This window comes from Mycoplasmopsis sturni DSM 22021 (genome assembly GCF_000701485.1).
Taxonomy (GTDB): Bacteria; Bacillota_I; Bacilli_A; order Mycoplasmatales; family Metamycoplasmataceae; genus Mycoplasmopsis; species Mycoplasmopsis sturni.
Map to the genome: position 1 here is coordinate 357642 of NZ_KL370785.1, position 57671 is coordinate 415312.

Genomic DNA, 57671 nt, shown 5'->3' on the forward strand with positions numbered 1-57671 from the left:
TTTTGTTGGTTTAATATCGGTTCCACGACCTGCCATGTTAGTTGCAATTGTAACTGATTTAACTTCACCAGCATGAGAAATAATCTCAGCTTCTGAAGCATTTTGTTTGGCATTTAAAACTGTATGAGGAATTCCTGCTTTTAAAAGATGCTTGTGTAACGCTTCAGAGTCTTCAATTTGAGCGGTACCAACTAAAACTGGCTGACCTTTTGTATAAAGTTCTTTAATCTTTTCAGTTACAGCATTTCATTTATCTTCCGTGCAGGCAAAAATTTCATCTTCTTCATCAACACGAGCAATTGGTTTGTTAGTTGGCACAACATTAACACGCATATTATAAATATCGATAAATTCTTGTTCTTCAGTTTTTCCTGTTCCTGTCATTCCACAAAGTTTATTAAACATTCTGAAAAAGTTTTGGTAAGTAATTGTAGCAAGTGTTTGTGTTTCAGGCTCTACTTCAACAACTTCCTTAGCTTGGATAGCTTGCTGAAGACCCTCTGAATAACTTCTACCTTCCATAATCCGACCAGTAAAACCATCAACCAATTCGATTTTTCCATTTCGAACAATATATTCAACATCGTGCTTCATGATTTTATGAGCACGAAGTGCGTTTTGCACAAGGTGTACTGTTTCTGAATTTTCAATGTGATAAATATTATCTACCTTGAAAAAACGGTTAGCTTTTTCAATTCCTGAGTGAGTTAAGGTAATTGCTTTTGATTCTTCATCAATAACATAATCTTCCAAACCTAATGTGCGCACAAACTGATCCGCTCCATAATAAGCGCTTGAATCTTTTTGCTCACCCCCTGAAATAATAAGAGGAGTTTTGGCTTCATCAATTAAAATTGAATCTACCTCATCAATTAAACAAAACTGTAGCCCTCTTTGAACTTTCTTACTAAGATCTTTGACCATATTATCTCTAAGATAATCAAAACCTAATTCTGAGTGCACAGAATAAGTAATATCGGCTGCATATGCTTGTCTTTTATCAAACTCATTCATTTGAGCTTTATTAATACCAACTGATAATCCTAAAAAATTAAACACTTGACCCATTTCATGAGCATCACGCTCTGAAAGATATTCATTAACAGTTGAAACAATTGCTCCCTTACCAAGAAGCGCATTTAAATATACCGGAGCAATTGAGGTAATTGTTTTACCTTCTCCAGTTTTCATCTCAGCAACAGAACCAAGATCAAGTAAGATTCCCCCGATCATTTGAACATCATAAGGGCGTTTTCCTAAAACTCTTTTAGTTGCCTCTCTTGCAACCGCAAAAACATCATTACGGATATCATCTAATGTATATCCCTGAGCTAAAAGATCTTTAAAAACTTTTGTTTGTTCTTGAAGCTCTTTGTCAGTTAATTTAGAAACTATCGGTTCAAGTTTATTGATTTCTTTTAGCGAACGCTCCGCAATTCTCATTTCTGTTGTTTTAAAATCTAGTCATTGTGTTCAATTCTTCATAAGTTTTTATATTATACCAATTTCGTTAGATTTCTTCTTACACATTAAAAAGAGGGTTTAAGAACTATAAAAAAATATTTTTAACCAAGTATTCTGAAATCTAAATATTTTTTTAAAAAATAAAATATTTATTGTATATTTTAAATTTTGAGGTAAATTTATAATTTTTTCACAAAATTTCCATATATTAAACAACTTTTTCAAAATTTCAAAAAACTTATGCGGAAACATTTTCTTAATTATTTAGTTACTTATTTTATCTATGTTAAGATTTAATAGGATGTAGAACTAAAAAATTCTATTTATCGCTTAAAAAGTATATAAAAATAATGTTTTTTAAACTTATTAAGACTTTAAAAAACATTAAAAATACATTTAATTTGAAAAAAATAAATTAAATAAATAAAAAATCATGTATTACCCTTTGCTTAAAAAATATTGAAATTAGAACAGAAATAAAAGCTTTTGAAAATATACTTTTAAGTCAAAATTATCAAAAAATAGTCCGTAACTTTTTAAATTAAAAGGTTGTCATGGAATGTATAAAAAGTCTTTTTTGGTTTACAACCAAATGAATTTAAGGAGTCCGTTAATGATTAGAAAATTCTTTTTATCTCACGAAGAGATTAAAGCTGATCTCAAACTTGCTAAAAAACTCAAAGAAGAAGGTAAATTAAACGATGAAGTAATTCCTGAATATTGATGCAAAGGAACCTCTCCGCACAAAAAGAATATTGTGATACTTTTATCTATCTTTTTAGGCTTTTTAGGTATAGACCGTTTTTATTTAGGAAAATGATTGTCAGGATCTATTAAATTTTTAATTACAGCGGTAGTTACATGTGTATTTATTTATGGCCTAGTAGCCGGTTGGCATCTTATTAAAAATCCCAATGGGAATACCTCGCTTAATTGGGAAATATTAAGTTACACAATTTTATGATTTGTTGGTGCTATTTCATTTTATCTTACCGATATTGTTTTAGCATTTAAAAGAACTAGAGATAGCAAATATCGTTGTGTAATTAAATAGGAGAAACATATATGACATATAAAGAAAAACTAAAAGAACTAGGTTGAAAAAAAATTATCGCTCTAACTGTCCTGGCTGCTATTGATATGTTTATCATTGCTATGCCTTATTACATCAAATCAGCTATCCCTAATTTCTACTTAAGAATGCACGTTGATGAATCGGTACTATTACAAGCAGGAGCCATTATTGGGTGAGTAACTCTTATTAGTCAAATTCCAGGCGGTTGATTAGCCGATCGCTTTTCAAATAAAATCCTACTCTTAATTGGTATTGCATCCACATTTGCTGGTGGTGTGTGATTCTCGATGTTAATTATGTTTGGAGAAGGGATGGCTTACCTTGATGTTCAATACTATATAATTTTCACCCTTTGGGGAATTAGTACTACTCCATTTTTCTGGGCCCCACTTTGAAAATTAGTATCTCAACAAACTACCAAAGAAAATCAAGGTTTAGCTTACTCAATACAAGGTGCCTTTAATGGTCTTGTCGGATTTGTTATAACAGGTCTTATTGGATTTTTTATCATTACATATAGTGATATGTACATAAGAGAAAACCACCCTGAATACTCTAATTATTTAGTTGGTGGATATATGTTACTATTTTGTTTTATGATGTTAATCTTATTTATTGCACTAATTGTCTTTGTTCAAGAAAAAAGAACCAAAGAAACCAACGCAACCTCTTTTAAAACTCTTATTAGAGTTATGAGTGATTGAAGAGTTTGAGCATTATCGATTTTATTACTTGGAATGTACATGTTTCAATCGACATTCACTTATTATTTAAATCAGTTGATCGCCAATACAGTGCTTACCAAAATTGGTTTATCTACCTCGATTCTAACAATTTTATTTGCCTTTAGAATTTATGGTTTAAGAATTCTAGTCGGTGGTGTCTTATCTAAATTTTCAGATAGAATGAGATCGTTTGTACTTGCTTTACTAATTACTACTGGTATTGGTCTTATTCTTGGAATGATAATGTTATTTATCCCAGGATTTATGGATAATGCATGAATGGGATACTCAAAAACAGGTGCTATTATTGCATTTGTCATAATGAACGTAATTTTCTTTATGCTTCAAATTTGTTCATGAACAATGGTAACACTTAGATACGCCCAACAAGGAGAAATTTGAGCTCCTAAAAACTCATACGGAACCGTAACTGCTGTATTTTCATTCATCGGTTTTAGTTCTGATGCATGATTTAGCCAAATCGGAAGTATTGTGGTTAAACAATATGAGGAAGTTGGTGTAGACGGAATCAAAACGACCAATCCAGTGGCTTACCAAGTTATGGCTATTATTGGTGCTGTTGTGTGTGTAATTGGTATTCTTTGTGGTTTAGCCGTTTATATTTCTAATCAAAGATTTAACAAAAAACATGGTCTTACTTTCCACCGTTGAAGAGAGGTTCAAAATGTCTAAGCAATTTTTACTAGCTCACCGTGGTTATTCTTCAATAGCTCCAGAAAATACAAAATTAGCTTTTGATTTGGCATATTTTTATGGTTTTGATGGCGTTGAACTTGATGTTCATCTTACAAAAGACAATCAACTTGTAATTATTCATGACGAAACTACCGGTAGAACTGCTCAAGAAAACTTAAAAATTTCCCAAGCAACACTTAAACAATTAAAGAAATTAGATTATGCAAAAACTTTTAAGGTGCCCGTGCCTCGACAAGAAATTTTAACACTTGAAGAATTTCTTGATTTATTTATTGATAAATTCACCACAATTAACATTGAAATTAAAACAGACCTAATTCAATATCCAGATATTGAAAAGCATATACATGAATTAATACAAAGAAAATATAAGGACAAATTACACAAACTCATTTTTTCATCATTTAATTTCAAATCGCTTGAAATTATGTCTCAATTAAGCAAAGAATATCTTTTAGGGTTCTTATATTGAAGACAAAAAGATTTTAAGAAAATTTCAAAAGAAAAAATTCAATCAATTTGCAAATATTTACACCCTTGAAATAAGCTATATAAAAAATACGCAAAAGAATATCAGCAATACAACATGCCTTTTTTGTTGTGAACACTTAAATCTAAAAAAGAATTCAAAAATTTCCAAAAGGACTCAAAAGTTCTAGCACAAATTAGTAATTACAAATACTAAAACAAAAGAAAAACTTAGAGATAAATCTCTAAGTTTTTTGGTGCATTAAAGCAAATGGCGGAACAGAGAGGATTTGAACCTCCGCGGGAGTTGCCTCCCCTACAGTCTTAGCAGGACCGCCTCTTCAGCCTCTTGAGTACTGTTCCAATTGCTATTAAATTATAGCAAAAAAGTTAAAAAACAAAAATAAAAGCAACTTTTAGAGTTGCCTTTATTACATGGGGCAAATGACGAGATTCGAACTCGCGCATGACGGGACCACAACCCGCTGTGTTAACCGCTTCACCACATTTGCCATTAGGTAAAAAAATTATAACAAAAAAACAAATTTCTTAATAAAAATTTTTTACCTAATTAAAAAGAATATTTACTTACTTAATTGCAGCTTTAATTGCCTTAGCTATTTTTTGGCCTACAATTTTTGCTAATTGTTCTTCAGAAGCATTATAAATTGAACTATAATCCTTAAAATGATTTAAAAGTTTAAGCTCACTTTTTTCTCCTACGCCTTTAATTTGCGTTAATTGCGATTGCATCGATGATTTACGAAATTTATAATCATGATATTGCTTAGCATACTTGTCAACTTCTGTTTGCATATATGATAAAAAATGATAAAGTTTATCATTTATAATCTCTATTTCAGTTCCATTTCGGAGAACAATATTTCTTGTTTCGTGTTTTTCATTTTTAACTAATCCAATAACTTTAACTAAATCAAAATTAAAATTAGGATGCTTTTTAAGTGCTTTTAAAAATGAATTAATCTGAATAATTGACCCATCAACAATAAATAAATCATTATAGTTAGGTGGGGTAAAAAATTCAGAATTAGCTTTTAGATATTCATTAACATTAATTTGCATATATTCAGAATCACTAAATTTAGAGCTATCATCTAAATGTTTTTGAATATCAAATTTCCGGTTAAGGTTTTTATAATTTTGGCCATCTTTAAAACACATTCCTACACCAACTACATGAGTGTTATTTAAATTAGAATTATCAAAAATATAAATATTATTAATTTGTGAAATTCCTGTTAATAAACCAAGTTCTTGTAAAGCTAAATCAATATTATTTTGTCGAATTTGCATAGTTTGAAATTTAGTTTCAATTGCATTTTGATTATTTAAATTTGCTTGCTTAATAAGTTCGGCTTTAACACCAAGCTTAGGAAATTCAATCTTATGTTTAAATTCGAATTCTAAATGAGCATCTGCATACTTTTTATCAATTAAAATAGCATTAGGAAGCTCATTTTGACGATAATAAAAAGATAAAATTTCATCGATATTCAAACCAACATCGCCTAAATTATGTACATAAAAATAATTATGCGAAACAAGCACACCAAAACGATATAAAGTTAAATAAACATGCACAAAGTCATCTTTAACAATAATTGAAAAAACATCAATATTTTTTAAGTCCGAAATCTCTACAATTTGTTTTTCCTTCATTTCTTGCAACAATTTAACCGAATCTCTATATTCTAAAGCCGCTTCAAAGTCCATAATTGAAGCAGCTTGATTCATTTTTTCAGTTAGGGTTTGGATAATATCAGGATCTTTAAGTTTTAAAAAATCAATTGCTTTATGATAAAGTTTTTCTCACTGATAAAAAGGTAAATCCGTAATTGGTAACCCTTGTTTATAAAGAAAAAAACGTTGTAAAACTTTAACAAGTTTTTTACGATCACCACCAGAAACAATAGGACCATAAAAAAAACTAGTTTTGGAATTTTTACGAATCCGAAAAGCTGGTTTAATATCTAAACGAGATTGTAAGCTAATTTCTATGTATCCATAATTTTTGTCATCTAAAAGCAAAATATTATATTTAGGTGTGTGCTTTTCTATGTATGTTTTTTCTAATAAATATGCTTCTTTATCGCTTCTTGTGATAAAAATGTCAAAATCTTCTATTTCAGATACCATTTTGTATGTTTTATAAGAATTAACACTTCCTTTAAAGTATTGGTGCATCCGATTATATAAATTTTTAGCCTTACCGACATAAATAATTCTGCCGTTTTTATCTTTTCATAAATAAATTCCCGGTTTTTTCGGCACTTCTTTGAGTCTTTGGAGAATATTTTTTGCTTGGTTCATGTAAAAAATTATAAAAAAATATTTGCTAAATCTAGCAAATATTTATATTTAGAAGAAGATTATTTTAATCTTGCAAAGTATAATGAAGTTCTAACAAGTTGTGAAACGTATGACATTTCGTTGTCGTATCATGCTGAAATGTGGTAAAGATTTTTTCCGTCTTTGTCTTTAACAATTTTTGTTAATCCAGCATCGTAAATTGATCCATAGTTTGAACCAATAATATCTGATGAAACGATTGGGTCAGTTTCGTATTTAAGAGACTCATTTGCACCTTTTTCAAATGCAGCGTTAACTTCTTCTACTGATGGTTGTTCTTTAAGTTCAACTACAAGTTCAACGATTGATCCTGTAATGGTTGGAACACGGATAGCTGATCCATCTAAAATTCCAGAAACTTCAGGAATAACAAGTCCAAGAGCTTTAGCGGCACCAGTTGAAGTAGGAATCATATTTGAAGCAGCAGCTCTAGCACGACGTAAGTCACTGTGTGGAGCATCTTGAAGTCTTTGGTCAGCTGTATAAGCGTGAATTGTTGTCATTCATCCTTTTTCAACACCGAATTGTTTAAGAACATTAATTACAGGTGCTAAACAGTTTGTTGTACATGAAGCAGCTGAAATAACTGTATCTTCTGAACTTAAAATTTCGTGGTTTACGTTGTAAACAACTGTTTTAAGGTCGTTTCCAGCAGGAGCTGAAATAACAACTGATTTTGCACCAGCTTCGATGTGAGCTGAAGCAAGTTCTTTTTTAGTAAATCTTCCTGTTGATTCAATAACAACATCAATTCCTAATTTACCTCATGGTAAGTTTTTAGGATCTCTTTCAGCAAAAACTTCGATTCTTTTTCCGTTTAAGATAATTGCGTTTTCTTCTGCTGAAACTTCAGCATCTAATTGTCCATAAGCTGTATCGTATTTAAGTAAGTGTACTAATGTTTTAACTTCTGTTAAGTCATTAACTGCAACAACTTCAACATCGCTTGCTTTTGTTTCAAGTAATCTTCTAAGGAAAGATCTTCCGATTCTTCCGAATCCGTTAATAGCAATTTTTTTCATAGTTATATACCTTTCTATTGAATGAATTATATTAATAAAATTATAGTCTTTTTAAAAAACTTGTAATTTAAAAAATTTTTTTCATTTTTTTATTATGGTATTTTTTTCATTTTGAAAATAGTTGTGATTTTTTAAATTAAAAAGACTATTTTTACTATTTTTACAAAGATGCAATTTTTTGTAAAATATAATAACTATGTCAAATAATACACAAAAAAACATTCTTAAATTCGATGCCGTTGTTATAGGTGGCGGTCACGCTGGTGTCGAAGCTACATTCGCAATTGCTAATAAAGGGCATAAGGTAGCCCTTGTTTTACTTCACAAAGATAAAGTTGCTATGATGCCTTGTAATCCATCAATTGGAGGGCCAGCTAAAGGAATTATTACTCGTGAAATTGACGCACTAGGTGGAGTTCAAGGATACTACTCTGATCTTGCAATGATTCAAGTTAAAATGCTTAACGAATCAAAAGGACCTGCCGTGAGAGCTTTACGCGCTCAAATTGACAAAGATAAATATTCAGCGATTATTTTAGAAGACTTATTAAAACACCCAAATGTTACTTTAATTGAAGATATAGCAACCAAAGTTTTGACTAAAGAAAATCAGTTTATTGGGTTTGCTTTAGAATCAGGAACAATTTTAGAAGCTAAAAAAGGAATCATTACCACTGGTACTTATATGAATTCAAGGATTTTACGTGGTGATGAAGTAACTATTTCAGGACCTGATAATTTAAAAACAACTCCTAAATTAAGTGAATCGCTTAAAGAACTAGGTTTTGATTTGCAAAGACTTAAAACAGGGACTCCTTGTCGTGTCTATGCTGACTCAATTGACTTTTCACAAGTTGAAAAAGAAAAGTTGGAAGATTCTGAATTACATTTTTCTAATCGTTCAAATGTTAAACTAGACAAACAGGTATCTTGTTATTTAACATACACTACCGAAGAAACTCATCAAATTATTCGTGATAATATCGAAAAATCAGCTATGTATTCAGGGTTAATTGAAGGAGTGGGTCCAAGATATTGCCCAAGTGTTGAAGACAAAATTATGCGCTTTCCAGATAAAGAAAGACATCAAATTTTCTTTGAGCCAGAAACAGCAGATGGAAGCATTATTTACGTTAATGGATTAAGTACATCTTTTCCAATAGATGTACAAGATAAAATGATCCGTTCAGTTCCTGGTTTGAAAAATTGTAAAATCCAAAAATACGGATACGCGATTGAATATGATGCTATAAATCCACTTCAAATTTCTCCTTCTTTAGAATCAAAAGTTATTAAAGGGCTTTACACTGGTGGTCAAATTAATGGAACAAGCGGTTATGAAGAAGCTGCTTGTCAAGGCCTTATTGCCGGAATTAATGCTGCTTTGGCAATTGAAAATAAAGAACCATTAATTCTTGGGCGCTCAGATGCGTACATTGGAGTTTTAATTGATGATTTAGTAACTCAAGGTACCAAAGAACCTTACCGTATGTTAACTTCTAGAGCCGAATATCGCTTATTACTTAGAAACGATAATCCAGATTTTAGGTTAGCTAAATACGGTTATCAAGTAGGACTTCTAAGTGATGAAGAATACCAAAAAGTAGTAAACAAATATAATTTAATAGACCAAAAAATAGCAGAATTAGATACTCAATTTATCTCCTCAAAAGATCCAGTAGCTATTAAATACGGAATTTTAAATGGGGTTTCTCTAACTAAAGTTATTGCGCGTCCTGATGTTGATCCTTCAGAAATTCTAGGTGATTTCCCTTATATTCACGAATTAACAACTAAAGTTCGTTTAGAAGGTTATATTAAAAAGCAACAAAGTCAAGCACAAAAAATCACTAAACTTGAAAACTTTAAAATCCCTGCAAACATTAACTATGATGAAGTTCAAAATCTGGCAACCGAAGCAAGACAAAAACTTCAACTTATTAAACCTTTAACAATTGGTCAAGCTTCTCGTATTAGTGGAGTTAATCCCGCTGATATTCAAATGCTCATGTTCCATATTCAAAAAAGTCACAAATAATGAAAATCACCATTATAGCAGTGGGTTCATTAAGTCAGGAATATCAAGTTTTATACAACGAATATACTAAACGAATTAGTCGATTTGCAAAAGTAGAATTAATTGAAATTAAAGAACAAAAAATTGAAAATATAGAATTAAAAATCCAAAAAGAAACTCAATTAATTATTGAAAAAATCCCAAAAAATTCTAATGTTATTTACTTATCATTAAGAGGAAAACAGGTTTCATCAGAACAATTTGGGAATTATTTTTTAGACCTTGATAATACTACTTTTATTATTGGTGGTTCCAACGGGGTTGATGAAAGCAAGTTTAACAAACAAATAAATTTTTCAAAAATGACTTTTCCTCACCAATTATTTCGAGTTATGTTAGTAGAGCAAATTTATCGTGCTTTTACAATTAAACATAACATTAAGTATCACAAATAAAAAATAAAAAGCAACTAGAGTAAATAGTTGCTTTTTCATTCTTATTTTACTGTGTTTAAAAATTCTAATAATTGATCAAAATCTACTTGCGAATGAACATCATCATTAATTTGCTTATAAACTACCTGATTTTGAGGATTTAGCACTAACATTGAACGAGCAAAAAGATTATAATCTTCTATAAGCAATCCTAAATTCAAGGCCATTTGATGATTTTTATAGTCACTAAAAAGTTGTGTGTTTTTAACTTCGTGTTCTTGCGCATAAGTTGCTAAAGCACTAGGTAAATCTTGAGAGAGTCCAACAAATTTAAACTCAGGATATTGTTGTGTTAAACTCTCTAAACGCGCTACTTGCATATCACATACACGAGTATCAATTGACGGATAAGTGGCAATAATTGTATATTTTCCCTCGTTATCAAATTTTTGATCTTCAAAAGTTCCTGCTGGCGAACCAAAAACTTCTACATGATCTTGAATTTGTAATTCTTTCCCTAATAAATTAACTTTTTTGTTTAAAAATTGCGTCTGTTGCATATATACTCCTTTGCAATAAGTCATATTAATTATACCTTTTATCTAACCAAAAAATAAGATAGATAAATAAAAAACCACCACTTAAATGGTGATTTTATTTTTATTTGATCACTTCTAATTGTTCTTTGTCAAAATTACTAGGTTCGTTACTTGATTCATTTAATTGTTCAATTTCTTTAAGGAGTTTTTTGTTTGATTTAATTATCATAACTAAAGCAATAATTAATAAAATTCCAAAAAGTCAGAATCAATAATAAACAAAAATATTTTTTGTTGTTAATGAAGTTTTAATTTTACCTGGTTGTTTTGAATTAATTGCGTATAAAGAAGCTTCGATCTCTGAACCTTCTTTATAAATAAGAAATGATAAAACAATAACAGCAATACTTATAATGGATAATAACACAGAGATTGTTATAATTCATGTACCAAAAAAGTAAGTAGAGATCAATGAACGTAATAATTCTTTTCAAATATTTAAAATTGATCCATAGGCTACATTACTTAATGATTGAAAAAAAACAATAGCAAATAAGATAAAAACGGCAAAACCTAAAAGAATATAAATTGAAATTAAAACTAAATTAGCAATTGATAAATTGTAATATCTTTTTATTTTTGGTAAAAGATAACTTGGTTGTTTTGCTTTATTATTTTCATCAAAGAATAGCGCATTTATTTTGTTAATTTTATTAATTCCAAAAAATGATGTTAAAAGAGCAGCAACTGAAATAAAAATACCAAGAATACTGAAAGCAAATAAAGTGTTAAATTCGTATTCTAAGCTAGTGGTGTTTTCTATCGGAAAATTCTTAATTTCTTTTCTAACTTCATTAAGTTTTGTCGATAAAACAATTGAAATAACAAATAAAACAATTGCCAATGCAAAAAATAATCAACTTACTAGAAAATGAAAAAAAGAAAATATTCCTAATGATATTCCGATAATTGACAATAACGATTGAGTATAAAATAATTGTTTAATTGACAAAAGTTTGTTTTGAACATTAGATTCCATTTTGTTATCCTTTCATTAAATTTATAATTTACTTGTTAAATTTTTAAATTAAAAAGTAAAAAATTAATAAGCTATAAAATAATAGCATTTACGATAAAAACTACTGATATAATCCCAAAAGTGACACCAGCAAAAATAGGTGAAGTATATTTAGCTCTTTGTCAAGAAGGGACATACATTCCTGTTTTGTCGTATGCTAAGTGTTTTTTTGTGGGATGGTTTCTTCCATAATCTTTGAGCTGTTGATTTTTGTATTTTCTAATTTTTGATATACCTCAAGTTAAATACAAAATCACAAAACAAACAGCCACAAAGGCAAAGAGAACTCCAAACCCAATATACATTGCTTGATTCATAATTTATTAATAATTATAAATAATTAATAACAAAACTAAAAAAATCTTTTAATATTTCTCAACTTTTTGTATAATAGTAATGCAAAAAGCCCGAGTGGTGAAATTGGCAGACACGCTAGACTAAGGATCTAGTGGAGCAATCCGTGCAGGTTCAAATCCTGTCTTGGGCACCATATCAGAAATGACCAAAACGCTTTAGGGCGTTTTTTTTAAAAATTTTCATAAGGAGAATGCAATGAAAACCAAAATACATAGAGTATTTGCTGGATATTATAGGTTTGATAAAATTGATTGAACCGTATTTATCATTGGTTCTTTAATGATTTTAGATTTATTTACCATAACTATTTTAGAATGACACTTTAAATCAATTGAAACTTATACTAAATACAAAGAAATTTTCGGTGTTTTACAACAAAGTAACAACGAAAGCATCAAACAAATAAGTATTGATTTAGCGCCTAATGCTACAATATTATTTTGAGGCGGATCAACTTATTGATTTACTTTTATGACTAATGCTTTTTTAGCAGTTGTTCTAACATTATTTCCATTTTATCGAACAAGAAAAAAAGCGCATGTTTTCTTCTATGCTTCAGTAGTTTATATAACAATTACAATGAGCATGTATTGACTTTCGGTTTTGATGAATCCTATTGAGTTTACTATTATGACTTTTTTTGAAAAAATTAAGTCATGTATTGTTCATATAGTTACTCCGATTTTAGGTATTTTTTGCTTAATTATCTACCGCAAAATACTTAGAATTGATAATAATAATATTTGAATTTTAATGATTTTCCCTGCTTTTTATTACTTATTTACATTAACTATTTACTTTATTGGATATAAATTTATTGAATTTGGGGGATCGGAAATCCAAAGAGGTGTGGTTATTTATACAATGGTTTCATTTTATCACCCTCTTGGTTATCAAGGTGATAGTATTTTTATCATTGTTATCTTTAATATTATTTTATTTTTAATGGCTCTTTTAACTGCTCCTATTTATGGTTTTATTTATAGAAGAATTCTTAGAATTCGTAAAACTGGTCAAAGAGAATTACCAAAAATTATCTTTAGAATGAAGAAAAAAAATAATCCTAAAAAAATTAATTAGGATTATTTTTTATAATCTAAAAATTTAAATATTTTCTTGAGCTTTTTTAGCTTGTCTTGCTCTTAAAAGAAGGTAAGCAATAACAGCAATTCCGACAAAAACTAAAATAATAACTACAAAAAATAAATATGAAAATTGATAATTCGTTTTGTTAAATAAAGTAATCATCGCAATTGAATAAACCAATCCCATGAATTGAAAAATAATCATGGTAATTCCAGCAAAAAAAGCATATTTTTCTTTTGGAATAGTACGATAAGAATAGTCAAAATACACAGGTAAAAACATCGAAAATAAGAAATATTGAATAAAAGTTCCTGCCAAAAAGATTCCTAAAACTAATTTTTGATGTGTATATGCAAAGATTCCTTTATCCATGTTTGTTTGTAATTGGGTTGATAAAATTTCTCTTGCTTTTTCTAGATTTGCATTAGAATCAAAAGATCCAAAAAGACCTATGTTGGTTTTGAATCCACCAAAGGCAAAAAGTAGAAAAATAAATAAAGCAATTGAAACAACCGCAAAAAGAATTGATGTTGTAATAAGAATTTTCTTACCAAGTAAGAAAATAACAATTGAACCTAAACAAAGGGCTACACCAATTACGATAAGATAAATTGAGACTCAGGTTTCTACGTTTGCTGAATTTTTAGTTTCTAAAAATAAATTGGTCACAAATTGTGTGTTTGTACCAAAACGAGGCACGAAGGTAATTGCTGAAAACAACGCTAAAGCAACTAATATAGTAAAAGTATATATTAAGGTTTTAGAGTGTCTTTTGATTTGAGGTTTTGAAGAAATTTCAACTTCTTTATCAAGTAATTTAAATCCACGATAAAGAGCCGCACTAATTAAATAAGCAATTGCTAAAATTAATGTTGATCATTGAAAACCAATCAATTTAACAAAACCTAAACTAGCAACAGCTGCAACTAAATATGAAATACTAGTTGCAAAGTTATTAATTCTATTGTAAGTATTTATCTGTTTCTCATCTTGAGAAATACGATAAACAATTTGTTTTAATGCTAAGAATCTTCCTGCATTAAAAACGTTTCATAAAATAACAACAAGATAAATTGTAATAATCAAGGGACTTTGTCCCAACACTACATTTTTTAATTCTGGTTTATTGAGTGTAAAAATAGCTACCAACACCGCAATAAAAAGTAAAATAGAACTGATAATTTCCGAGACGACAATAATGGTTCGGTGATTAAATTTTTTAATGATTAGCGGGGCCACCGCAAAGGCAATCAATGTTGGTAAATACCTTAATATTTGAACTAACGCGGCCATTCAAACTTGACCTGTATTGTTTAAGGCATATAAGGTACTAGTAACATTAAATGTTTCAATAGCAGTTTGTGAAATAACCATTGCTAAGGCAAAAATTAACATATTCCAGACTACTGGTTTATTTTCACGAAAACTGTTAATTTTCATTAAAATTGAGTTCATATTAATTCCTTAAAAATTTGTATAAATTAATTACTAATTATACCCATTAAATTATATTAACGAAAACAATATAATTTAATAAAATTGGTGCTTTTTGATAAATTTACACATCACTTTTAATTTTTATCAAAATTAACAAATTATAAAGTGCAAACATTTCCAATTATGATTATTTTTTTATATTGAATAAATTAAAATAAAGGTAAAATACTAAAAAACTAAGGAGCCTTTATGATTGGAAAATTTATATATAAAAATCTAGAGCTTGAAACACTAGAAATAAATTCAAACTCAGATAAAACAATTTTTTTAATCCATGGATTTACGGCTGATTTTAATAATTTAAAAACAATCACCGAAACATATCAAAAAGATTTTAATATTTATTCAATTAACCTTCCGGCCCATGGCAAAAGTCCGGCAACAGAAGAAGTGATGACTCTAGAAAATTACATCAATATTTTGGTAGGTTTTATCAAAGAAAAAGATTTGAAAAATATTTATTTAGTTGGCCACTCTATGGGAGGGCTTCTAGCTTCTTTAATTGTAAATAAGATCGAAAATAGAGTTGTAAAAACTTTATTAATTGCCCCTGCTAATTTAACATCTATTGAAATAAAAGACAAACTCGAGTACGCTTTTTCAAATACCACTTTGTGATCCAAAATCACATTCTTACGTTTATCTACTCACAACATGTTCAAATTTCTTTTTGATAAAAAATTTAAAGCAGCTTCAGCTAAATGATGAGAAGAGCATAAACAATATACTTCAATGCTTACTAAATTAGGAAGAGTCGTACTTGACAAAGATGTCTTGATCAAAGAAGAAGAAGAATTAAAAAAATATAAGAAACCGCTTGCAATTTTATATGGTAGAAGTGACCAAATTATTTATCAGAAAAAAATTGGTGCTTATTATTTAAAAATTAAACCTTCTGCTCAACTTTATGTTATCCCAAAATGTGGACACAACCCATGAAGAGAAAATAAAAAAGGCGTAATTTCGGCATTAAATGAATTTTTCTATCAAAAATAAAAGCCGCTAACTTTACATTAAGATGCAAATAAAAAGATCCGAGATGGATCTTTTTATTTGCTACATTCTTGGGTAAGTTGGTCTATTTCTACTTGATCAGCATTGATAATTTGGTTTTTGAGACTACTTGTTAGTTTTTGCTCATTATTAAGTTTGGCAATTAGACTATTTTTACTAAGAAACAAATGATTAATTTCTGATCACAGTTTATTGTAAGATTCTTCTAAATCCCGGGTAGAGAGTTGTTCTTTGGTTCCATCGGGATTATTTTTAATTAATTTAAGAGACTTAACTTTATTTAAGAAATCAAGCTTCAATTGAGTTCCTAAAAGATTTGACTCATTAATAGTTTCAGATAAAGTGATTTCTTTTGATTTAGGAAATTCTGATTCTTGATTTTTTTGATTATTATAATTGTTAATACGTTGTTTCATAACAATTGTATAGGTTGAAATCGAAGCTAAAACCAAAGCGCCTACAATAGTTCCTAAAATAAGTCCAATTTTCTTTTTCATATTCTTTATTATATTAAAATAGAGAATCTTTTGTCGGAAAAATGTAACTAAAAGTTCTATAAAAACTAGTAATAAAAATATATTTTTAGTGATAAAATTAAATAGCAATATAAATTTAATTGCAGAAAGTAGAATCACTTCTCACCTGATGGACAATATCCTTGGGTTTAGCTACAATTAAATGTATCATTTTTAGTTTATTTTTGCACTGGATTTGATACCTTTTTTAGTAGAGAAGTGGGTAACCACTTTTTTAAATACATTTATTTAAGGAGTTTATTATTCAAAGTCAAAGAAAATCACGTAAACCAGTTGCTGAACACTATGTAAATTCAGCAATTCCGTTTAAGCAAGTCTTTTTAATTGGTTCTGACGGGGAACAACTGGGTGTTAAATACACAAAAGAAGCAATTGAATTGGCAAAAGAAGAAAAGAAAGATCTTGTACTAATTGCAGCAGAACCTAAACCGGTTGCACGTATTTTAGATTACGGTAAATTTAAATATGACCGTAAGAAAAAACAAAAAGAATTAAAAGAAAAGCAAACTAATGTTCAAAACCGTGAAGTTCGTTTAACACCTATGATCGGAGATAATGACTTAATGGTTAAGAGCAAAAAAGCTCGTGAGTTCTTACTAAAAGGTGACCGTATTAAAGTTTCCTTAAAACTTAGAGGTCGTGAGATTGGTAGAAAAGATTTAGGGCTAGCTACTTTAGATAAATTTTTCAAAACCCTTGAGGATATTGCTGAAATTACTAAAGAAGCTAAATTAGTCAATGAACGTTTCTTAGACATGAATCTCCAACCAAATAAACAAAAAATCGCTAGATACTTAAAAGAATTAAATTCTGAAAAAGAAATTAAATCTAAAGAAGGAGACGAAAATGCCAAAAATGAAAACTAAAAGCGCACTTAAAAAGCGTATTAAAGTTACTGGAACTGGTAAAGTTTTAAGAGAACAAGCTTTCCGTTCACACTTAGCCCAAAATAAAACAACCAAACAAAAACGTCACGCTAGAAAAGCTACCCTTATGTCAAAAAGTGATCTTAAAAGATTCAAACACATGTTCTAATTTGACTGTTGTTGATTTATTTAAAATGATATTTAATGAAAATTAATAGAAAGGAAAATAATTATGGCAAGAGTTAAAGGTGGAACAGTTACAAGAGCAAGACGTAAAAGATGAATTAAATTAGCTAAAGGATACTTTGGGCACAAATCAATTGGTTACAAAGTTGCAAAACAAGCGGTTGTTAAATCATGAACATATGCTTTCAGAGACCGTAAACAAGTTAAAAGAAACTTTAGAAAATTATGAATCGCTCGTATTAATGCTGCAACAAGAATGCACGGAATGAGCTATTCACAATTTATGAATGGACTTAAAAAAGCAAATGTTGCAATCAACCGTAAAATGCTTTCAGAATTAGCTATCCAACAACCAGAAACATTCAAAATGTTAATTGATTTAGCTAAAAACTAGTGCAAGGAATTGCACTTTTTTTGTGCATTTTTTTAAAATTTTCTTAAAACAAAAATGATGAGAATTTATAAATTTTTTTATTTAGCAAGTGTTTCTTTATTTTTGCCTTCATGTCAAGTAACTCAACCACACACCATGAATTTAGGTGCTATTTCCTTAAACAATTCTGCTTATTCAGTTTTGAAAATCATTGATGGGGATACTATCGAAATTGAAATTAATAACAAAGTTCAAAAAGTTCGCTTATATGGAATAGATACACCAGAAACACTAAAATTGGGACAAAAACAAAAATTAGCACTTTATGAAAATTTTTTTGCTCAAAAAGCAACTTTACAATTAAATGAACTTATAAAATTTCCTCAAAATAACAAAATTTATATGCGAAGTGAAGCTCTTGATAAATATGACAGAATTGTCGCAACGATTTCACTTGAAAACACACTAAGTGATTTTACAAAAACTCTAAATTATCAAATGGTAAAAAATGGCTTTGCTCGTGTTGCTTATATAACTCCTTTTAAGGGCCCTTTTCAAACTAAAAATAAGTCGCAAAAACAAGCTTACCAATTACTAAAAGAAGCACAAAATCAAGCCAAAAGAAAAAAGATCGGTATTTGACAATACCCAGAAAAATTAATATTTTTTAAAAGATGAGGGAAATAAAATAGTAAAATTAAAAAATATGAAAAAACTACCTAAATTAACTAAAAAAAATCAGTTAAACAACAGTGGTAACACTGGTAATTTTTTCACTGCCAAATTCTCTAGAATTATTAAAGGGAGTTGACAAAGTACTGTACCTAAATTTCGTGAACTTGGACTTTTTCAAAAATGAACAATTCGTAGAATGGTGCTAGTTGCTATTTTAATTTCCATTTCGGTAACCTTTACCATTATTTCTTCACAATTAGTTCCGCTGATTGCTTTACCAACTTATAAATTCTCATTTATTGGATTACCAATTAAAATTACAGGATTTATTTTTGGTCCTGTTATTGGAGTTTTTGTTGGAATAATTTCTGATTTACTTTCTCTTCTTTTCATTCCGCCAGCAGCTTATAATACATTTTATACGGTTGCAACAGCAATAAATGGATTAGTGTCAGGAATTTTTGGTTGATTCTTTGTTAGATTTTTAAACTATTGATTTAGCAAAAAAGTAAAAATAGAAGAATATGAATATAAAATTTGAAACTTAGGTACTAAATTACTTAAGAATAATCAAGAATATGAAGTTGTTAAAAAAGAAATTGCCTCTTTAGAAGAAGCATTAATGATTCATTTTGATCCTCAAGTACAAAAACAAATCTTTAAATTGGAAAAAAGAGAACAAAAACTGGAAAAGTTAATTAAACATTATGCAACTAAAATAATTAAATATCGTAATAAAATGGACTTTGTATCTCGTTATGGTACCGGTTCAACACTAAAAAATATTAATACTGTTGTAAGTGTTGCATTTTTATTAATGATTATTGTTATTGTAACTTCAATTTTATTTCAACTTAGTGATCAAGATATAGCAAGAAGCAAAATCAACAATAGATATGTGCTTTTAACCTTAATGATTTCTGGTTTTCTAACAATGATTATTTTCATTATCATTTGTCGTTTTAAAATGAGTTCAGAGAAGTTTCTAGTTATTGTCCCTATTGTTGTTTTTTCAGCTTTTTTAGAGTTAATTAACGTTCCTATTTTATCGTATGCTGATCTTAAATCATTAGGGGATGATAAGAGCCAAAGTGTATTATTTTGAGTAATGCAACACGTTCTTTTTAGTCCAATCAAAATTTGATTTAATATCTTTGTAATATACTTCTCTTACTCAGTAATTTCAAGATTGATCAACAAAAATAGTAACATTTCGTACAAATAGAGCATTTTATGGAACACCAAAGACTTCTACTTACTATTGAAAATTTTTTCTATGAATCAAAGAAAAACGGTGAAAACCGTTTTTTAAACATACCAAAGTTAAATATTTACAACAAAGTGCCTACTGCTTTTTATATTAACCCTAAATATAATTCTGGTTTTTATGAATTATTTTGAGAAGGATTCACAAATAATAAAAGCAATATAGCCCTAACTATGTTTTCTCAAACTGAAAAAAATCCATTTGAGTACACATTAAGTTATAATCCCGTAATTTCTAAAGATATTGACTATTTGAAAATCACAACAATTACAGATAATTACGACAATAATTTGCCTATATACACAATATGAAAAGATTGTTTAAAAGAATATTCAGATAGCGAAAACTATAAAGAAGAAATTAAAAAGCTCTTTAATGAAGAAAAATTCAATAGCAGAATCCCTCTTTACAATGCTTTAATTCAAAAAAGTGAAAATATTATTGCATTAAATTCTAACTATTTAAAAGCTTTGAAAATTTGTAGACGTGAACTAAAAAATAACAAAAGCAAAATGACTTCAACAAGAGTAATTCAAATTATTGATGAATTTACCGATTTCTTATATAACAAAATTCAAAATCAACAATTGGACAATTTCTTAGACATTGTTCAAGTTTTAGAAAATAAATATAAAAGCTTTGTCAAAAATGAGCATCCTTCAAATTTACTAATTCAAAAAGAATTAATTAAACAAAGCGAAATTAAGCTCAAATTTGTTAACCAAATTAACAAAACTTCAATTAATAAAGTTTACAATGATATTAAAGTTAGAGATTTAAATACTGAAATTCAATTTTATAAAGATTATCTCAATGGATTGCACGACCAATCAACTAGTTATGTAAATTCAATTATTCTAAGAATTAAAAAAGAAATTAAAACTTCCAAAAAACAATTAAAAAACAATAAACTTAGTTATTTTGATAAAGATAAAATTCAACAAAATATTTTTTACAACTCAAAAATTCTCGGGTGCTGAAAGAAAAACAAAAAATACATTCGTTATGCTTCAATTGATAATATTAGAAATTTAGATCAGTCTTTATATTCAGATAAAATGTTTTTTAAAATAAATTTTCACAAAAAACTTTCTCAACTCAATCTGCTAGCTAAATCTTTAGTTAGCTTACAAATTAAAAGAGACTTTGATGAAAAGGCAAAAAAATTATGAGAAGAATCAAGACAAAAGAAAATTTCAATCACAAGAAGAATTAATAAAAATGAAGCAGCTATTAGTGCAATGTCAAAAAATTCATATAAGCAAGTAATTACAGTTGAAAATAATTTAGAGCGGCAAAAATTACAAGAAACAATCAAACTTGCAGAAGCCGAGGTTCAATGAATCCTTTACTCAGAAAATCGTTTGTATCAAAATGTAATGAAAACCAAAAACAACCAAATCAAAAAATTAATTGAAATCTTAAAAGTAGTAGATAAAGAATCACGATCATTTTTTAATTTTTTTGAAAAATATATAGATGAAATTGGCATTGGGGACATTGTTAGAAAATCTAATCCTTATCTTTATTTGAGATCTTTTTTCACCCAATTTCAAAGCATTGAACTTTTTAACAAATTTGCAATTATGCTTGCGGAATTTTTAATTGATAAAAACGGTTTATCAACCAAAATGATAGATTATTTTGCTGCATGCATTAGATTCGTTAGAGCCTTAAATTATCTTTCAGTTAACCGTGAAAAATTATTTGAGCCCTTTAGTAATTTAGCTAATCTTGATCGAGTAAAGTTTAAGTTAATTAAATACTATTTAAACAAAACCAAATTAATTTTTATAGAAGACTCAAATAACATTATTAGTTATAAAGTTAAAAGTGATTTTTTAAGAGTTTTTAAAAATATGGCAAATGATAATGAAATTTCATATGTTTTATTAACTAATGATTTAGAATTCATTAAAGAAAACTTTTATCAAGTTCATATTATGTTTCATAATACTTCAATTGAAGGCGGTAAATTTGATACTTTATCAAAAAGACCGGTGCACCCTTTATTAAAAAGTATTTTAGAAAATTCAGTGCAAGCTTACAAAATACCTAAACAAAATCTTTCTTATATTTATAACGATATTATTGATATTGATAAAAAAGAAAATCATTATATTTATGCATCATTTAAAGAGTTTCAAAAATGAACCAATAGATTTTATAAAAACAAAATAAATGATTTTGAAGATGATTTACCTCAAGACTGAGAAACTTTTAACCAAAAAAGACAAGAATATATTAAAGACAACTTTGTATCCTATTGAGAAACTAAAGAAATAATTTTGACTGATTATAACATCCAAGCAAATGTGTTTAACACTGAAATTCCAAAGGATTTTGAACACAATGCAGATGATCCTTTACATTCTGAAGAAGTTCAAGAACTTCTTTTCTAACAAAAGTACTATAGGTACTTTTTTTGTGAAAAAATTTCTCAAAAAATATTATTGCATTGCAAAAATGATAAAATTTAAAATGTAATATCTATATAAAAATAGATGTGTGCTAACGGTAAAAAATGGAGGTAAAAAATGACACCACACATTAATGCAAAACAAGGAGAAATTGCTAAAACAGTTATTATGCCAGGAGATCCTTTAAGAGCGAAGTTTATCGCTGAAACTTATTTAGATCCTGGATTTAAATTAGTAAGTTCTGTAAGAAATATGTTTATGTATACAGGTACTTACAAAGGAAAACCTATTACAGTTGCTGGTTCAGGAATGGGATGTCCTTCAATAGGAATTTACTCATATGAATTATTCAAATTCTATGATGTTGATAGAATTATCAGAATCGGTTCAGCTGGTTCATACTTAAAAGATCTTGGTCTTTACGAGGTTGTACTAGCAACAGAAGCATACGCTGACAGTGATGCTTTTAGAAGAATTGCTCTTGGAAAAGACGGAAATATTGCTCTTCCTTCTCAAAGACTTAATGATGAAATTAGAGGGATTGCTTCAAGACTTGGAACTAAATTAAACGAAGGAAGAGTTCATTCATCTGACGTATTTTACTCAGCCCTTTCAATTGAAGAAAGAATTAAACTTTCTCAATCAATTTGTGTAGAAATGGAATCATACGCTTTATTTACAAACGCTGAAGCAACAGGTAAAGAAGCAGCATGTCTTCTTACAATTTCAGATAACTTAATTACACGTGAAGAAACAAGTGCTGCAGAAAGACAAACAGCATTTACCAAAATGATGGAGATTGCTCTTAACTTAGCAAAATAATATATGCGTGTAGTTGATATTATTGACAAAAAAAGACACAACCACGAATTAACAAATGAAGAAATTAAATTCCTAATTAATTCATATGTAGCTGGTAAAGTGCCAGACTACCAAATGAGTGCTTTTTTGATGGCCGTTGTTTTTAATTCAATGAACCCTAGAGAAATTGCTCAAATGACTAAATACATGATGTATTCAGGTGATATAATGGATTTATCAACCATACCCGGTATTAAAGTGGATAAACATTCTACTGGTGGAATTGGTGATAAAACCACCTTATCGGTAGCCCCTATTGTTGCAGCCCTTGGTGCTCCAGTGGCTAAGATGTCTGGTAGAGGATTGGGTCACACCGGTGGAACAATTGACAAACTCGAATCAATCCCGGGATTTAAAGTTGAATTGACAGAGGAACAATTTAAAGAACAAGTTAAAAATCATAAAATTGCAATAATTGGACAAAGTGAATCGCTTGTTCCTGCTGATAAAAAACTTTATGCTCTTAGAGATGTTACAGCAACTGTTGAAAGTATTCCTCTAATTGCATCAAGTATCATGTCTAAAAAATTAGCTACAGGATCAGATGCCATTTTACTTGATGTAAAATGTGGTAATGGAGCTTTCATGAAAGACTACAAATCAGCAAAAGAACTAGCTACCACAATGATTAACATCGGAAAAGAACTTAATGTTGATGTAAGAGCTGAAATTACTAATATGTCAAGACCAATTGGTCGTGAAATCGGTAATAAAAACGAAGTTCTCGAAGCTATTGCAACCTTAAAAGGTCAAGGTCCAGATGATTTTAATGAATTGGTATTTTCATCATGCGCTACTATCTTAGAACAAGCTAAAATCGCTTCAAATCACCAAGAAGCCCACGCAATGGTTCAAGAAGTAATCCAAAACGGTAAAGCATTAGAAAAATTTTATGAATTTGTTCAACTTCAAGGCGGAGATATCAAAGCTATACAAGATCCTCGCTTTTGAAATCCTAAATACAAATTAGAAGTAAAATCAGAAAAACAAGGATACCTAGAAATTTTCGATGCTTTAACTTTTGGAATTGTTTCAATGAAATTAGGAGCCGGAAGAAAAACCAAAGAAGATTCAATTGACTTTGAAGCCGGAATTACTCTTAATAAAAAAACCAATGAATTGGTAAATAAAGGTGAAACTTTATTTACCTTATACTCATCAAATCCAATTGATGAAAATCTTATCGAAGAACTCAAATTGGCTTATAAATTTAATGAAACACCAATTGATAATAAAATTATCTTAGATAAGCTAAAATAGGAGATAAAATGAACTATAACAAAATGATTGACCATACTCTTTTAAAAGCAGAGGCTACCACCAAAGACATTGATAAATTAATCCAAGAAGCCAAAGAATATGGTTTTAAAACTGTGTGCGTTAATTCATCATGAGTTAAATATGTTCACGAAAAACTTAAAGGAACTGATATCGAAATTACATCAGTAGTTGGTTTTCCTCTTGGGGCTATGATTACTCAAGCAAAAGCTTTTGAAACTAAATTAGCAATTGATCACGGAGCTAACGAAATTGATATGGTAATTAATATCGGACGCTTTAAACAAGGTGACTACGAATATGTTTTAAATGACATTAAAAAAGTCAAAGAAGCTTGCGGCAACCATATTTTAAAAGTTATTATCGAAACAGCTTTATTAACTAATGATGAAATCAGAAAAGCTACCGAAATTGTTCTAAAGTCTGGTGCTGAATTTGTTAAAACCTCAACAGGTTTCAGTTATCGTGGTGCTAACCTTGAAGATATCAAAATTATGAAAAATGTTGTTGGAGATAAGATCCAAATTAAAGCAGCTGGTGGAATTTCAAGCATGGACGATTTAATCTCAATGTACAACGAAGGAGCTACTCGTTTTGGTACTTCTCGTTCAGTTGCTATTGTTAAAGGTGAAGCATCAAAAGGTGGATATTAAAAAAAGAAAAAAATGCATTCCTGCATTTTTTTGTTTATCTTATTTATTCACTAAGTTTTTAAACTTAACAAAAACATAAAGAAAACTTTAGTTTTTGTGTTTGTTAATAAATTCTTTGATTTCTTCTACCTTGTTGAGTAATTCTCAGGTAAACCCTGGTTCGTTTCTTCCAAAATGCCCATAGTATGAAGTTGCTCTATAAATCGGCTTTTGTAAATCAAGTGATTCAATAATTCCTTTTGGTGTAAGATCAAATAATTCTAAAACTGCTTTTTCAATTAATGATTCATCATATTTATTTGTTCCAAAAGTATTTACATTAATTGAAACAGGTTGAGCCACTCCAATAGAATAAGCAATTTGAATTTCTACTTGATCAGCTACTCCAGCTGCTACAAGATTTTTAGCTACTCATCTTGCTGCATAAGCGGCTGAACGATCAACTTTAGTAGCGTCTTTACCAGAGAAAGCTCCTCCACCATGTCTTGCTCATCCACCATATGTATCTACGATAATTTTTCTTCCAGTAAGTCCAGTATCACCAATTGGTCCTCCAATAACAAAGTTACCAGTTGGATTAATTAAAAGTTTCTTTGGTCAATTAAGGTTATAGCGTTCTAAAACTGGTTTAATAACCTCTTGTTTAATAAATTCCTGAAATTTCTCTTTATCATATTTTGCTGAGTGTTGAATACTAAATAAAATAGTATCTACACTTGTTTTTTCAGGATCTGTATAATCTAAAGTTACCTGACTTTTCATGTCTGCCTTAGCTCAAAGAAAATCGCCACTTTGTCTAAGAGTTTCTGCTCTTTTAACAATAGCATGAGCAACCATAATTGGTAAAGGCATATATTCAGGTGTTTCATTGGTTGCATAACCAAACATAAGTCCTTGGTCACCTGCCCCAATTTCTTCATTTCCTGATTTAGTTTTAAGTTCAACTCCTTGGTGAATATCTTGTGATTGTTCTTTAATATCAACAATAATGCTGGTTTTACTTGAATAGTATCCAAGTTCTTTTAGAATATTTTTAGCAATATCGATAATATCAATATCGAATTTAGAATTAACTTCTCCGGCAATAACAATCATATGCCCAGAAGCTAACGTTTCCACGGCTACCTTAGCTTTTGAATCTAATTTTAAGTAAGCATCTAAAATTGCATCAGAAATTTGATCGCAAACTTTGTCTGGATGTCCACGACCTACTGATTCACTTGTAAATAATTTTCTCATAAAAAAATCTCCTTTGTTGGAGCAAAGAGAGAATGATTATGTTTACAAAAAGTAAAGCATGTTGGAATTACTTCCCTGACACTCCACCTAATTAAATAGGTTGGCAATGGTCATAGCAGTCACGCTACCATTTTCTCTATGCTACTATATAAAATTGCCACAAGATTTTGTGGTTGCTAATACATTATAAAATAAAAATATAAAAAAATGAAATGAAAAGATAGTAATTTAGATCAAAAAATAAAGTTTGAAAAATTAAAAATACCGTCTATATGGACCTAGCTTTTGATAGTTAAAACTTTAATATTGATTAATTGGAATAGTTCTGGATTTTAACAAAATCAAAATGAAAACATTATAATGAATTTATTAAATAAAACTATTTTAATTATTTATAATTAAAAACATGAAAAGAAAGTTCTGAAAATCCTTAATCCCTTTAAGTATTGCTGGCGTCACTTTTGTATCTGTAAGTTGTACAACCAAGCAAGAAGATCCTCAAAAATCAAGTTTAAAAGATCTTGAATTAATTACTTTAGTTCTAAATAATACACCATTAGAAATCAAAAAACCAAAAGTTAAGTTACCTGATTCTAAATCAAGTTTAAGTGACTATACCGCCGAAGCACTTGATTGCATGAATGATTTTTATGTCAATAACATTCACAGTAATCAAAATCGTGTCGAACTTGTTGGAACTATATTGTCAGTTTATCAACAAGTAGGTAATACTAAAGCAGAAATTGGTGTTCAATGAAAAATCAAAGGGCGCACCGCAACATTTCCTCAATTTTATGAAATTGATGGATTTAAAAAAATACCACTATGACACAATCACTATGTTCGTTCCTCACAAAAAATCCCTGATGCACAATGCTTAAATAATTATAATTACAACATTGTAACCGACAACATTAAGATTGTATCATATGAAAATTATTCAAAAATAGCTTATGAATATTCGCAAAACTCACTAGATACACTAATTCAAAATACTTTAGATTCCATTGTTAAAAAAACTAATTTCGAAAACAATGAATACAATTGAATTACTTCCTTTGATATTCCAAAAACAAAATTAGAAGCCTTTCATAATAAAATACAAAATTTAGAAAAACCTACACTAGGGCAGGTTCAAATTTTAATTAATGAATTTTTAGGCGAAATTAGTTTTGAACGTTTTCAAAACGTTCAAGATCAAATTTTGGTAAAAACCTTATCAGATGTAGAATCCATCGTTAAAGAAAATGAAGAATTGTTAGAAAATCTTCATCCAAATGTAATTTATTTTCTAACTTTAAAGCTTTATGTTAATCAAAACTTAAATAAAACATATGCCGAATTAACAGATTCAATGCTAAAATCGTGAGTATATAATGAATTTTTAGCAATTGCTAATTTTGAAAACTATCCCGATAAGGTCGAAAAACTTGAGTACTTAATTAGGAGATCTCAATAAAATGGAAAGAGTAGATAAATTTATTAGCCAAAGAACATCATATACTCGCAAAGAAATTAAGCAATTAATTCAAAAAGGTGATGTTTTACTTAATAATTTACCAACCAAAGCCAAGGTATTAGTTAAAGAAGAAGATAAAGTATCGATTTTCAATCAAGAAATTAGCAAAAACAAATACACTTATATTATGTTAAATAAGCCAGCTGGTTATTTAACTGCAAATAAAAGTTATAAAGCACCTGCAGTAATGGATTTAGTAACTGGCCCTATGATTCCTAAAGATTTAACTCATTGAGGTAGATTAGATCGCGATACTGAAGGATTACTAGTATGCTCTAATGATGGGATTTTAGGATTTTCACTTTTAAATGGTAAAAAACACATTCCTAAAACATATTATGTTCAAACAGATAAAGCAGTGAATAATAATTTAGTTGATATTTTTAAAAACGGAATTGATTTACAAGGGACTCTATACTATGGTGATTTTCAGAAAATTGATGATTTTACTTCTTATTTAACAATTTATAGCGGGATTTTTCACCAAGTTAAAAGAATGTACGAAAAAGTTGGTTTAAAAGTTACTTATCTAAAACGTATTAGTTTTGGAAACTTAAAGTTGGATCCTACTTTAGAAACCGGACAATGAAGATATTTAACAAATAAAGAAATAGAAGCATTACAAAAATTAAAAGACCAAGTCAAATAACTTGGTCTTTTTTTATCCATTAAATAAGCTATTTATAAACGGTTCGGCTTGCTTATTCTTCTTGTTGATTATCTTCCTGATTTGAAGGTTTAATCACATCAACCGCAACAATTTCATCACCATCTTTAAGGTTAATGATTTTAACCCCTTTAGTATTTCTTGAAGCTTGTGCAATTTGACTGACTTTGGTTCTTATAGTAATTCCTGATGAAGTGATGATAATTAATTCATCATTTTTATCGATAAACCGAGCAAACACTAATTTTCCGGCTTTTTGAGAATTAATACCAGAAACACCTTTGGCACCACGATTAGTTAGCCGATATTCATCTTGTAAAGTTAATTTTCCAAATCCTAGCGAACCTAGCGAAAGAATGAATTCACCATCTTTACTTGATGAAGCAGAAATAACATATTGGTTTTCTTCTAAGGTGATACCCTTAACACCATGAGCATTTCTTCCCATTGGACGCACTTGCGAAGCATGAAATTTAATGATGTTTTTATCATTGTTGGCAATAAGAATTAAATCCTCATCAGCAACGATAAATGCTCTAACTAACTCATCACCTTCATGAAGTCCAAAAGCATTAATTCCATTTCTTCTAATTTTTTCAAAAGCTGAAAGCTGTGTTTTTTTAATAATTCCTGATTTAGTAACAGTTGCTAAATATAAATCTTCTTCATAATTAGGAATATCTAACATCGAAATAATTCTTTCGTTATTTTGCACATCTAAATTAGGAATAATGTTAATAAAAGGAATTCCTTTTGATTGTTTAGAACCTTGTGGAATTTCATGTGCTCGAATTTTATATGCTTTTCCTTTATTTGAAAAAAGCATTAAGTCTGTATGGGTATTTGTTTGAATAATTGTATTAATATCGTCATCTGAGTAAGTCTTCATTGTTTTTGAACCTACTCCACCACGTTTTTGAGTATTGTATTCTTCTAATGGAACACGTTTAACATACCCGTTAACACTACTTGTAATAACAATTTCTTCCTGAGCAATTAAGTCTTCTTCTGAAATATTAGCAATTGCTGATGAGTCAATATATGTTCTTCTTTTATCTCCGAATCTTTTTTTGATATCTTCTAATTCTTCAACAATTAAGTCAATAAGTTTTTCTTCGCTAGCTAAAATTTCTTTTAAGTAAAGAATTTCTTTATTAAGCTCTTCAATTTCTTTGTTCATCTTCTCATAGTTTAGTCCGGTTAAACGTCTTAAACTCATATTTAAAATGGCTTCGGTTTGTTTTTCACTTAAGTTGAATTTCTCAGCTAATTTAGCTTGCGCTTCAGCGTCAGTTTTACTTGAACGGATCATTGCTACAACTTCATCAATATTTTGGATAGCAATTTTTAGCCCTTCTAAAATATGTACTCTAGCTTCCGCTTCATTAAGATCATATTGCAATCTTCTAGTAACAACTCTTTTTTGGTGATCTAAGTAAACATTTAATGCTTCCTTTAAATTTAAAAGCTTGGGCTCACCATTAACTAAAGCTACCATATTTACGTTGAAGTTAGTTTGTAAATATGATTTTTGATAAAGTTTATTTAAAAGAACATAAGGGTTGTGTCCTTTTTTAACATCAATAACAATCCGAATTCCTTCACGGTTAGATTCATCACGTAAATCAGAAATACCTTCGATAACTTTATCTTTGTGTAGCTCTGCTATTTTTTGAACAATGGATGTCTTTTTGATTGCGTAAGGGATTTCAGTAATAATAATTTTAGCTTTTCCATTACTTAATTCTTTAACGGTGCAATTTGAACGAACCGGAATTTTTCCTTTACCAGTTTCATAAGCATCATAAATACCTTTTGTACCTAAGATAGTAGCTCCCGTTGGGAAATCAGGACCTTTAATGTATTCCATAAGTTCACGGGTATTAATTTGAGGATTTTTAGCAAGTGCTATTGTAGCATCAATTGCTTCAGTAAGATTATGAGGAGGAATTTCTGTTGCCATTCCCACAGCAATTCCGGTGGCCCCTGAAACTAGAAGGTTAGGGAATCTCGAAGGAAGAATTGAAGGTTCTTTTTCACTTCCATCATAGTTATCGACAAAATCAACAGTATTTTTCTTAATTCCTTCAAGCATTTCAGAAGCAACCTTTGACATTCTTGCTTCTGTATAACGCATTGCCGCTGCTTCATCACCATCAATTGAACCAAAGTTTCCATGTCCATCCACAAGGGGATAACGCATTGAAAAATCTTGAGCCATTCTTACCATGGCTTCATACACAGATGAATCACCATGAGGGTGATACTTCCCAAGTACATCCCCAACTATTCTGGCACTTTTACGGTGTTGACTTCCTGGTGTAATGCCTAGTTCGCTCATATCATATAAAATTCTTCTATGAACAGGTTTAAGACCATCACGCGCATCTGGTAATGCCCGTGAAACAATTACACTCATTGCATATTCTAAAAATGAAGTACGCATTTCATTATCAACTGAAATTGGAGAAACTCCTTCAGTGGGTTCCTCTATAATTTGAGATTGAACTTGATACTCGTCTTTATCTTGTGGAGCTTCTTCTTCTACTTCATCAAAATCAACTTTAGGTTGTGCTTTTTTTCGAAAAACCATGCGGTTATTTTCTTCATAATCATACTCTTGGTCTTCTTCTAGAGTTACTTTTAATTCTTCTTCATTAACTTTCTTTTTTTCAGCCATAATGCGTCCTTTTAAGTAATTATTTTTATAATAAAATATATATTTTATTATATCATTTTTATCAGAAAGCAAGAATTGACGAATCAATGCGAAAAAGCAATAAATAAGCAACCATGAAAGGTTGCTTATTTTTAGTGAGAATGCACATGCAAATCATTGCAAGAGCAAGCATATTTTTCTAATTTTGGTTGTTTAACTAATCAATCTAAAATTGTGTGATATTTAGAACAAAATGTTTTGCTTAATTGGTAATATGAAAAAATACCTTCTGTTTTAGTTTTTACAATATTGGCATTACGCAAAGATGCTAAATGCTTTGACAAATTAGCTTGTTTAAGGCTTAAAATCTTGCTTAATGTTTGAACGTTACATTCGGCTTTATTGCACATGTATAAATGCACAATAATCCGTAATTTAGCATCACTAGATAGATATTTGAATAATACTGTTTCTTTCATAAAAAACTCTACTTTATTTAATTTCGTGAATAATAGATGTTTGGTTGATATCGTTTAAATCAAAATAGCTTGTTTCGATTAATTTAGTCTCTTCTTTAAATTGACTTAAGACATCAATTTTTAATCATTGGTCCATTTCTTTAAAAATTTCGGGAAAATTAAGCGGATTAACTACAACAACATCATATTGTTTGGATTTTAAAAAACGAATTTTATCTTTTAGTTCTGCATATCCTGAAAGACCATTTTCGTACTCAAATAAATCTAAAATAATTGATTTATAAGGCACGTTATTAAAGGTTATAACAAAATCTATATTTATTGAGCCAACCGAATATTGTCTAAAAACATCAAACCCAGGTCGGTCAAATTTATGTCTAAAAGCATCAATCATAATTTTTTCAAATCATTTTCGTGCTTCATTGTTTTTGGCTTTTTGGCCACTTCTAATAAATGATTCATTTAATAAATTTAACTTCTTTTCTGATGATGATTCTAAAAAACTTAGCCATGATTTAAATATTCGTAAATCTTCGGATGAATTTTCAGAAATCATAACTTCATCAGCTTTTATAGTTTTAATTACTATCATTTTTTCTTTAGCTCTTGTAATAGCAACATTTAAAGCATTCATTCCGCCTTGTTTTGCTACATAAGTTGAGTTTAATTTAGTGTGCTTATCATAAGCTACTGTCATAATTACTAAATCTGCCTCATCACCTTGAATATTTTCAAGGTTTTTAATCATTAGCTTACCGTTTTGATAAGCTAATAATAACCTATCATATCCATTGTAAATTGAATCAAGTAAAAAATCAGCTTGTTTAACATTAAAAGATAGAAGAATGATTTTATCGTATTTATCGAGATTTTCATCAGTAAGACGAAGCGCTAATTGGCTTTCAACTAAATTTTTGTGATCTTGTCAAACACCGTTAACTTCAAATACCTCAATTGGATTATCATCAGTATTAGTTGCTGAGTTAACCACATCTAACTTAGATTGATAAAAATTTTTGCTTGAGAAGGTCATTAATGAAGCATAACTCGATCTATAGTTCTTATCTAAAAGCACAGAATGCATTCCAAGAGATAAACCATAATCAAGCATGGATTCAATTGTTCCGTATAACGTTTCATCAGTTAAACGGGCTCCAAACCAGTTACTTGGTCTCATTTGCTTTGGGTCTCCAGAAAGAATTTTGGTTTTTGCTAAATATAAAAATGTTAGTCCGTTTTCAATGAAAATTTGACTAGATTCATCTAAAATAGCATAATCAAACTCTTCCTTTTCTCACATTGATAAATCCGCATCAGGAGTGGAAATCACCATTGGATAGATCTCTTTAATAATATTGCTATACTTTTTAAGAAATTTTGTTGGTTTTAAATTTCTCGCTCTAACTGAAGCACTAAATTCTTGGTATTCTCTTTTTTGAGATGCTTCAAATTTGTGTAATTTCAAAGCAATTCGATTCATAATCATCTCACGAAGAACTTTTTGCTCAACCATTTTAAGATCTCAATTAATTTGGTCTGCCAACTCTTTTAATTGATTAAGCTTATATAAAACATTATCCGGATTAGGCTTAGCAAGATCAAAATTAACAAACTTACTAAACTTCTTAACTAAGGTCCTTAAATTTCCTTTGAAATAATGCATTTCTTTGTCAATTTTTCTACCAAGTTCCTTTAACTCACGATATTTCTTGGTAAAGATAATTTTGGAATTATTGCTTTGTAAAAGTTCTTTAGCAAAAAAACCTTGATTAATTCTCTCTGGATAAATTAAATCTTTTGGAAGTGATGTAACATATAAAATGTCCTTAAGTCCTTGATAATCATCTTTAAAAGCTGCTAAGTAATAAATAGCTTCAAGAGCATCACGGATCTCTTTGTTTTCAAAAAGAAAAGAACATTGCTTTACAAAATCCTCTTCAACTTGTTCGATCATTTTGGTTACTTTAACTTTATCATTGATCCTATGATGTTCAAGTAAATCAATATATTCTTTAATTGGTTGATAAAAATTCTTCTTGGTTTCTTTTTTGAAATTAAGCATAAAAAGACCAAAAATAGACAATTCTCCTAATCTTTTCTTTAATACTTCAAGAGCAATTTTCTTTTGTGAACCCACAATTGCAGTTTTATTAAAAATCAATATATTAGCTAAAATATTAACAATTGTTTGCGACTTACCAGTTCCAGGAGGCCCTCAAATAATTGTATGTTGATTAAGAGCCGAAATAGTTGCCTTATCTTGTGATAAATTTGATGGCGTAAGTCTAAATAAAGCTATGTTTTTGTTAAAAATTTTTTCGTTAATTGTATCAACGTAAACATTTTTATCGATACTAATATCCAAAATGGAATCAAGTTCTCCATTTTGGATAATTTGCTTCATTCTACTACGTGCGTAACCTCCACTAGGTTGAAAAATCCCAAGCACTGCTCCAATATGAAATTTAACATTATTATTTTGGATATCACTTTTTGCAAAGTGTTTAAATGGACCAAGTAAACTTGTTGGGATTTGATAAATATCTTTTCATTTAAATCTTAAATGATCAATAACCTTATTAAAAGAATATGAATCTAGATCATCATTTAAATTAAAGGCAAATCCATTATTATTGAGAAAAAAGATCAATTTATCATTAACCTTAATTTCTCCTTCACTTCTTAAAATTGGTTTTCCGCCATTAATATCAATCTTAACTTCTTTAAAAAGTAATGGAGCATAAATCTCTTTATCTTGATATTTTAAAGAGACAAATAAAGTCCCAATATGAAGAGGTCAAGTATTAGTTTCTTCCAAAAAGGAATTTGAATAGTCTTTCAATTTGATCCATCTTTGAATTGAAAGTTGAACCTTAGCTTGCAATTTTTCTAAGATTTGATTCTTTTTATCGATAAATTCAATATGGTTATTTTCTAAGATACTGTAAAAAGCCTTATCAAAAAGAATTTCTGAATCCTTAAGTTCATCAACAATTCTTACAAGCTCTTTTTCTGAGTTTGTCAACTCGATTCTTTGATATGTTTGAAAGAGCGTTTGCTCATTTAAGCTAATTTGGAAATTTTCTTGTGAGAGAACATTATAAAAAGTTCTTTCACCAAAAAGTTGATAAAGATCAAAGAATTTTGGTTTGTCTAGGTTTTTATCTACTTGAAAATTCGTAAAGAAGCAAGAATCATTAGTGTTGACATCAATTAAATTATCTAAAATTGTTTTATATTTTTCCATAATCTAGTCCTTTATTAAGGCGTCATAAGTTTTTTTGGCAAATTCCCCCAAAATAAGTGAAACTTTGGAACTAGAAACAAAAATACCTGTAATACCTTTAAGGTTTTTAATTTGCTCAAGATTAACTATTTTTGTATCTTTACAAATGACATTAACTCGAGACGGAGTTAATTGAACATCATTAATGTTTTCTTTTCCGCCAAGCGCTTCAATTAAAGCTGCTTTTTTAAACGGTAATTTATCGACTTGATAAATAGTATTTTTTTGATGTTTTTTTTGTTTATTTCATTTTAATCAAATAAGACCAAAGGTAAATATTGTTAAAATAACTATTTTAATTTTTTCTTTCTTGTACATAATTTATATTATATTAAATTCAAGCTATTTACGCTATGGAAGTGAATTTAATTCTTTCTATATAAATGCAAAACTTTCATTTTTTGCACTTGATGATCGACAATTGGCTTTGGGTAATCTTTTCCTAAAATACAATGGAATTTGTTTTGTTCTTCTAAGCTCATTTTTCATGGTTCATGAATAAATTTATCTGGTAATTGAGCTAATTCAGGTAATCAATAGCGAATAAATGTTCCGTTTTTGTCAAATTTTTGTGACTGTAAAGTTGGATTAAAAATCCGAAAATAAGGAGACGCATCAATTCCTGTAGAAGCACACCATTGTCAATTTAAAACATTAGCGGATGCATAATAATCAATAAGTTTTTGACTAAAGTATTCTTCACCAATTTTTCAATCCACAAGAAGATCCTTAATTAAAAAACTGGCTACAACCATTCTTAAACGACTTGATAACTCTCCTGTTGCATTTAACTGTCGCATTGAGGCATCAACAATAGGATAACCAGTTGTTGCATTTTTTCATGCTTGAATAAAATTAGCATTATTTTCAAATTCTAAACCAATAAATTGTCTCAAAATTTCTTGCTTATTTGAATCAGGATTAAAATAAGCAACCATATTATAAAAATCTCTTCAAGCCAATTCTCAAAGAAAACCTTGATTATCTAAAAGATTATTTTGAGGAATTAAATTAATAACTCTTCTTATCCCTATTATTCCATTTGCTAAAAGTGGAGAAAGTTGACTTGTTTGAATAAATGCTTGATTATGTAACTGGTGATACTGATCATAATTTACGATAATTCATTGTTTAAATTCTTCAATAGCATTATCAAAAATTATCTTCTTGCCATCAAAGTTTTTAATTAATGAAAATTGCTTATAGTTACTTGGAAAATCAAGTGATACTCTCTGCAAGTCTTTAATATTAATTTCAAAAGGTTTTGCCCCTGTATTTAAAGATTTAAATCAAGCTCGTGCATATGCACTAAAAACTTTATACGGTTGATTGTTTTGATTCAAAATAGTTCGAGCTTCCTTAAAATGTTTATCTAGTGCATTAAATACTTTGATTTGTTTATCTTGAAAATAGCGATTAATAAAAATGTCTCTTTGATGAGCTCCATATGCTTGGTTAAAATTTAAAAAAACTTCATTGATATTAGTAAAAGTGTTAGTAATTTCTTCAAGCGCAACTTCTAAGTTTGCTTGAAAAACATAAATTGAAATATTTAAATCTTCAAGGTAATCAAAAAAGTTTTTAACTCTTGAAAAGAAATATTTGCCAGATAAGTCTAAATTTTGGGTTTGTTCATCATTAATATGAAAAATCAAAACCAACGGTAAATTAAGCTTTTTAGAATTTAAAATAGCTTCATAAAGCCCAAAATTATCATCAATTCTTAAATCGTTTCGAATTCAAAATATATTTAGTTTTTCTTTAATTTGCATATATCTATTATCATAACCTTTTTTAGATACTAAATTAATGTAAAATTTGTCCCTCCTTTGCTATGAGTCATATCATTTTTGTAAGTATTTTTCAAAGAAATTCAATAGTTCAATTATTTATTTTTTATGTTACCTTCTTGCTTTTAAGTATTGGATCATTTTGCTTATTTATCTAAAAATCAAATTTTTGTAAAAAATACATTAATTTAAAAAACAATCAACAAGTTTGTTGATTGTTTTTGTTTTATTGTTACAGCAAAGTTGCTTTAATTCAAAAATAATAAGGCCAAATATTTGGTTCCGCAATTAAAGTCTTTTATTTAACCTTCACATCTTCATCGTTAACATAACATTATTCCATAATTTTAGTTATATACAGTATAATAAAAAAACTATGTTCAATACTCTAAAAAGAAAAAACACCCTGTTCATATTTAATATATATATATATATATATGCGTAAGCACTTTAACAAAGTTCTAGATTCCTTATTTAATTTTTTTAAAAAGTAAAGCAGATTAGATCTGTTTTACTTTTTTATGCCTAAAATTAGAATTTTAGAAACTTTTTCAGGAATCGGAGCTCAACATAAAAGTGCCAAATATGTAAACAAAAAATATCGCAAACAAATCTTTAAAGTTATCGGAACTTGTGACTGAGACGCTGGAGCAATGATGGCTTATAGCGCAATTCACCATAAATTAGGTCCTGAATCACTTGAAAATATTTTGAAAAAAGCGAATTTAAATAACCAAGAAGAAATTGACCTATTTTTAAAATTAAACACTATATCAATGGATTCTAAAAAACCAATTAAAGATATCACTTCAAAAGAATCTGTATATAAAAAATATTTAGCTGCTGCTAAATATATTTCCAATAATTACAATGATATTACGCAATTAGATCCAAAAGTTCTTGAACAAATGCAAGTTGACTTGCTAACATACTCATTTCCGTGTCAAGGTTTATCTGTTGCTAATATGGGCCGTGATAAAGGAATATTTAATGAACAAAGTACTAGCAATTTAATTTGAGAAGTAGGCAGAATTTTAAGCAATTCTAAACATAAACCAAAATACTTATTGCTTGAAAATGTAAAACAATTAGTAAATAAATACGCACCAGAATATAAACTTTGAAAAAAATTCTTATCAAAATTAGGATACAAAACATTTACTGGTGTCTTTAATGCATATGATCATGGATCATTGCAAATTAGAGAACGTGTGTTTGCAATTAGTGTTTTAAAAGAACTCAAAACTCCTTTTAAAAACGATGATCAATATATTTCATATGTCAATAATCTTGCAAAACATAAAATTTTAAAAGGTCAAAAAGCAAAACAAAAATATTATGAAATTTTTGATTTTAAAGATCTATATCCGCAAGAATCAATTTGATCATTAATTAAAGATACACCTTCAAGACGTAAAATTGTCAAGGTTTGTCGTAATGTTTTTGACGAAAACAACAACAAAATTAAAGAATATAAAATTAATACTCTAACAACAAAACAAGATAGAATCCCAAACGCCGGGTACATACCTTATAAACATAAGAAAAAAGACTATCTTCAGTACCGTTTTATAACTCCAAGAGAAACTTATAAAATCATGGGTTTTGAAGATAGTGATTATCAAAAATTAATCCCTCTTATTAATCTTGGACTATTAAACAAAAATCAACTATGAAGACAAGCAGGAAACTCAATTGATATAAATGTCCTCAAAAGTATTTTTGAAACCATTTATCAAATTGATGAAATGAATAAATAAAGGATAAATATGATAAAAAAAGAAGTTAGTTACATTCTTGAACTTGAAGAACTCCAAGAAGTTCTCAAAGGTTTTAAATTTTGAAAAATAGGTACTGATGTTTGAACGTATTTTGAAAATGGCGTTTTAAAATGATTTGAAAATGATTCTTTTATCAAATACTTAATTGATATAAAGCAAAAAAATTTTGAAGAAGAACTATACTATTGAAACCTTATAATAGAAAATAATAACGATAAAAAAAGCAATAAAGAAAGTTATGACTTTACAAAAACGAGTGAAATTATGACTTATGATAACTTAGAGTTTACCACTGAAGAAATTAGTATAGAACAATTGAAAATTTACGAAAAAAAACGTTCAAATAATAAAAATGAATTAATACCCACAGCCACTAATCAAGCAATAGATGTTTTTGAGCATTTTAAAATAATTGTTGTTAAATACAATTTATATGGAAACAAAAAATTAATCAATATAGGATTACATATAAATTTTATTAAGGAAATTAAGGATTTAATTGATTCTAATTATGAAACAACAAAAAATAATTTGAAAAAAGATATTAAAGAAAAATTATTAAAATATGTATTTCAAGTTTTTTTAAAAAATATAAATTTATTTTTAAATTTTCTAGAAACTTTTTCAAGTTCAAATTTTTTTGATGAAGATTCAAAAGAACCAAAAGATGAAGAATACATTAAAAAACAAATATTAAAAGAGATAAATAATTGTAAAGACTTAAATAAGTCAATTTTTAGTTCATTTATTTCACTAAGCCATATAAAAAGCCATTTAATTTCTTTTAATATTTTCTTCGATCATACTATTAGAAAAAAACTTAAAACAAAAGAAGGAAGCCCTTTAATTGTTTTCAAAAAAGACGGAACATTATCTAATGATTATTGAATCAAGCTATTGGAAAATATCGAAAATATTGTTGGTAAAGCAAAATTTGAAGAAAAAACTCGTTCCATTTTATCTAAATTTGTCGAAATATTTGGCATGAATGACGAAATAGATAACTACAAAATAATTAAAGAAGGAATTCAAAATACACCTATTGAAATAAAAAACGATTCCTCAAATAAAACAAACAAAGAGTCTTTATTAAACTTTGAAACCAAAAATAAAAATATTTGAGAATTCTTGAGCCAAGTTCAAACAAATGAAAACCAAAATAGAAAATTCATTGTTCCTTTTTATCAAAGAACTTATATTTGAGATACTAAATTAGTTGAGGACCTTTTTGAAGATGTTATTTATTTATCAAATAAAGATAATGCTCATTATTTAGGGCAAATTTTATTATCTATAGATAACATCAAAAATAAAAATGACCTCAAGATTGTTGATGGACAACAAAGAATTACTACCTTAATATTATTTATATTAGCTTTATATGTTTATGGTAACTACAAAGGACTTAAAATAGACAAAAGAATTATTGATTTAATTAAAACCAATCCAATTATTGAACGTTTTGAACTTCTAGATAAAAGTGAAACCTTAAAATCAATTAAAAAATTATTTAATAAAGAATTTGATGAAAAAGAAATTCTTAATAATCAAGATCCAGAGAAAACCATTTATTTTTCAAACTATAAACATTTTGTGAGCTTAATTAAAAAACACTTTGAGAATTTACACAAACAAGATGATAATGAAAAAGTGCAAAATGAATATTTAGAAATATCATCCTCGCTGTTAGATAAACTTTATATAGCAGAGACTATTCATAATGGTGAAAATGATTTTGAAATATTCCAAAGAATTAATTCATATCGCAAATCTTTAAATAATTTAGACTTACTCAAAAGTAGTGTCTTTGCTTTAGCTTACGAAAAGAACGAAAATGAAGAAGATTCTATTGAACTCTTTAAGTATTTTATTAATAAATTTACCGAACCTAAAAAGAAAAATAACCAAGTAACAATTATAGAAAAAACAGAAAATTTAAAAGAGTTTGTTAAGTTTTTAAACTGATGAGAATTAAAAGAAAAATATCAAAATAACAATCAAGACCCCTCATGAATTTTTAATATGATTAATAACTATATTAAAAATAAGCTTGAAGAATCAAATTCAAGTATAAAAAAGGCAATTGATAACCTCTTGGTAATTACTGATTTATTTATTTTTTTAGGAGGTAAAACAAATAAAGGAAAATTAAATCTCGAGAAAAAAGAACCATCAAGTTTTTTTACTTCAGAATATTTTAAAAAGATGACCAGCATCAAAAATCATTCAACTAATTTAAAGCATTTTGAATCATTTTTATTTTTAATAGATTCACTAATTAATTTTAATGTTTTAAGACCAGTAATTTTAGCTATTTATTTAAAATTTGGTTTAGACCATTTAAACGTTCTAAATTATTCAGAAAATAATAATGAAACAAATCAAGGAATCAAAAAAGAAGATGCAATAAAAGTAATTAACAGCACTAAAAAATGATACTTTGAACTTGAAAGATTTATTTTTTACTGAAAATGAATCTACTTTGAAGGTCAATCATTGACTAATAAATTTGTAGAAATTGCCAAAAAGATTTTAAGAAGCGAAATTGATACTCCAGAAAAACTAAGAGAAGAATTAGCAAATGTTTTTCAAAAAGATTGATCAAAAATTAAAGAAGAAATAAAGAAAGAAAATTCAATAACTCTTTATGATAAAGAAGCGCAAGCTGCAAAAATTTGATTAAGAAGAATTAATCAGTACCTTTTTATTGAAAAAGAATTTAAGATCAATTATTACAAAGATGATTTTAATCCTGACAACTATAATCGTTTATGTGATGTCATTGAGGCAAATTATAAAAAATCAATTGAAGTAGAACATATTTACCCTGTTAGCGGGTTTAAAAACCAAGAAGTTACAGAAGACATTAATGTTAACTGAATTGGAAACTTATTGATTATTCCTAAGTCGGAAAATAGCTATATTAAAAACGATGTTTTTGCACCAAGTCAAAAAGAAATTGATTCTGATAAGAAAAAATACAAGCAAGAAACTTATAAAAACATAGCTAGTGATACCTCTCAATTAAAATATCAATTCAAAATAGAATTTGATTCAGAAGGCAAAAGAAATGATTTATTAAATCATCTTCAGCCAAGTAACTGAAATGAATTTATTGAGAATCGAAGCAAAGAAATTTGAAAGATTTTACAAGAAATTTACACAAAAGAATAAAAAAGCAACTAACTAAGAGTTGCTTTTTTATACTGAGAAACAATTTCTAAAGCTTTTTGTAAAACTCCATTTTCATCAAGATTGTCCGTTTGAATGATTTGAAAAATTAAATTATGGTTTTGGCATAATTTGACAAAATCTTCTTTGTATTGGCTATGCAAAGATTTTCAATATCCTAAATTAGAATCAAAATTATCAATTTCTGATTTTCTGCCTCTTTTAAAAATTCTCTCTTTAAACGATTCAAAACTCATATCTAAGTAAATAACCAAATCAGGAAGACTATCTTTTTTAATTAGAGCATTAACGGCTTTTGTGTAAGCTTGAAAATGTTTTGGAGATTTATCGGCAAAAGCAATTTTTCCAAAAATAGTATGCTCGACACTAAAGCGATCCATCAATAAGATTTTGTTAGCATTTTCAGCTTTAGAAGTAATGGCATAAAGATGATTTAAGTGAGAGTTCATTACATAAATTTCAAAAGCTAGTGTAATGTTGGGTTTATGGTTTAAATGTCACATTAATAATTTATCAAATAGCTCGTCTTTGGCATCAAATTCCTCAAGATAAATTGCTTTTTCTCCGTAGTTTTTGGCTAAAAGTTGAGTCAAAGTGCTTTTACCGCTGCTAATCATTCCACTAATTGCTATTTTCATTATTTCTCCTGAAATATAAAGATAATTAGTTTTTAAATTGCGTAAATAAATTAAAAATTTTGTTGTTTATTTTTAAATTTTTCAATGATTTCCTTTGCTTTTGCAAAGACCTGATTTTCATCAAGATTATCTGTTTGAATAATTTGGTAATTCAAATGATGTTGCTCTGATAACTTTAAAAAAGATTCTTTGTATTTACTATATAAAAATTGTCAATATTCTAAATTAGCATTAAAGCTTTCAACTTCAGATTTTCTTCCTCGATTAAAAATACGTTGTCGAAAAGAATCAAAGCTTAAATCTAAATAAATAACTAAATCTGGAAGACTTTCCTTAGTTATTAAGGCATTAACGGCTTTAGAATAAGCACGATAGTGTTTTGGAGATTTATCGGCAAAAGCAATTTTTCCAAAAATAGTATGCTCGACACTAAAGCGATCCATCAATAAGATTTTGTTAGCATTTTCAGGTTTAGAAGTAATGGCATAAAGATGATTTAAGTGAGAGTTCATTACATAAATTTCAAAAGCTAGTGTAATGTTGGGTTTATGGTTTAAATGTCACATTAATAACTTATCAAATAGCTCGTCTTTGGCATCAAATTCCTCAAGGTAAATTGCTTTTTCCCCGTAGTTTTTGGCTAAAAGTTGAGTTAAAGTACTTTTACCGCTGCTTGTCATTCCACTAATTGCTATTTTCATTATTTTCCTTAGCAACAATAATATTATTAACTTCTTTAGCCACTTGATCACTTGTTAAATTATTTGTATCTACAATAACATAATTAATGTTAAATTTTTGACATAACTCAATAAATTTATTTTTATAGATATTGTGCAATTTAAATCAGTAATTTAAGCTTTCTTCAAAGTGGTCCATTTCTGCTTTGCGATTACGCTTTTGAATCCGGCTTTTAAATGTTTCAAAATTTAAATCCAGAAAAATCGCTAAATCCGGCAAAGATTCCTCAATCGATAATTCTGTCACTATATGTTGATATGCTTCTCTTTCTTCTTTGTTCCGATCTTCAAAATCAATCTCTGCAAAAATTGTATGTTCAAGTGGGAATCTATCCAAGAATAAGTATTTTTTATTTTCTCTTTCAAGTTTTCTTTTTTGTTCTAAAAATCTTTCAATATGACTATCAATGATGTAAGTATCAAAAGCCAATGTGCTATTAGGTGTTTGATTTAAAAATGCATTAAGCAAATACTCAAAAATTTCATCATCTTCTTTGTATTCGGTTAAAATGAGTGATTGTTCTTGGTAAAAATCATTTAAATACTTAACTACTGATGTTTTTCCGCTGCTGATCATCCCTGAAATTGCTACTATCATAATCCTCCTTGATTATAAATATTTATTAATTTTACTATATTCGGTTTGCAGAATTAATGATTTTGATAAATTAACTAATTAAATTTAGAATTTAGTCTTTTCTTATTTAAAAAAAATTAAAAAATAATCGCAATTCCATAAAATATTAGCGATTATTTTTTGCAAATTATTCTTTGATTAACTGTGGCTGAAAGATTTTTTTAGTATCTTAAATGTTTATAAAATTAATTTTCTATTCTTAAGTTAATCTATATTTTTTATCTTTAAAATCAATTAAACAAAATTATCAAAAGCCTTTTTCTTTGTTTGCAATGCAAATTTTAATTTTAAAATCTTGGGTCAAAAAATGCAGAAAATATAAAAATATAACCCGTTTTTCATTCTTTATCAACTTAGAGAAATTTTTTTACGCACTTCCACATATAAACGATAAAAACTACTTATAAATCATATAGTTTTAAAATAATAGTAATTATTTTAAATTGTTATATTATATAATTTAATATGGGTAATGAATATCTTATATTTAGGATAATATTTTAAATCAATATAATTTCAATGGTTCTTCCTTCAAGTATAGTAATGTGTAAAATATTTTAATTACCTTTGCTTTTTCTATTTGTTTATTCATATAAATAATTTAATAAATTAACCTATTATTGTTCGCGCCATTTTTATTTATCTAAAGATAAAAGTTTAATTATAGTTCAATATTCAATTCAATATTTTTATAAATAAATTTTAGTATTAAAAATCTTTTTATTATTCATTACCCAGCTCAAAATTTATCGCTAAATTTTATATTATTTTCTTTTTTGTATTAAAAGTTATTACACTATTTTGTATATTAATTAATAAAAATTAAAATTCTCACTTTATTTCTTTTATTTAAAATCGTAATTATTTATTGGCATAAATAAGTCTCATTTCCTCTTTATTCTTATTTTCGTCGTCTTATTTTAATTAAATAATTTCTATAATTTCAAAATTTAGTTAACCTACCTCTTTTTAATTTAAAATAATTATTATTTATTAAAACTCCCTTTCTTGTAAGAAAGGGAGTTTTAAGATCTTTTTATTTATTATTTTGAAAGCACACTCGACAACGAGCTTCGTATTCTTTATCACCTAATAAATGTCGCTTGGTTGATTTAATTTTTCTATATGAAAACATAGCAGGATCAAAACATTGCATACATACTGCTTTAAGTTTTGTAACATCATCAGCTTGCGCCATTAATTCAGCTGTTATATGAAAAGTTTTTCCGCTAAAATCCATATCTAGTCCAGAAACTATTACTCTAACACCATTATTAGTTAATTTATGAATTACATCATAAATTCCTTTATCAAAAAAGTGAACTTCATCAAATGCAACTGCTTTATATTTTTTATCTCAGGTAGCTCAAACCTGATCTGCTTTATCTATAGCAATTGCTTCTAAATGGCTACCTGTTCTTGAAACAATTTGATCTTCACCAAAACGAGTATCAAAACTAGGCTTATAAATAATAAAAGGTACTTGAGCAATTTTTAATATACTTAAACGCTTAATTAATTCTGCACTCTTTCCGGCAAACATAGGTCCAGTAATGATTTCCAAGGATCCTTTTGTATCTTTTCAAAACATATTTCTCCTTTTAAGCTTTGATTTAAATCTCTTTTAAAAAAGACAGCAAGAGACTGTCTTTTACTTTTATTATTTATTTGATAAATATCTTTGAACTTCTTTTACACAATCATCAATCACTAGTTCAACATCTTCAAAACTATTAATGATTGCACCCGAAGCTCTTTCGTGACCGCCGCCATTTCATTTTAAAGCGACATTACGAACAATCGGACCATTAGATCTAAATTCAACTCTAATTTTGCCGGTTTCTTCTTCTGTAAATTGGACTCAAATTGGAAATCCTTCAATATTTGAAATTAAATTTGGACGTACAGAAGTTTGGGGTGTTTTGCCACGTTTTAAGGTTTCTTCAAGTGAATTTTGAATATAAGCTACTCCATCACGTGTTTTTAATGTTGAAATTAACCATGATTGAAATTGTAAATCTTTTAAAGAAACTTTAGCTAAATTGCTATGGATAAAATCAGAATCTAAACCATTATCATATAAAAAAGCAGCAAGTTTTAAAGTTCGACTTGATGTATTATTATATAAAAATCTTCCTGAATCAGTATTAATTCCAAGATATAGTAGCGAGGCAGCTCTTGGGGTTACTTTTCACTTATTAACATAAGCAATTTCAGTAATCATTTCATCGGCAGCTACATATGAACTATCAACTCAACGAATTGTATTTTCACCTAAATCATCGTCATTTGGGTGGTGATCAATCCGGATAACTTGAGCAAAAATGTTTTTATCCAACAATTCTCTACTTTCAATTCTTTCTTTGAAATTAGCATCAACAATAACGGCTAAAGATTGTTTTAAAACATCATCACTTGGAGCATTATCATGAACTAAATTTAAAAATTTAAATGACCCTTTAGCATCTCCTACACAATAAACTTGTTTGTTTGGAAAATTAGTTTTTAAAAGTTCAGCTAAACCAAATTGTGAACCTAAACAGTCACCATCTGGGCGAATGTGGTGAAAAATAACAATAGAATCATATTTAATTAATTCTTTTGAAACTAATTCTAAACTTCCAATTTGCATTATTTATTATTACTTTCTCATTCAATAATTGCTTGATTTAAGGCTTGTAAAACACTAGGAACTTGTTCTCATGATTCTAAAGTAATTCCAGCCGCATTATCATGACCTCCGCCATTAAAATGCTTAGCTACTTTATTAACAAGCGGTCCATTTGAACGCAATCTTCCACGAACCAAGCCATCTTCAAGTTGAATAAATAAAGCTCAACAAGAATTATCTTCAATATTAGCTAATTCATTAACATACAAGGCCGCCTCAAGAGAGCTCATTTGGTGTTTATCAAGAATTTCTTGGGTTGCCTCAAAGTACAATGTACGTCCTTCTTTTTTAAAACCACTAAGAATTTCACCGATAAATTTAATGCCCTTAAATGTTCTTTTAGAAAGTTCCCTTAAGATTCATTGTGGGTGAAAACCATTTTCCATTAAGAACGCCACAAGTTTATGAGTTCTTTTTGATGTATCAGGATACAAGAATCTTCCCGAATCGGTATTAATTCCAAGGTAAATATATTCCGAAGCTTTTTGTGTCACCTTTCAATTTGACTCATAAGCAAGCATTGCAATCATTTCTGCTGCAGCCACATAGTGCTCATCAACTCAAAGATAATCATATACGATATCACTATCATTTGGGTGGTGATCAATTCTTAATTTATGAGTCATTTTGTTTTCATAAAGCAATGAAGCTTTTTCAATTCGATTACCAGATGAAGCATCAACTACAATCCCAAGCGAATTGGTTCAATCAATTTTACTTTCATCGGTGAAATTATAAGTCATGAAGTCTAAAACTCCTACATTATCACCGACAGCATAAACTTTTTTATCAGGGTAATTGGTTTTGATTAATTCAACTAATCCATGTTGCGAACCTAAACAATCGCCATCTGGACGAATGTGGTGAAACACGACAATTGTATCGTGCTCTTCAATAGCTTTTCTTGCTATTTGTGAGTTACCAATAAGCATATTTTTCTCCTTTAATTTTTATTGATCTTGATTAAATTTTACTATTTTTTAAGTACTAAAAAATTCATTTTCACAATTAGTCTAATTTGCCTATTTTTTGCACAAAAAAGAAAAAGCCTTGCAAATTGCAAGACTAATTGTTTGGTTCTTTATAATAAATTGCTTCTTCTGTTAATCTGATGATTCCTCTTTCTTCTATGTTATGAAGAGCTTGGTTAATGAGGCCGCTTGAAATTGGAGTAACTGTACTAAAGCCGCAATATTCACTAAATTTCTCATAGATATCATTTAAACTAAGGTTTTTGGCTCTAGAAATAAATGACATCAAGAAGTTTTCTACTTCTTGTGGATGAATTCTTGCAAAATCACGTTTACTTGAATTTTCACCATGTTCTCTAAATTCAATAATTTGGTCTTTTGCCAAAATGAAATTACCTTGAATTTCTATAATATCTTGTTGAGATAAATCATTTAAAATGTTATCAAATTCGGCTTTTAAAGAAGTGGTAAAAGTTTTTTTTCCAAAAATTCTAGGTACAAATTTTTTTAATTCATCATAATGAACAGGCGATAATTGCGAAATAAGCGAGGCAATAAAGTTTGTTTCGCTATTTGGTTTCGTTTCTGCTATTTTCTTATAAAGTTGCTCATAATTTGGATAAAGGTTGAACGAAATTCTTTCGATAGCTTTTTCTTGAACATCTACTGGAACATCAATTTTAAGAGCATCAAACTGTTGAGCAACACCTTTATGAATAGCATTTTGTTGCAATTTATCAATAAAAGATTCTAGTTTTTTAATTTGTTTGGTTTTATTTTTATATCAATCAGTTGATCAAATACGATAGACATTTCAACTTCTAGATTCAAGAACCCTTTGACGTAAAATATCACGATCACGAGCTGATTTTGAAGTTTTATAAACAGAACCGTCACATTCAATTCCTAAAATGAAGTGATTTGGTTTTTTAGGGTGCATTACAGCAACATCGATTTTGTAACTTGAAGCACCAATACGTTTAACAACATTGTATCCATGTTGTTTTAATTCGTTAAAGACATCATCTTCAAATGGCGATTCAAATTCGGAAATAAATTGTGGTTTTTCTTCTATTGTCTTATTACCTGAAGATGCATAAGCAATATAGTTTTTCAAGAACTTAACACCACGAGCATTAGTTCTTGAAAGATCGATATCACCATCATTAAATGAAGAAACAACAATAACAGCTGTTTTAGCACGAGTTACTGCAACATTAAGACGACGATATCCATTTTGTTGGTTAAGTGGACCAAAGTTCATTGACATAACACCTTTGGCATTTGGACCATATCCTACTGAAAGAATAATAATATCTCTTTCATCCCCTTGAACTGTTTCAATGTTTTTGACAAAGAATTTCTCAATTTCAAAAGCATTAAAGAAGTGCTCAAATTCATCAGTTTTACGACGTAATAAGTTAATTTTACGTTCAATTAGGTCTCTTTGTTGAGTATTGAATGTTACTACACCAATTGTACGTTTAGTACCATATTTACGGATAATTTTGACAATTAAATCAACAACTTTATCTGCTTCCACTTGGTTAACAGAATCAATAAATTGACCGCGAACATACTCGTGTGATACTCCTTCAAAATCACCAGGAATCTTTGATGCCGGGAAAGTTACTAGTTCTTTATAAATTTCTTTATTTGAAGGTTGAATAAGTTGGTCAAATTTACTACGGTAGTGTCATTTTAATTTAATTGTCGGTAAAACAATATTAGCTACTTCTAAGATAGAATCAAAGGCCGTTGTGTCTCATGAATTATCATCCACAATATCATCATCTTCAAAGTGAGCAAAGAAATCAGTTGGAGGTAATTGCTCTTTATCTCCGGCAATAATAAATTGTTTTGCTCTTGATAAAGCACCGATAGCATTTTCTGGACGAACCTGCGATGCTTCATCAAAAATAACCACGTCAAATTCTAGTTTTGAGTCTTTTAAAAGAGATGAAACTGAAAGTGGAGACATCATTAAACACGGTTTAAGTTTTAAGATTAAGTTAGGGATTTTGTCAAATAAAATTCTAAAAGGAATAATTTTTCTTGACTTATTAGCCTCTGTACGAAGGATCGAAACTTCTGAATTAAGACCCTCAATACTATTGTAGTTTGGTATTTTAGCAATAATTGATTGTTCAACCTTAGTACGTGCCATTGATTGAATAATTGCATCTGATTCCATAAAAGTACGACGAATTGAATCAAGTACCTCACCATTGAAATCCGGAAATAATTCATTTTGGTATTTATCAATTAATAATAGGTAGAATCTTCTTAAGTAAATCTCAAAATAATCCTGCTTAATATTTCTTTCAATTAAAGTATCGGCATAATTTTGTAAATTGTTTTCAATCATTAATTTATAAACACGGTTAAATTCTAAAATAGTATTTAACTCTTCTAAATTATTAACTGCTTTAGTAATTTTTGTATCCAATTCTTCATAAGTATAAAGCTCAATATTAAAGTGTTCTTGGTTGAATTCAGCTTTAATCAAATCTATACATTCTCTTAATTGTTCATGAAGGATTCTAAATTCACTTGCTAATTCTTTTGCTTTATTTTTATCGAGCATAGCAAAAGAAAATAAATAGTAAATTTCGCTAGAGTCTCATTTTAAATAGTGAGTGAGCTCTTGAAACTTATTAAACCAATTCATATCATAATAAGTTTTTTGCAAGAAGTCAAAATCATCAAAAGGTACACGGTAACTTACCTCTTTAGCTTCGGCATTAAATTCGTTTTTAAGCTGTTGGTAAGCAAGAATATCATCAACTAAGGCAATAATTTCATCATAAGAAATCTTGTTATTTAATTTATAGTTTAAAATTTGACTTTTGATCTTACTATAACTTGGCGAAGTAAGACGCTTAAATCCTGAAACATATTTAGAAAGCTGTTTTTTAATTATTTGTGCATGAATTTGAAAAACTTCTTCATTATATTTATTTAAGTATTTTGACTTAATATTGTTCATTTCAGCAGCTAATTGCACCATTTTTTCAAGGTGATGCACATTAAGTACTAAATCTGGATTTTCAAAAATACGCGAATTAATTGATTTAATGTTTGTAAGATGCTCTAAAGCCTCTAAATAGACAGAGCTTGATTTAAGAAAAATGTCTTTTTTGACAGATAAGAATGGATATTTGTTTGAAAACTTGATAACTTCAGCCATTTTATTTTGTAAATCAACAAAGTTTTTAACGATCTTTTCTCGTTTTTCAAGGGATAATTCACTTGCTTTAAGTCCGTATCAAGTATTTTTAGTCACATCAAAATCATTGATATTTAGAGCATTGAAAAACGAATCAATTAATTTTCTTTTTGTAATTAAATCTTTTTCAGAAATTTTTTCTACGTTTTCAATATCAAAAATAATATCTGGTTGTTTAGCGTACTTTAAGAAAGCACCATAAAGTTGATAGATTGTTTTATTAATTGGTTGGAAAATATTTGAAAGAGCTTGTGGGTAATTAAGTAATTCTTTATGAGAAGTTTCAAATTTATTGATAGCATCTTGTTCATAACTATCTTGAACACTAATATTATTTTGGCCTTTTTCTAAAGTTGAAGCAAGCTCATGTAAAACAACTTTTTTATCTAATTTAGTATTATGAATAGGTAATACAAAATCATTTAAACCAATTCTTTTTAAGTTGTTATAAACAACTTCAAGTGCTGCTTGTTTTTCAGCAACAAAAAGAACTTTTTTACCACGAGCAATTAACTCAGTTATAATGTTAGTAATAGTTTGTGATTTCCCTGTTCCTGGAGGTCCTTGCAATACAAAGCTTTGGCCGGCAATGGCTGCTTGAATAGCAATTTCTTGCGAAGAATCTGAATTATATGTATGGAAATATTCTTTAGGATTTACTACATCATCAATATCTGATTCAGTATATTGAATATTTTCAACAGGATTATTAATTCCTGAAATTAATTGAACAAATTGGTTATTAATAACTTTATCTGTATTTTCTTCAAGATCTTTAACCATATTAATTCTTGAAAAAGAAAAAATACCTAAATCAATATCGTCAATAATTTTTCAACGTTTGTCATTTGCTTTAGTGATTTCACTTAAAATATGTTTTTTATAATCAAGATACAAATCATAATTACTTTTATCTTGGTTAAATTCATAATTTAAATCAATATTAAAATCATTTAATAATTTTTGTACAAATGATTGGTTAAGTAAAAACTCATCATCAACAAAATGAATTTTATATGGCGAATTATACGAATCCTTAGATAAATCAACAGGAATAAATAAAATAGGAGCTAAATGTTTATCCTCTGATTCAATGTTTTCATATCATTCCAAAAAACCTACAGCAAAATATAAAACATTAATCCCATTTTCTTCTTTGAAGAGATTGGCTTTTTTCATCAAATTTGATAAATTACGGTTTTGAACGGTATTATATAAATTAGAAAAAAGGAAATTGCTTTTGTATTTTTTTGTAAAAGCATTAATTAAAGGTGTGATTTCACTTTTAAAATATTTGTCTTTTTGTTCTAATTCAATCCCAAAAGAAACCCTTTTTCCTTTGGTTGTTTTTCTACTTTCACCAATAGCTAAGTCGTCATCTTCATCGATATTACCGAATAAGTTAGCAAATTGAAGGTTCTTCATACCGTAATAACGGTTAAGAAAGTTTTCAAGATTTGGATGTACAATTTCAACAGTTTGTGATTTTGTTCTACGATAGTTAATCGACTGTGATTTCATACTTAAATCAAGTAAACGATGTTTTCAAATTTCGATGTTTTTAGCAATTTTATTTTTATCTTTTTGAGTCACATTCGCTCCTTATTTTAAGTTAATAATTTAATATTTAAATTATAACAAAACTAAATTATAAAGCATGGAAAAGCACTAAAAAAATGCTAGGAAAAAGACATTTTGTCAATTAGCAATTAACTTTTTATATTGCTAAAAAATACTTTTTATTTTTTCAAAACTAGTATAATTATATTAATGATTAAATTAAAAGTAGAATATAAAGAACGTATCGATAAATATATCGCTGACAATAGCGAAATATCTAGAAACGATATTAAGCAATTGATTGAACAACGCGCGGTGTTTGTTAATGGTACAAACGTAATTAAACCTAAATATATAGTAAGAGAAGGTCAAGAAATTGAGGTAATTAAACTACTTGATAAAGAGATTAAATTAGAACCTCAAAAAATGGACCTTAATATTGTATATGAAGATGAATACTTATGTGTTATTAACAAACCATCAGGCTTAATTGTGCACCCTGCACCAGGACACTATGATAACACTCTAGTTAATGGATTGCTTTATCATTTTAAGAACAATTTATCTAATGAAAATGGACTACTTAGACCCGGAATTGTTCACCGTATTGATAAAGACACTAGCGGATTATTAATCATTGCTAAAACAAATGAAGTACATAATATTTTGTCAAAAAACTTTAAAAACCATGACATTTCAAGAGAATATATCGCAATTGTTGATGGAATTTTAGAAGATAAAAAATTAAAGCTTGACTTACCAATTGGTCGTGATGTCAAAAATCGTCAAATGATGTCTGTAACCAATCAAAACTCAAAGCACGCTATTACTAATGTTGAACTTCTAAACACTTTTTATTTAGATGGATATCCCAAGTCCTTAGTTAAATGTGTTTTAGAAACAGGTAGAACTCATCAAATCAGAGTTCATTTAGCGTATATCAAAAACCCCGTGTATGGCGATCCTATTTATGGTAAAAAAGTTGATGATTTCAATCAAAGATTACATGCTTATAAATTAACTTTTTTACACCCAATAAACAATAAAAAAATCGTTTTATTTGCGGAACCACCAAAAGAATTTGAAATTGCAAATTTCAAATTCCAAGAACTTATGAATTAGGAGGAGTTATGTTCGGAATGTATGACAGAAGTTTTATAAACATAAAATCCGTAAGTGAATTATGACAAAAAGAGAAAAAATTTAGAATCTTCTGAATAATGATGATTATTTTACTCTTAGTAATTGTCGCAATGAGCACTGCTAGTTTAATTTTATGAAACACATCAAATATTAAAGATGGATTTATTAATTGAAGAACTCAATATTATGTAGATAATAATAGAAATTTAGAAATTGCCTCTAAAGATGCAAATGCAGAATGACTAACGATTTTATTAAGGGCTAATTTAGTTCCTACCGTTGTAAACTTAGCTGTTTTAGGTTTATTTATTTGATCTGTTTATCGTAGTTATCAAGAAAAAAGTTTTGCTAAACTTTCTTCACTAACAACATTTTACATTGCTTTTATGGCTTTATATGAGGGAATTGGTCTTATCGTTAACTTGTCTCAATTTAACCTTAGCAATAAAGTACTTTTACCTAATTCAATTTTAGGAATTTTAGTAATTATCACTTATATCATTGGTTGAATCTTTATTTCGAGTCAAGTTTCATTTATTAGAAAAGCTTTTGTAAGCGCTGCTATGGCAGAAGCTTCTGAAAAATGAATGAAACAATTTACTGAACAAATGCAACAAAACGGAACATTTAATCCTTTTATGAGCCCTATGGGAATGAAAGAAAATCCACAACAAAAACCAACAAATGATCAAGCAGAACAAAAAATTGACGAAACTGAAGTAGTTAAAACAGAAAAAGATAAGCAAATTGAAAAATTATTAACATTAACAAATTCACAACTATACAAAATAGCAGAATATCTTGGGATATTTGGTTACAAAGAAATGTCTAAAGAAGAACTGGTTGAAAAAATTTATTGATACACCCAAAATAACAAAGAAGATCAAAAAGAACAAACTAACTAGTTTGTTCTTTTTTTATTTTTTCTCTGAAAAATACAATAAATTTTTTATTGACAAAAATAATATTAAGCAAGTATAATGATCCACTAATTACAAACACAACAACAGTATCTGCCGGAAAAACTCACCATTGCAAAGGATTCATTAAAGGGAATCAACAAACAGTAAATACAATTCCCATAATAAAAATTATCAATTGTTGGTTTTTAAGTTTTTCATATTTAATGACAACTAAAAAGGTACTGATGAGAAATCAAACTACGAAAGTAGAGACACAAGCAACCAAATTTAATCACCAAGGATAAGAGCCTCTAAGTCCTAAGTCAATAATTCTTTGTGATAAAAGTAAAAGCGCAAGAGAATTAATAATAAAGAATAAATATAAGACAATTTTAATTGCTCAAGCTTTTTTGGATTTATTCATAATTATTTCTAAGTTTTAATAGCATTGCTTCAAATTCTTCATATGAGACGGTTTCTGTTTTTTCTTCTCCATATTTACGGAAAGAAACTAAATTATTTTGACGTTCTTTTTCACCTAAAATAACTTGAATTTTTGATTTTGAAATTTGTGCTTCACGAATTTTTTTATTAAGTCTTTCATCCCGAGCATCCACTTTGGTTCTAAAACCAAGAGCAAATAATTTGGTATTTACTTCTTTAGCATATTCAAAGTCATAATCCATATTTACCGGAATAATAGTTACTTGTTTAGGAGCTAATCAAAATGGTAAAACTCCTTTAGTTTGTTCAAGTAAAATAGCTACAAAACGTTCATAGGTTCCAATTAAACCTCTGTGAATTAAAATAGGACGTTCTTCCTGATTCTCTTTATTAGTAAAAGTGATATCAAATCTTTCAGGTAATAGAAAATCTAACTGAAGAGTTGAAACAGTAATTTCGTGGCCTAATGCAGTAAAAATTTGAATATCCATTTTAGGTCCATAAAAAGCTGCTTCGCCAACTTTTTCTTCGTATTTTACACCTAATTCATTTAGAACATTTCTAAGTTGGTTTTCTGCTTCATCTCACATTGCATCATTATCATAATATTTTTCTTTATTATCTTTATCTCTTAAAGAAAGCGAAATATAATCAATTTTAATTTTGAAAATTTCTAATGTTTCTTTAATAAGTTGATACATGTATTTAAATTCATCGGCAATTTGATCTTTTCTAACAAAAAGATGTCCTTCAGTAAGTAACATTCCCCGTACTCTTTCTAGACCGGTTAATGCACCAGATTTTTCATAACGATAAAGTTGTGACTGTTCTGAAAAACGAATTGGTAAATCACGATAACTTCTTTTTTCGTAGTTATAACAAATAATATGATGCGGACAAGTCATTGGTCTTGGATAAAGTTTTTCATTATCACAAACAATAGGCTTAAACATGTCATCTTTATAGTGTGCTAAATGCCCAGATGTTTTATATAAAGTTTCTTCCCCAAAGTGAGGAGTTAAAACCTCAGTCATTCCATATTTGCGATCCATTTTAAGAATTAAGTTTTTAATTTCATTGTGAATATACATTCCATCTTCTAATCAAATAGGAAATCCTTGCCCTGCTAATGGGTGAAATGTAAAAAGTTTCATTTCTTTACCAATTTTACGGTGATCGCGTTCTTTACGATCTTTAAGGAGTGCTAAGTAAGCTTCTAATTCTTCTTTGGTTTCTCATGAGGTTCCGTAAATTCTTGTTAATTGAATATTATCTGAATTTCCTCTTCAATAAGCTCCCGCAAGCGATAATAATTTGAAGTTTTTAATTTTCTTAGTGTCTTCAATATGACCACCAGCACAAAGATCCACAAAAATAGTTTCATTATTAAGTGGATCCACAAGAGCATAAAAAGTTATATGAGCTCCCTTAGCAACTAACTCGTCGTATAACTCTTTTTTATAAGGCTTGTTAGTAAAATCATATTGTGAAATATCAACTTGCTTCATCACAAGATTTCTTGAAGCAAGTTTTTTCATTAATTTTTCAATTTTATTAAGTTCCGTATCAGAAAGAGGAGTTTCAAATTCAAAATCATAATAAAAACCTTCATCTGTTGCAGGGCCAAAACCAAGTTTTACATTAGGATAAAGTTTTTCAACGGCAGCACCTAATAAGTGGCTTGTAGTATGGTTTAATTCTTTATTTGCTTTCATGTTTTTCTCCATAAAGACCAATATTAATTTGCATTTTATTTAATGTATTTCTTGCAATTAATTGAGCCTTGATTTTTCCTTGTTCAATAACTTGTTCAACTTGTGTTAAAGCATCTTGATACTTACTTTGAATTGAAATTAACAAGTCTTTAACAACAAGAGCAACCGCTTCTTTAAATTCTTTGTAATTACTATCTTTAAAAATTCATTCAGCTTCTTCAAGGCTAATATTTTTAATTGAAGCATAAATTGTAAGTAAATTTAAAATTCCAGGTTTTTCCTCTGAAATATAAACTTTTCCTTCAGAATCAGTAACTGCTTTAAGAATTTTTTTATAAGCAACTTCAGGATCTTCAAGTAAAAAGATAGTTCCTTTTTTGTTTTTGTCACTTTTAGACATTTTTTGACTAGGAACAACAAGCGATTTAATTTTAGCTCCAATTTGCGGAACAAAACCATTAGGGATTTTTAAATCCATTTTATAACGCTTATTTAAACGTTGAGCAATGTTTCTTGTAAGCTCTAAATGTTGAATTTGATCTTCTCCTACCGGAACTAAATCAGCATTATAAATTAAAATGTCTGCAGCCATTAAAACCGGATACATTAATAAATTACTTGGGATTTTTACAGTTCCATTTGATTGGGTTAGTTTTTGCGATTTGTCCTTAAATTGAGTCATTCGCTCTAGTTCACCAACTGTTACTTCTGAATTACAAAGTCACATCATTTGTGAGTGCTCAACAATTGATGATTGATAAAATAATGTGGCTTTTTGAGGATCTAATCCACAAGCCAAATAAAGTGCTACTGTATTTTTGCGTGCTTGTTCTAGCTCTTTAGGATTAACAGATCCTGTTGTTAAAGCATGTAAATCAGCAACAAAAAAGTATGATTCATATTGATTTTGTAATTCAATAAAGTTTCTTAATGCCCCAATATAATTCCCTAGGGTGAGGTCTCCAGTTGGTTGAATTCCACTAACAATTCGCTTCATTTTACTCCTTTTTTATGCTTACTTAAGTTAATTTATATTATAAAACAATTAAAGATTTATTTAAGTAGTTTCAAATAAAAAAAATAAAAAGTTATATAATTATTGCATCACTAAGAAAAAAGTAAAAATATCAAAAAAGGAGAAAATAAATGCAAAAAGTGCTATTTTTACAAGGAAGTGTTATTCCAAATGACAAGTCTTATTCATCACAAGTGCTTCTAGAATTTCAAAAAAAATACAAAGCGGCACACCCTGAAGATCAAATTGAATTTGTTAACCTAAATGACACTAAATTTGCCTCAACATCACTAACTGCTAATAATTTTGCTACATTTTGAAATGATGTTGATTCTGACTTTTGAATCCAAAAGCTCAAAGATGTAGATAAAGTTGTAATTTCAACTCAAATGATTAATTTTGGACCTGCTGCAGTT

Annotated in this window: 47 protein-coding genes and 3 tRNA genes (2 of these 50 cut by a window edge); 24 read left to right on the top strand and 26 right to left on the bottom strand. The window is 28.4% G+C overall.

Translation table 4 applies throughout. The features are described from left to right. Positions 1-1485 carry the beginning of a preprotein translocase subunit SecA gene (gene secA / locus Q349_RS02960; RefSeq protein WP_084270855.1) on the bottom strand. Its footprint begins 1671 nt before the window's first position, so 1485 of the gene's 3156 nt are visible here — the first part of the coding sequence; it begins with the start codon at positions 1483-1485; its stop codon lies beyond the left edge, outside the window. Positions 1486-2077: 592 nt separating this feature from the next. On the opposite strand from secA, the gene Q349_RS02965 reads away from it, so the two are divergent. From Q349_RS02965 to Q349_RS02975, 3 genes are read left to right on the top strand one after another with little or no spacing between them, the layout of a single operon-like run. After that, positions 2078-2518, top strand: a complete 441-nt coding sequence (locus tag Q349_RS02965) for a TM2 domain-containing protein (RefSeq protein WP_036464898.1) — start codon at positions 2078-2080, stop codon at positions 2516-2518. 11 nt (positions 2519-2529) lie between these two features. Further along, positions 2530-3957 (top strand): MFS transporter, encoded by a 1428-nt coding sequence (locus Q349_RS02970; protein ID WP_036464899.1) that lies wholly within the window; start codon positions 2530-2532, stop codon positions 3955-3957. Then, complete coding sequence (locus Q349_RS02975) at positions 3950-4666, top strand: glycerophosphodiester phosphodiesterase family protein (RefSeq protein ID WP_036464900.1); 717 nt, start codon at positions 3950-3952, stop codon at positions 4664-4666. The genes Q349_RS02970 and Q349_RS02975 overlap by 8 nt, the downstream gene beginning before the upstream one ends. Before the next feature lie 55 nt (positions 4667-4721). Here the strand turns inward: Q349_RS02975 and Q349_RS02980 are convergent. From Q349_RS02980 to gap, 4 genes are all read right to left on the bottom strand, one after another. Then, positions 4722-4812, bottom strand: a tRNA-Ser gene (locus Q349_RS02980). A gap of 73 nt (positions 4813-4885) precedes the next feature. Next, a tRNA-His gene (locus tag Q349_RS02985) sits at positions 4886-4961 on the bottom strand. A gap of 76 nt (positions 4962-5037) precedes the next feature. Next, positions 5038-6780, bottom strand: a complete 1743-nt coding sequence (gene uvrC / locus Q349_RS02990) for an excinuclease ABC subunit UvrC (protein WP_036464902.1) — start codon at positions 6778-6780, stop codon at positions 5038-5040. A 59-nt stretch (positions 6781-6839) separates the two neighbouring features. Beyond that, a complete protein-coding gene (gene gap, locus Q349_RS02995) occupies positions 6840-7841 on the bottom strand; it encodes a type I glyceraldehyde-3-phosphate dehydrogenase (protein ID WP_036464903.1) in 1002 nt (333 codons plus the stop codon). A 196-nt stretch (positions 7842-8037) separates the two neighbouring features. Between gap and mnmG the strand changes: the two genes are divergently transcribed. Both mnmG and Q349_RS03005 read left to right on the top strand, forming a co-directional pair. Next, a complete protein-coding gene (gene mnmG, locus Q349_RS03000; protein ID WP_036464905.1) occupies positions 8038-9879 on the top strand; it encodes a tRNA uridine-5-carboxymethylaminomethyl(34) synthesis enzyme MnmG in 1842 nt (613 codons plus the stop codon). After that, the gene (locus Q349_RS03005; protein ID WP_036464907.1) at positions 9879-10313 is read left to right on the top strand and encodes a 23S rRNA (pseudouridine(1915)-N(3))-methyltransferase RlmH; all 435 of its coding nucleotides are present in this window, start codon (positions 9879-9881) and stop codon (positions 10311-10313) included. Before mnmG ends, Q349_RS03005 begins: the two co-directional genes overlap by 1 nt. A gap of 41 nt (positions 10314-10354) precedes the next feature. Here the strand turns inward: Q349_RS03005 and Q349_RS03010 are convergent, their stop codons facing one another. The 3 genes from Q349_RS03010 to Q349_RS03020 form a co-directional block, all read right to left on the bottom strand. Next, the gene (locus Q349_RS03010; protein ID WP_036464909.1) at positions 10355-10852 is read right to left on the bottom strand and encodes a redoxin domain-containing protein; all 498 of its coding nucleotides are present in this window, start codon (positions 10850-10852) and stop codon (positions 10355-10357) included. A 100-nt stretch (positions 10853-10952) separates the two neighbouring features. Beyond that, positions 10953-11870 carry a hypothetical protein gene (locus tag Q349_RS03015; RefSeq protein WP_036464911.1) on the bottom strand — a complete coding sequence of 306 codons (918 nt, stop codon included), beginning with the start codon at positions 11868-11870 and terminating at the stop codon, positions 10953-10955. 71 nt (positions 11871-11941) lie between these two features. Further along, the gene (locus tag Q349_RS03020) at positions 11942-12226 is read right to left on the bottom strand and encodes a hypothetical protein (protein WP_051616797.1); all 285 of its coding nucleotides are present in this window, start codon (positions 12224-12226) and stop codon (positions 11942-11944) included. An 88-nt stretch (positions 12227-12314) separates the two neighbouring features. Between Q349_RS03020 and Q349_RS03025 the strand changes: the two genes are divergently transcribed. Together Q349_RS03025 and Q349_RS03030 are read left to right on the top strand one after the other, a co-directional pair. Then, positions 12315-12399 (top strand) — tRNA-Leu (locus Q349_RS03025). A 62-nt stretch (positions 12400-12461) separates the two neighbouring features. Continuing rightward, entirely contained in the window at positions 12462-13346 is an 885-nt protein-coding gene (locus Q349_RS03030; RefSeq protein ID WP_036464912.1) for an MAGa3780 family membrane protein, read from the top strand. A gap of 24 nt (positions 13347-13370) precedes the next feature. Here Q349_RS03030 and Q349_RS03035 read toward each other — a convergent pair whose 3' ends face one another. Further along, positions 13371-14807 carry an MFS transporter gene (locus Q349_RS03035; protein ID WP_036464913.1) on the bottom strand — a complete coding sequence of 479 codons (1437 nt, stop codon included), beginning with the start codon at positions 14805-14807 and terminating at the stop codon, positions 13371-13373. Between the two features lie 231 nt (positions 14808-15038). Between Q349_RS03035 and Q349_RS03040 the strand changes: the two genes are divergently transcribed. After that, entirely contained in the window at positions 15039-15845 is an 807-nt protein-coding gene (locus Q349_RS03040) for an alpha/beta fold hydrolase (protein WP_036464915.1), read from the top strand. Positions 15846-15898: 53 nt separating this feature from the next. Here the strand turns inward: Q349_RS03040 and Q349_RS03045 are convergent, their stop codons facing one another. Beyond that, positions 15899-16360: a hypothetical protein gene (locus tag Q349_RS03045; protein ID WP_036464917.1), complete on the bottom strand. Its 462-nt coding sequence runs from the start codon at positions 16358-16360 to the stop codon at positions 15899-15901. 281 nt (positions 16361-16641) lie between these two features. Between Q349_RS03045 and infC the strand changes: the two genes are divergently transcribed. The 9 genes from infC (at position 16642) to deoC (ending at position 24978) form a co-directional block, all read left to right on the top strand. Next, positions 16642-17265, top strand: coding sequence for a translation initiation factor IF-3 (gene infC, locus Q349_RS03050; protein WP_084270858.1), 624 nt, complete (start codon positions 16642-16644; stop codon positions 17263-17265). After that, positions 17246-17434 carry a 50S ribosomal protein L35 gene (gene rpmI / locus Q349_RS03055; protein ID WP_036464919.1) on the top strand — a complete coding sequence of 63 codons (189 nt, stop codon included), beginning with the start codon at positions 17246-17248 and terminating at the stop codon, positions 17432-17434. The genes infC and rpmI overlap by 20 nt, the downstream gene beginning before the upstream one ends. Before the next feature lie 63 nt (positions 17435-17497). Continuing rightward, complete coding sequence (gene rplT / locus Q349_RS03060) at positions 17498-17845, top strand: 50S ribosomal protein L20 (protein WP_036464921.1); 348 nt, start codon at positions 17498-17500, stop codon at positions 17843-17845. A gap of 57 nt (positions 17846-17902) precedes the next feature. After that, complete coding sequence (locus Q349_RS03065; protein ID WP_051616799.1) at positions 17903-18511, top strand: thermonuclease family protein; 609 nt, start codon at positions 17903-17905, stop codon at positions 18509-18511. 19 nt (positions 18512-18530) lie between these two features. After that, positions 18531-19724: a hypothetical protein gene (locus Q349_RS03070; protein WP_051616801.1), complete on the top strand. Its 1194-nt coding sequence runs from the start codon at positions 18531-18533 to the stop codon at positions 19722-19724. 8 nt (positions 19725-19732) lie between these two features. Next, the gene (locus tag Q349_RS03075) at positions 19733-22168 is read left to right on the top strand and encodes an MAG1360 family OppF-related protein (RefSeq protein WP_036464923.1); all 2436 of its coding nucleotides are present in this window, start codon (positions 19733-19735) and stop codon (positions 22166-22168) included. A gap of 135 nt (positions 22169-22303) precedes the next feature. Then, positions 22304-23008 (top strand): purine-nucleoside phosphorylase, encoded by a 705-nt coding sequence (deoD, locus tag Q349_RS03080; protein WP_036464924.1) that lies wholly within the window; start codon positions 22304-22306, stop codon positions 23006-23008. 3 nt (positions 23009-23011) lie between these two features. Further along, entirely contained in the window at positions 23012-24307 is a 1296-nt protein-coding gene (locus Q349_RS03085) for a pyrimidine-nucleoside phosphorylase (protein ID WP_036464926.1), read from the top strand. 8 nt (positions 24308-24315) lie between these two features. Next, positions 24316-24978: a deoxyribose-phosphate aldolase gene (gene deoC, locus Q349_RS03090; protein ID WP_036464929.1), complete on the top strand. Its 663-nt coding sequence runs from the start codon at positions 24316-24318 to the stop codon at positions 24976-24978. 87 nt (positions 24979-25065) lie between these two features. Here deoC and metK read toward each other — a convergent pair whose 3' ends face one another. Further along, on the bottom strand, positions 25066-26217 hold the full coding sequence (metK, locus tag Q349_RS03095) for a methionine adenosyltransferase (RefSeq protein ID WP_036464931.1): 1152 nt from the start codon (positions 26215-26217) through the stop codon (positions 25066-25068). Between the two features lie 406 nt (positions 26218-26623). Between metK and Q349_RS03100 the strand changes: the two genes are divergently transcribed. Continuing rightward, entirely contained in the window at positions 26624-27676 is a 1053-nt protein-coding gene (locus tag Q349_RS03100) for a hypothetical protein (RefSeq protein WP_036464933.1), read from the top strand. Position 27677: 1 nt separating this feature from the next. After that, the gene (locus tag Q349_RS03105) at positions 27678-28385 is read left to right on the top strand and encodes a pseudouridine synthase (RefSeq protein WP_036464934.1); all 708 of its coding nucleotides are present in this window, start codon (positions 27678-27680) and stop codon (positions 28383-28385) included. Between the two features lie 52 nt (positions 28386-28437). Here Q349_RS03105 and gyrA read toward each other — a convergent pair whose 3' ends face one another. From gyrA to Q349_RS03330, 5 genes are all read right to left on the bottom strand, one after another. Next, positions 28438-31083 (bottom strand): DNA gyrase subunit A, encoded by a 2646-nt coding sequence (gene gyrA / locus Q349_RS03110; RefSeq protein ID WP_036464942.1) that lies wholly within the window; start codon positions 31081-31083, stop codon positions 28438-28440. 131 nt (positions 31084-31214) lie between these two features. Next, complete coding sequence (locus Q349_RS03115) at positions 31215-31541, bottom strand: metalloregulator ArsR/SmtB family transcription factor (RefSeq protein WP_036464943.1); 327 nt, start codon at positions 31539-31541, stop codon at positions 31215-31217. Between the two features lie 13 nt (positions 31542-31554). Beyond that, positions 31555-34788, bottom strand: coding sequence for a DEAD/DEAH box helicase (locus Q349_RS03120; RefSeq protein ID WP_051616803.1), 3234 nt, complete (start codon positions 34786-34788; stop codon positions 31555-31557). 3 nt (positions 34789-34791) lie between these two features. Continuing rightward, positions 34792-35145 carry a PTS sugar transporter subunit IIB gene (locus Q349_RS03125; RefSeq protein ID WP_036464944.1) on the bottom strand — a complete coding sequence of 118 codons (354 nt, stop codon included), beginning with the start codon at positions 35143-35145 and terminating at the stop codon, positions 34792-34794. Between the two features lie 47 nt (positions 35146-35192). Next, positions 35193-36599, bottom strand: a complete 1407-nt coding sequence (locus Q349_RS03330) for a cryptochrome/photolyase family protein (RefSeq protein WP_051616805.1) — start codon at positions 36597-36599, stop codon at positions 35193-35195. Positions 36600-37138: 539 nt separating this feature from the next. Between Q349_RS03330 and dcm the strand changes: the two genes are divergently transcribed. Together dcm and Q349_RS03140 are read left to right on the top strand one after the other, a co-directional pair. Next, entirely contained in the window at positions 37139-38377 is a 1239-nt protein-coding gene (gene dcm / locus Q349_RS03135; protein ID WP_036464945.1) for a DNA (cytosine-5-)-methyltransferase, read from the top strand. 9 nt (positions 38378-38386) lie between these two features. Further along, complete coding sequence (locus Q349_RS03140; RefSeq protein ID WP_036464946.1) at positions 38387-41572, top strand: DUF262 domain-containing protein; 3186 nt, start codon at positions 38387-38389, stop codon at positions 41570-41572. Positions 41573-41580: 8 nt separating this feature from the next. Here Q349_RS03140 and Q349_RS03145 read toward each other — a convergent pair whose 3' ends face one another. From Q349_RS03145 to Q349_RS03175, 7 genes are all read right to left on the bottom strand, one after another. After that, positions 41581-42228, bottom strand: a complete 648-nt coding sequence (locus tag Q349_RS03145) for a deoxynucleoside kinase (protein ID WP_036464947.1) — start codon at positions 42226-42228, stop codon at positions 41581-41583. A gap of 50 nt (positions 42229-42278) precedes the next feature. Then, on the bottom strand, positions 42279-42929 hold the full coding sequence (locus tag Q349_RS03150) for a deoxynucleoside kinase (protein ID WP_036464948.1): 651 nt from the start codon (positions 42927-42929) through the stop codon (positions 42279-42281). After that, the gene (locus Q349_RS03155; RefSeq protein ID WP_036464950.1) at positions 42913-43566 is read right to left on the bottom strand and encodes a deoxynucleoside kinase; all 654 of its coding nucleotides are present in this window, start codon (positions 43564-43566) and stop codon (positions 42913-42915) included. The genes Q349_RS03150 and Q349_RS03155 overlap by 17 nt, the downstream gene beginning before the upstream one ends. Positions 43567-44641: 1075 nt before the next feature. Beyond that, entirely contained in the window at positions 44642-45196 is a 555-nt protein-coding gene (locus Q349_RS03160; RefSeq protein WP_036464951.1) for a thymidine kinase, read from the bottom strand. 69 nt (positions 45197-45265) lie between these two features. Next, positions 45266-46237, bottom strand: a complete 972-nt coding sequence (locus tag Q349_RS03165) for a bifunctional oligoribonuclease/PAP phosphatase NrnA (RefSeq protein ID WP_036464953.1) — start codon at positions 46235-46237, stop codon at positions 45266-45268. Next, entirely contained in the window at positions 46237-47208 is a 972-nt protein-coding gene (locus tag Q349_RS03170; RefSeq protein ID WP_036464954.1) for a bifunctional oligoribonuclease/PAP phosphatase NrnA, read from the bottom strand. The genes Q349_RS03165 and Q349_RS03170 overlap by 1 nt, the downstream gene beginning before the upstream one ends. A gap of 133 nt (positions 47209-47341) precedes the next feature. After that, positions 47342-52069, bottom strand: coding sequence for a DUF4011 domain-containing protein (locus Q349_RS03175; protein WP_036464956.1), 4728 nt, complete (start codon positions 52067-52069; stop codon positions 47342-47344). Positions 52070-52246: 177 nt separating this feature from the next. Between Q349_RS03175 and Q349_RS03180 the strand changes: the two genes are divergently transcribed. Continuing rightward, complete coding sequence (locus Q349_RS03180; RefSeq protein ID WP_036464958.1) at positions 52247-53158, top strand: RluA family pseudouridine synthase; 912 nt, start codon at positions 52247-52249, stop codon at positions 53156-53158. Positions 53159-53166: 8 nt separating this feature from the next. Next, positions 53167-54084: a hypothetical protein gene (locus Q349_RS03185; RefSeq protein ID WP_156932532.1), complete on the top strand. Its 918-nt coding sequence runs from the start codon at positions 53167-53169 to the stop codon at positions 54082-54084. On the opposite strand, the gene Q349_RS03190 is transcribed toward Q349_RS03185, so the two are convergent. The 3 genes from Q349_RS03190 to trpS are packed head-to-tail and all read right to left on the bottom strand — an operon-like array spanning position 54077 to position 57237. Continuing rightward, the gene (locus Q349_RS03190; RefSeq protein ID WP_036464961.1) at positions 54077-54505 is read right to left on the bottom strand and encodes a hypothetical protein; all 429 of its coding nucleotides are present in this window, start codon (positions 54503-54505) and stop codon (positions 54077-54079) included. The genes Q349_RS03185 and Q349_RS03190 overlap by 8 nt on opposite strands. Continuing rightward, positions 54498-56240 carry a threonine--tRNA ligase gene (gene thrS / locus Q349_RS03195; protein WP_036464962.1) on the bottom strand — a complete coding sequence of 581 codons (1743 nt, stop codon included), beginning with the start codon at positions 56238-56240 and terminating at the stop codon, positions 54498-54500. The genes Q349_RS03190 and thrS overlap by 8 nt, the downstream gene beginning before the upstream one ends. Continuing rightward, complete coding sequence (gene trpS / locus Q349_RS03200) at positions 56227-57237, bottom strand: tryptophan--tRNA ligase (RefSeq protein WP_036464963.1); 1011 nt, start codon at positions 57235-57237, stop codon at positions 56227-56229. Before trpS ends, thrS begins: the two co-directional genes overlap by 14 nt. 149 nt (positions 57238-57386) lie before the next feature. Here trpS and Q349_RS03205 point away from each other — a divergent pair, with 149 nt between their 5' ends. Continuing rightward, on the top strand, positions 57387-57671 hold the start of the coding sequence (locus tag Q349_RS03205) for an FMN-dependent NADH-azoreductase (protein ID WP_036464964.1). It continues 315 nt past the right edge of the window; only the first 285 of its 600 coding nucleotides appear in the window; it begins with the start codon at positions 57387-57389; its stop codon lies off the right edge, out of view.